A 54,346-nucleotide genomic window follows, 5' to 3' on the forward strand; every position below is an offset into this window, starting at 1 on the left:
CCGAAACAGAGCTAAACGGATTCAGCTAACGGGTTCTTACCGTCATCTGCAAAAGTTACGAACCCGCTGTGAGCATGTGTTTGCTGAAAGCAAAGTTGCGCATGGCATGGATCGTGCACGGAGCCGCGGACTCGACTGCATGCAAGAACAGGCGCTACTGACGGCGATCGTTCAAAATCTGAAAAGACTATGCCGGTTTGGGAAAAAGCGATCTCGAACTGGTATGTCGGCATGCCAAAAAACGAAATCCGTGATGACAGAGGCGTTGTCACGCCTACTCATTTCAGCGCTGGCTGAGTTGTTTTACTCGTTTTGCATGTCCATCAGACGGCTACAACTGCACTAATTCACCGGACTTTTAAAACAAGTCCGAAGATATAGCGACAAGTAACTACCGTTTATCCATTTCTAATCAATTGATGAGCGCATATGTCTTCGCTTATCAAACTTCATTCCAATCCTACAATTTACTGCTCAAACCGCTCGACGTCGCGCGATTGTCATTCTTCAATTCCTCATATTTAATAATTATGAATAGCTGTGCCTCTACATATAGGTGGCATTCGCCCGACAAAAACCGATCGTTCCCGCTCCCAAATCATTCAACGCGCATTTTTTATGCGTATTAAATATTGACGCGCATTAATTATGCGTGTTATAATAGAACATGAAGGGAGGGAGAAATCATTGGGGAAGCAACGTACCGTCAGGGAAGTCTTACAAGCGCTCAAGGCTGCGGGGTTTTATAAATCCCCCACTCACGGCAAAGGCACTAGCCACCGTCGGTACATACACAAGGATGACCCTAAGCGATACGCCGATGTCAGTTACCACTCCAGCGGCGATGTACTAGCAAAGGGCACCTTAAAAAGTATTGAGCGCACGTCAGGGGTTAAATTCTAGCCCCTGATGTCCCCCTGCTCTCTCCCTTTATGAATATAAGGAGGTTCTTAGATGCCAAATTACATCTATCCTGTTGTTGTTGAAGAGACGCCAACCGGCGTAAGCATGTACTTTCCGGATTTCCCGGGCACCGCTGTAACGGCTCCGTCCGTCGTCGCCGGCATTAAAGATGCTAAGGCCATGCTCATTCACCGCATCGAGGAACTGCACGATAACAATGAATCTGTGCCGGAGCCTTCCGAGATTGATGCTATCGAACTGGAGGAACCGGGCGATCGGATTATCTATGTTGAGGTCTTCGTGATTCCACCAGCGGACGATAAGACCGTAACCAAAAACTGCACCTTGCCTAAGTGGCTGCGCGATGCCGGAGAAGAAGCGAACGTAAACTTTTCCCAATTGCTGCAGCAATCCGTGCGTGAAGCCTTGGGCATAGAAAAGCGGCCGTGATTAGGCCGCTTACTTTTTTTTATATTGGGTACATATCCCGCTCCAACAAACATCCACCGGAGCGGGTACATGCCGACCGAGATTACCCCGATCCCTCCACAGCCGTCAGATTGACGGATGAGGTTATCCCTTCCATGCCTACATATCGGCGTTTCCGCTGCGGCCTCTTTGTTGTGGCTCGATAATGTAGGGCTTACTGCTGATTGATGGGCTAGTCGGCCAGCCTTTGCATACCGCATACTATGAGTAAGCGGCCCCTCAGGCTCCCGGAACAAGTACCGCCCGCGAAGCGTCCTTGTCTACCCCGGCGCACGCCTGATATTTTAGACGCGGCGTGGTTTCCCGCCAGAATGATTCTCGACTCCCCTCGCCTAACCCCTTGGTTGCCAAGATGGAATGATACCTTATTGCTGGCTCTGTTTCCCGCGCGCCACGTCCGCATGGGCAGCGCCTTAACGCTACTGCCATAATACAATCATACAGGCTTTTTCTCCAAATGATCTGCAGGATATCTGCAAAATATCTGCAAAAAGTCTGCAAAGATTTTTTATGGCTCCTTATAGACTTCCAACCGCAGCGCGAAAGCAAGCCGGTGCATTGCTTTGGACTTGGCGAGGTAATAGCTCCGCTCAGGCATTCCCATTTCGACATATACGTTAATGTCCGTTACTCCCTCATCGGTCAGATAACGCCGTTCTATGATTTCACGTTGTGTGTCTGACAACTGCCCAACAGCCCGCATAACTTGCTCGTATTCCCGCTGCAGCCGTTCCTCCCGGTCTACATTGTATATAGATAGGTCGGCCGTCTGGTCGCTTGTTACGTTGGTGCAGCTTCGCGGCATGTCGCTGTATGACGCTGTTACCTTGGCCTCGCGACGAATAAATCCAAACCGCTTATAGAGCATTGCCGACTCAAGCCGTTCCTCGACTTTTCTCCAAGTCTCATTTTCATCAAGGCTGAACATCGTGAGTTGTCCCACGCCCCCCTTTTCCGTTCCTTCCCGCTCCCTCTTCTTTATCTCCGTCTCCTCTCCGCCCGCACATTCCATGCATTGAAAATCATACGGAGACTGGTTCCCAAACGTATACTTGGTTGCAGGTTTGCCGCATGTACACCATAGGCGAGAAAGATTGTCACGTAACTGCTTTGTCCCGTCTTCTTGAGTCTCGTAAGTTATCGAGCCATGTCCCATTTCGGGAATGGCGGACGTAATGACACGATTGTTTTCCGTCTGGTTCATTTATCATCTTCCTTCCCATGGTAATGCTTATTGATTGTTACGAAGTTGAATCCATGTGTCAGAAAGGCTAATCCCACGAATATTAGCGGCCACTCCAACCATTCATACATCCGTTGCTCCCCCTGTCATAGCTGCCCCTCATCAATAATTTCATAATCAAAAACTTCTACTTCCATTTCGTCCGGGGAACTCAGGTCGGAATCAACATCTTCGACAATGCCACACCCCAATTTTCGCAAATGGTACGTCACATCATCGGCCGTCTCAGATAGCCTTTCCGCCTTATCTAATACTCCGTTAATTGTTCCAGGCACTGCATCGTCAGACAAAGAAATTACTGCTTCTCTCTCATACGTCAGAACTTCTTTCATTCTTCACTTTCATTTATTCGTCATCCTCCCCATAATCAGCGTCGCTTTCAAGCATGTTGCAATCCGGGCAAAATCGCGTTCCACAGCACGGACAATCTTGCCACCATTTATCAGTTAACTATATCCCCGTACTCATCAACTTCAGCCGAGTATGTCTGTAATGGCTTCCCAGTGATGTCTTCAAGCAATTTGAATGAATCGAACGCCTCTTCCCCTGTCTGTCGCTTGTATTCCTCTTTAACTAGGAAAAAGTGCTCTATCCAGGCATCATGAAGATAATCATCGAAGTCCGCTTCGATACGCTTCAAAATAACAAGATCCTCAAAAGTATCAAAGTCAATCTCTTCTGGAATATCCACTACTCTTCTTGTAAATGACTCGATTGGGCTTCCATCCGAATATCTCAAAGACTTATCTACCGTGACTACTTGTAAGAAGTCATCACGCTTCATCTTGCGCCCATCTGAGAATAAGCCCTCAATTAGTACCCAATAGTCGATTTCTCCTTCAAAAAGCTTCTCTTCCATAACTTCTTTTAGCGTTTCTCTGTACGCTGTAATAATGGGGTCCACTTCGTAATACTTTTCTTTGAATCGCTCTTTCGCTTGAATATCGATCTGCTTCAACTCTCCAAGAAGCTTCTTGAGAACAGCTTTTTCTTTGTTGAACCGACGGAATATTTCTCTAATTTTTCGATTATGAATTCGAAGCGTAATCAGTGGGTTCATCATTCCATATGAATCCACTTCGACCCATTTATCAAAGTCATACAGCTCACTTAGTTTCTTGGCCTCTTTTTTGCAAATCTCCACTTCTTCAGGCTTCATATTTTGAACGAAGAACTTAACAAAAGAGCTGGTAATTTGTTTCTTGTGCTCATAGAGTTGTACTTGTGATTCCTTCAGGCAGTTTAAGAAGGTTTTCGATTTCTCGTTCGCTTCTTTCGCCCAAGCATTCAATTTCATTTCCAATTCAGCTTTCGATAATGTGGTCATACATATCTTCCCTTCCGAATGATATTTTTTATGATTACAGCATGCTGCAGAGGGCTTCGATTGAACCACAGGCGGGCCAAATGTTCCAATGTCATAGCGCTTACTCCTTCTTCACCTTTTCGTTACGCGATCCGTTTCAGCTTCGAACGCTCAAAATACTGAGTCAGTGTCCGCTTCCCATCATCGAACTCTAGCCCGGCCACCAACAATCCAATGTCCACACGCTGCAGCATTTCTACAGCCTGGATCTGTTCAGTATTCAGGTAAGGTCGAATTGAATGGCCCTTAGCTATTCCGTTGGCTTCCCGGAACTTCTTAGCACTAACCCCTAGCACGATCCGATTAATCATGTCGCTTTCGTTGCTGAAATGGTAATGTATTGGCACTTTCTTTGAATCCATAATCGCTTGTGTAAATGCCGGGTGTTCGAGTCTGGCGTTATTAAGGGATTGAATAAATTGTTCCATAGCTTCGAAGCGGTTTAGCAAGCCGATTTTAACAACGGTAGCCTTTTCGCCAGTAAAGCCCATGACAATAAGCATAGCTCCCTTTCTTGTCATTAAAACTTCCCTATTCCGCTTTCCCGAAGCGTCCTTATACTTGCCTTCAAAAAAATTCTCTGAATAAAATTGGTCGATTGTCTGTCCTGCAAGCAATATCATCAGTTCTTTACTCAGTCCAATTTTGGATTGAGCTATTTCATCGATAGAACGAAGGACGTGGCTGTGTTGCCTGTCAAACTCATTAGCTACTTGACGGCTGCTGTACAGCGCTTTTCCATTCATCTCATACAACATGCAGTCCGTATTAAGGATAAGTTTGCTCATATCTTCTCTCCCTTCTGCTTAGTTCGTGGTCGCTTAGGGCAATCTCAATTTGCGCTCACCTGACTTTTCAGGTCAGTCCAAGGTTGGACATACCCCTTTATTTCGCAATCCGTCCGAAGGTTAGCAGTTCTGCGCTCAACTCAATTTTGAGTTCAGCGCCGACTCATTTTTCGATTTCCTGTATTGTTCAGGCGGTACAAAATGAGAAACCCCTCCGGCTCTTCGCTTTTCGGCCTTTATCTGCTTGAGAATGCATGAAATCCTAGAGCATACCAGCGCGGGGCCGACTTCCCATGCTTCCTGACCGAATACAATAGCCCTGCCACACGCGGGGCAGAAGTCGATTATTTCTTCTACGACAGCCGCATCCTGTACATCTGTCAACTGCATCATTTCTATAGCCCTCCCATCAAATTGATTAAGTCAATACTTCATGCCGGCTTGCCGGGGTGTCGGTTGAGTCTACACCCTTTCTACTAATCACCCAACACCAGCCCGCATAGGTTTGCCGTTAAGCTCTTGAAAATGCTTGTCCAAGAATGCCCTCATTCCTGCAGCCCTGAACATCCAGCGGCCATTTTCGCAGCCATTCGAGATTAGCTTCATCTCTGCCTTGAACCGCGGGTTAAGCAGAATGTTCTCGATTAGCCAATCCCGCTTTCGGCATGTTTCGGCTTCAAGCCGCTTCATATCCCACCATGTTCCCGCGCCGGTTTCTTCAACCAAGCGTTTGACTTCTTCTTTAGCAAGTCGCTGAACAAAGTCTTTGTCCGGTTATAATAAAATCGGGTGATGTAAATGAGGGAAAAATATATTGATGAAAATTTAAAAGAAATATCAGAGGAATTCGGGGCCTTTATAAAACAAAAAAGAAAGGAAAAGGGACTTACCCTAGTTGAATTAGCGAAAAAATCTGAGTTATCTCATTCTTACTTATCACAATTGGAAAACGGTAAAAGGAATCTTCCGCCGATGTCAACCCAAATAAAAATTTGTCGGGCTCTCGGCGTATCAGTTTTGGAACTACCAACAACGGAAGAACATTATTACAGTTACGATGAACTAGAGCGCTTCTCTAATGAAGTTGATTATGAAGACATTGCAAAAGACATTAAGGTTTTAAGTAAAGATGCTGACAACTTCCGAAATGAAGTACTTGAAGATCCAAGTTTCAGGAGAGCCCTTCAAAATTACGTAAACGAGGTTGGATATACAGACTATACTGTCACACCTTCTGGCTTACTTGGAGTTTATGAATAGACCAAACATTAAGTTTAATGGTCGTAATCTCTCGACAGAGGAAAAAGAACGAATAGTTAAGATGATAAAACTAATGCTTCCAGACAAATCTGATGAGGAGTGAGAGCATTGGCAAGTTTCCAGAAGTACAAAACTAAAGACGGTTACAAGTGGATGTATAAGTATTATTCATCCATTGACCCACTAACCGGCAAAAAGAAGCCATCAACAAAGAGGGGGTTTAATACAAAGAAGGAAGCGCAGCTTCATGCAGCACAAACAGAGCGGGAAATAGAAAATGGAACATTCATAGAAGACTCAAAAAAACCGATCTTTGAAGCAGTTTATAAGCAATGGTATGCAACACATTCACCAACATTAAAACCACCTAGCAGGAGGGCGGTACGTTCTAACTTCAAGCAACAAATACTTCCCCACTTCAGAAAGTTAAAAATGAAAGACATTACTAAGCTCTATTGCCAGGAAGTTGTGAACAAAATAGCCGAAAAAATAAAATCAGTAGACAATATGCGAATGTATGCGAATCAAGTTTTCGAATATGCAATCAAAATGGACATTATTCAAGCGAATCCTATGGCATGAGTCTGACATCGATTCCAAGAACAAAATCCTTACCCTAAATAAAACATTGTACCAAGAGAATAACGCATATACCTTTCAGACGCCCAAAACGGCATCTTCTAGGCGTTCTATAAGCTTGGATGAGGGGTAACATTCAAGTTGCTCAAAAAATGGATTACAAGCGAAAAGAAGCGGTTTTTAGAGTTAGGTCAAAAATGGAGTGATAAGCAACTGCTTTTTACTCGACAAGACGGCACCCCGTTAAGACTGGCATACCCGAACGACAAGCTTAAAGAATCATTAGAAAACATAACCTTCACCCAATAACGGTACATGGCCTACGCCATACACATGCATCTTTACTCTTTGAAGCCGGGGCCAGTATAAAAGAGGTCCAGGAGCGCCTAGGACACTCTAATAGTAAAATGACGATGGACATCTATACCCATGTAACAAAGACAGTCAAAGAAAGAACAGCGACGCTATTCGGGGAATTTATGAGGTCATGACCTTAAAACCGAAAAAATATGGTCAAAATATGGTCACGGCAGTTTCCTTGATAAAATTATCGCCCCTGACCAGCAAGGGCCAAGGGCGATAATCGTTGATATAACAGGCTTCTTAACGCTTCGAGAACTGAGGCGCGCGGCGAGCCGCTTTGAGGCCGTATTTTTTACGTTCTTTCATGCGCGGATCGCGAGTCAGGAATCCGGCTTTCTTCAACGAAGAACGGAGTTCCGGATCGGCTTTCAACAGCGCACGGGAAATGCCGTGACGGATCGCTCCAGCTTGTCCGGAGATTCCGCCTCCGTGAGCCAATACGATTACATCATATTTGCCAAGAGTCTCGGTAAGGTTCAGCGGCTGCTTTACAATCAGCTTCAACGTTTCCAAACCGAAGTAGTCGTTAATGTCACGTTTATTAATCACGATGCGGCCTTCGCCCGGTACGAGACGAACACGTGCTACCGAGTGCTTGCGACGACCTGTCCCATAGTATTGTACTTGTGCCATGAAACTGTCCTCCCCTTTCTATTATCCGCGAAGTTCGTAAACTTCAGGTTGTTGTGCTTGATGCGGGTGTTCTGCGCCGGCATATGCTTTGATGCGAAGCTTCATTTTGTTGCCCATGCGCGTCTTAGGCAGCATGCCTTGAACCGCAAGTTCAATCATGCGCTCAGGCTTCTTGTTCAGCATTTCCTGTGCGCTTGTCACTTTCAGACCGCCTGGATAGAGGGAGTGACGATAGTATTTCTTGTCTTGCAGCTTGTTGCCGGACAAGACGATTTTCTCTGCGTTGATGACAACGACGAAGTCTCCGCCGTCAACATGGGGTGTAAATGTCGGCTTATGCTTGCCGCGGATAAGAGCCGCTGCTTCAGAAGCAAGGCGACCGAGTGTCTTGCCAGTTGCGTCGATAACGAACCATTTGCGCTCAACTTCAGCTGGCTTCGCCATATATGTGGTACGCATGAAACATCCTCCTCTGATGACCTTCGATACAGTGTGAACGGCACACTGTGTCATATCACAATCATTATTCATTACCATCGTTACGATAGTTCGTGTGTATATTCGTTCAGTACGTCTTCTCTTGATCTGTGAAAAAAATCTGTCAAAAACTGCCCGGAGGCAGCGTGATTTCTTTGCGGGGCCGTGGGAAAGCCTAAAGAAACACAGATGTTATTTTACCGTATTCGGTTCTATTATGCAAGGTCTTTTTTCCCTGCGGCAAGAAGCGGCGCGGCCTTATCCATCCGGTCTTCTCCGTCATATTCAACACTCCACAGCGTCAGGCCGTGGGGCACCGCCGTCGGTCCTGCGGCTTCCCGGTTTTTCGCCGCAAGAATGGGCACAATATCATCAGGAGAGAACTTGCCTTCGCCCACCCAGATCAAGGTGCCCGCAATGATGCGTACCATGTTGTACAAAAAGCCGTTCCCCGTCACGAACAAATGAATCCGGCCCCGGCCGGGCTCCTGGTTCGCGTTCGGTTCATGCTCCAATCGCGCCTCGTAAATCGTGCGCACATTGGTCAGTTTCGGTGATTTGGGCGATGCGACTGACGTAAAGTCATGCTCTCCGACGAAGTGCTGAAGCGCCTCACGCATCGCCTCAATATCAAGCGGTGCGGGATGATGGAATTCCACGTTGCGCCGGAAAACATCACGCGTCCGCTCCGCCAGGATTGAATAACGATACGTCTTGCGCTTCGCTGAGAACCGGGCATGGAACGATTCGGGAGCTTCCCATGCATCCCGGATGACGATGTCATCGGGCAACCGCGAGTTCATCGCGGCGCACCAACGTTCGATGGGTATCGATGACTCGGTCGCGAAGTTAACCACCTGCCCAAGCGCATGCACGCCGGCATCCGTGCGCCCGGAAGCCGTAACGGCCGCATGCTCCTTCGTTAACATGTGAATCGCTTCTTCGATGCGTCCTTGTATCGTGTCCCGACCCGGCTGCGTCTGGTAACCGCTGTATGCCGTGCCGTCATAGCTTAACAGCATTCCAATGTTACGCATAAAGCACCTCCGTGGTGAACCGCCTGCATGGCAGCGGGGACGGCGTCCCGAGGCGATTAAAAAGAAAAGCTCCTCATGGGAGCCTTCTTTCACGCCGCTGCTGCGTCGTTATCGTATCGCTAAACAGGACCGCGAACTTACGCGCGGTCAACCAGTTCCAAGTACACCATAGGCGCAGAATCGCCGCGGCGCGGTCCCAATTTCATGATGCGGGTATATCCGCCTGGACGTTCTGTGTAGCGTGGAGCAATATCCGAGAACAACTTCTGGATTGCATCCTGTTCCCCATTCAGAGTCTCGCGGCGAACGAATGCAGCCACCTGACGGCGAGCATGCAGATCCCCACGTTTCGCCAGCGTAATGAGCTTCTCCGCGATGGAGCGAACTTCTTTCGCTTTCGCTTCCGTCGTCTGAATGCGCTCATACAAGAACAAATCAGTTACCAAGTCGCGGAACAATGCTTTACGGGCACTGGAATCACGACCCAACTTTTGGTATGCCATTGCTATTTCCCCTCCTTCTAAGCCAAGTTCCTGTTAGTCTTCCATGCGAAGGCCCAATCCGAGTTCTTCGAGCTTCTCTTGAACTTCTTCCAAAGATTTGCGGCCCAGGTTCCGGACCTTCATCATATCTTCTTCGGTCTTCGTAATCAGCTCTTGAACCGTATTGATGCCTGCACGCTTCAAGCAGTTGTAGGAACGAACGGAGAGATCGAGCTCTTCGATTGTCATCTCAAGCACTTTCTCTTTTTTGTCTTCCTCTTTTTCAACCATAATTTCCGCGTCTTTCGCTTCATCCGTCAATCCGACGAACAGCATCAAGTGCTCCGTCAAAATCTTCGCACCGAGGCTCACCGCTTCTTCTGGTCGAATGCTTCCATCCGTCCACACTTCAAGGGTTAACTTGTCGTAGTTCGTCACTTGGCCGACACGCGTATTCTCCACGTTGTAGTTCACGCGGGAGATCGGCGTGTAAATCGAGTCCACCGGGATAACACCAATCGGTTGGTCTTCCCGCTTGTTCCCGTCAGCCTGCACATAGCCACGACCACGATTTGCGAAGATTCGCATATGGAGTCTGGAACCTTGCGCTAAAGTTGCAATGCGGAGATCCGGGTTCAAAATTTCCACATCGCTGTCCGCTCGAATATCGCCAGCCGTTACAATCCCTTCGCCATCCGCATCGATCTCGAGAACTTTCTCTTCATCGGAGTGGATTTTGAGCGACAGGGCCTTCAAGTTCAAGATGATTTCCGTGACGTCTTCATAGACTCCCGGAATCGTCGAGAACTCGTGCAGGACACCGTCGATTTGGACGGACGTCACCGCAGCACCGGGCAAGGAGGAGAGCAGAATACGGCGCAAGGAGTTGCCTAGCGTCGTTCCGTATCCTCGCTCCAGCGGTTCAACGACAAATTTGCCGTATGTGCCTTCCTCATTGACGTCCACGGTCTCAATTTTCGGCTTTTCGATCTCAATCACTGTATAACCCTCCTTCAAACGTCGCTGGCGTTTTCCAACGTCAAACACCTACGGTCGGTCGATTCATGCAGTATGCCTAAACAACCATTATTCCCAACAGGCGCTAGCTTAATACTACACGCATCGGTGTGCCATCATTATACGCGACGACGTTTTGGCGGGCGGCAGCCGTTGTGCGGGATTGGCGTAACGTCTTTGATCATGCTGACTTCCAAACCTGCAGCTTGCAGAGAGCGGATGGCAGCTTCACGACCTGCGCCAGGACCCTTAACCATTACCTCAACCGACTTCATGCCGTGTTCCATTGCCGTTTTGGCAGCGGATTCCGCAGCCATCTGCGCTGCGAATGGCGTCGATTTACGGGAGCCTTTATAGCCCAAATTCCCGGAACTAGCCCAAGAAATAGCGTTGCCGTGTGGATCCGTGATCGTTACGATCGTGTTGTTGAACGTAGAACGAATGTGAGCCACACCACTCTCGATATTTTTACGGTCACGACGTTTTGTGCGTACGACTTTTTTCGCTTTAGCCATTGCTAGTTATCCCCCCTTATTACTTCTTCTTGTTCGCTACGGTACGACGAGGGCCTTTACGCGTACGAGCATTTGTCTTCGTACGTTGCCCACGAACAGGCAATCCGCGGCGATGGCGGATACCGCGATAGCATCCGATTTCGACCAAACGTTTGATGTTCAAAGAGATCTCGCGGCGGAGGTCGCCTTCTACTTTAATATTCTTGTCAATCGCCTCACGGATTTTGTTCACTTCGTCTTCCGTCAAATCGCGAACGCGAGTATCCGGGTTGACACCTGCTTGCGCAATGACTTTCTGAGAAGTCGATTTTCCGATTCCGAAAATGTATGTTAAGGCGATCTCAACGCGTTTATCACGTGGCAAGTCCACACCAGCTATACGAGCCATTAACGCTACACCCCCTTCTTTTATCCTTGTTTTTGTTTATGCTTCGGATTTTCACAGATTACCATAACGTTGCCTTTGCGTCGAATGACTTTGCATTTCTCGCAAATCGGCTTAACAGAAGGTCTTACCTTCATGCTGAATACCTCCTAGTTATCAAGTTGCACCCGTATCTCCAGCCCGCGTCTGACGGCCTGCAAGTGCATGCAAGTGCTCCTCGGCGATAGCCGGGGGCTACTTCCGATATGTGATGCGACCTTTGCTCAAATCGTATGGCGAAAGTTGCACGACCACTTTGTCCCCTGTCAGAATACGGATGAAGTGCATCCGCAGCTTGCCGGAAACATGGGCTAAAATTTGATGACCGTTCTCCAACTCAACTCGAAACGTTGCATTCGGCAACGGCTCAATGACCGTGCCCTCCACCTCAATTACATCTTCCTTGGCCAACGTCATTCTCCTTTCTGTTCAACATCTGCAGCGGCTGACTCTTCCGCAAATTTCGTCAGGACGTACCGGAGCTTACTGTTCGTAACCCGGCCGCTCTCCTGTAAACTTCGGACAACTTCATGGCTAATCTCGGGTAGCACCTCAAGATGAAGCAAGTTTTTTCGCTTAGGCTGGTCAAACTTCCGTTTGTCCCCATCCGCTATATTGACGTAGCGCGATTCTTCAATGCCGATGATGACTGCGAGCTTGCCCGCATCACGACCTCGAAGCACCTTGACGAATTGGCCGAGACGAGGGGTTGATAGTTCACTCATCTTCCATCACCTACTCAACCAGCTTCGTCAAAATTTCGCAACCTTCCGGGGTCACGGCTACCGTATGCTCGAAGTGAGCGCACAGCGTTCCGTCCACCGTCACTACCGTCCAGTTGTCTGCGAGCGTCTTGACATACCGCTCACCGACAATGACCATCGGCTCTATCGCAAGCGTCATGCCCGGTTTGAGACGCGGGCCGCGGTCCGGAATCCCGTAATTGGGGATTTGCGGTTCTTCGTGAAGATCCGTTCCAATTCCGTGCCCCACGTATTCTCGCACGACCGAAAAACCTGCATCTTCAATTACGCGCTGGATCGCATGGGATATCGTGTAAAGACGCGTATCCGGCTTGACCAGAGCGAGCCCGGCATAGAGCGATTGCTCCGTAACCTCGAGCAGCCGCCGGGCTGTCTCCGAGATCGTGCCGACGCCGTAGGTCCAGGCCGAGTCTCCATGATATCCACGGTATTCAGCACCGATATCGATGCTGATGATGTCGCCTTCGTTTAACTTGCGTTTGCCGGGAATGCCGTGCACCAGTTCTTCATTGACTGATACGCAGATGCTGCCGGGAAATCCGTTATAACCTTTGAACGAAGGTGTCGCCCCTTGGCTGCGAATGAACGTCTCTGCAATAGAATCGAGTTCACGAGTCGTGATCCCTGGCTTGATGGATTGGGCCAGAAGACGATGCGTTTCCGCTACAATTCGCCCAGCTTCTCTCATGAAGCCTAATTCTACTTCGGACTTACAGATGATCATCTTTTTAACCTCGCAGTAAAGATACGATTTCAGACGTCACCGTATCGATTTCCTTCTCCCCGTCAACCTGACGCAACAAGCCCTTGTTCCCATAGTATTCGAGTAAAGGAGCCGTTTTGTTGATATATTCGTCAAGGCGCGTGCCGACCTTCTCCTCGGTATCATCCGAGCGCTGGTAGAGCTCGCCTTGGCACTTATCGCAAACGCCTGCTTGTGCAGGTGGGTTAAATATGACATGGTACGTCGCGCCGCAAGACTTGCAGATACGTCGTCCCGTAAGACGAGCCAGCAATAAATCGCGGTCCACGCTCAGATTAATGACATGGTCCAGCTTGCGGCCCAGCTCCGTCAGGATGCCGTCCAGCGCCTCGGCTTGCGCCAATGTGCGCGGGAAGCCGTCCAGCAGGAAGCCGGCTTCGCAATCCGGCTGCGCGAGCCGTTCGCGAACGATGCCCACGGTCACGTCATCCGGAACGAGCAGACCTTGATCGATGTACTGCTTGGCTTTCAACCCGATAGGGGTGCCTTCGTTCATCGCTTTTCGGAACGCATCACCCGTAGAAATATGGGGGATTCCGAACTCGGCAACAATGCGTTCGGCCTGCGTCCCTTTCCCTGCCCCAGGAGGCCCCATGAATAGAATGTTCATCGAATGTCACTCCCCTTTATGCAAGCACAGGCTTAACTTCGCCGGAAGTGGGGTGCTTCGATGCCATTCGTTAAGCCTCTGCTATACAAGAAACAGCACAATAGGTGCCGATGAGCACAAAGCCTCATCAGAACCTATTGCCTATTTATTGATGAAACCTTTGTAATGGCGTTTAATCAATTGGCTTTCAATTTGCTTCATCGTGTCAAGCGCGACGCCGACGACGATAAGAAGCGAAGTTCCGCCGATTTGAACGGAACGAGGCAACCCGGCGAGTGATCCGAAGAACACCGGTATAATGGATACCACCGCCAGGAAGATGGCGCCGGCCAGCGTGATGCGAGTCATGACCCGCGTCAAATATGTGGCTGTCGCTTTCCCTGGACGGATGCCCGGGATATAACCACCGTTCTTTTTCATTTGATCCGCCATTTGTTGCGGGTTCAACTGCACGAACGTGTAGAAGAACGTGAAGCCGATAATCATGAGCACGTATAACACCATGCCCAGCGGTTTATCGATCATCATATGGGTGATTATCCATTGAGCCCACGCTTTATCCGCCCAGAACTGGGCGATTGTTGCAGGGAACATCAGCAGCGATGACGCAAAGATGACCGGAATAACCCCTGCTCCGTTGACTTTCAACGGAATATGCGTATTTTGTCCGCCGTACATTTTGTTCCCGACCACGCGCTTCGCGTACTGGACCGGAATTTTGCGGTTACCTTGCTGAATGTAGATAACCCCGATGATGATAAGAACGATGAACAGCGCAATGATGATCATCTTAATGATGTTTAAGAACAGCTGATTGCCGTCAATGAACTGGCTCTGTACGATCTCCTGGATATGCGTCGGAATACCTGCCACGATACCTGCGAAGATGATAATGGAAATCCCGTTACCGATTCCCTTCTCCGTAACCTGCTCGCCAAGCCACATCAGGAACGCAGTACCCGCCGTCAATACGATGGCGATTAGGATGTAATCCGTGTATGTGGCGTTCGGAACGAGCTCCAAGCCATATAACCGGTTAAAACCAATCGCTGTACCGAATGCTTGGATCAGACCCAGAACCACGGTGCCATAACGCGTCACTTGGGCAATTTTCTTCTTGCCCACTTCTCCTTCTTTGGCCCATTCGGCGAATTTCGGCACAACATCCATCGTCAGCAATTGCATAATGATGGACGCCGTAATATACGGAAATATACCAAGCGCAAAGATGGAGAATTTAAACAGCGCGCCGCCGGAGAACGTGTTCAGGAAGCCGAACAGCTCCGTGCCCTGGTTGGCATTAGCAAAAACCGATGTATCCACACCGGGTACCGGGACAAAGGATCCGATGCGATAAACGATCAAGATCATGAGCGTAAAAAGAATTCTGCGTCTCAGATCTTCGACTCGCCATATATTCGATACGGTCTTAAACATTAAATCACCTCGGATTTGCCGCCGGCAGCCTCGATCTTCTCCACCGCAGATTGAGAGAACTTGTTCGCTTTCACTGTCAGCTTGACAGTCAATTCACCGTTGCCCAATACTTTGATTCCGCTCATTGGGTTTTTCACGATGCCTTGTTCCATCAACAGTTCCGGAGTAACTTCAGTACCAGCCTCGAAGCGGTTCAATTCCGTAACATTCACTACCGCATACTCTTTGCGAGTTGGGTTGATGAATCCGCGTTTCGGCAAACGACGGTACAGTGGGTTTTGTCCGCCTTCGAAGCCTGGACGAACACCACCACCGGAACGAGCGTTTTGACCTTTGTGACCGCGGCCAGCCGTTTTCCCGTTACCAGTACCGATACCGCGTCCAACACGGCGCTTGCTGTCTTTACGGGAGCCAGGAGCCGGAGTAAGTTCATTCAACTTCATCGTTCGTCGCACCTCCTTAGTTATTTATGACTCTGCTATTTGTTGTCGCTATTGCGTGCGTTGCGATTGAAGCATGCATGAAGGAAGCTTACGCTTCGACTTCTTTGACGTCAACCAAGTGCTTCACTTGATCAACCATTCCGCGGATCGCTGCGTTGTCTTCATGGACAACCGTCTGATTGATTTTACGAAGACCCAATGTGTTCACCGTTGTACGGTGTGTCTCTGGGCGACCGATCAGACTGCGAACGAGGGTAATTTGCAACTTCGCCATTGTCGTCCCCTCCTTATCCTAACAGTTCCTCAACGGATTTGCCGCGCAGTTTCGCTACTTGCTCTGCCGTCTTCAGACGGGACAGACCTTCGAGCGTCGCGTTGACCATGTTGATGGAGTTCGAGGAACCAAGCGATTTCGTCAAGATGTCGCCTACTCCCGCCAATTCCAACACGGCACGTACTGGACCGCCTGCGATAACCCCCGTACCTTCGGATGCTGGCTTCAAGAGAACTCTGCCTGCGCCGAAATGTCCGATGACTTGGTGAGGAATCGTAGTGTTCACGAACGGAACATGGATGAGATTCTTTTTCGCGTCTTCGATGCCTTTGCGGATTGCGTCAGGTACTTCGGATGCTTTACCGATGCCTGCACCAACCCAGCCTTTGCCATCGCCGACGACTACGAGTGCACTAAAGCTGAAACGGCGTCCGCCTTTAACGACTTTAGCAACACGGTTAATTTGCACAACTTTTTCAGAAAGTTCTAACGTGTTAGGATCAACTCGCAAGTCGTTTACCTCCTTCGATTGAATTCTTAGAATTCAAGGCCGGCTTCGCGTGCTGCTTCAGCCAATGCTTGAATTCGGCCATGATACAAGTAACCGCCGCGGTCGAATACGACGTTGTCGTGTCCTTGCGCCTTGGCGCGTTTTGCGATCAATTCGCCTACTTTGCGCGCAGCCTCGACGCTGCCGCCGTTTTTGATCTCTTCGCGAAGCTCTTTGTCCATCGTCGACGCAGCTACGAGCGTAACGCCTTTAACGTCATCGATAAGCTGAGCGTAGATGTGCTTGGAGGAACGGAATACGTTCAAACGCGGACGTGCCGATGTACCTTCGATTTTCTTGCGGACACGAAGGTGTCTTTTCAGACGCGCTTTATTTTTATTCGGCTTAGTAATCATCTGATTGATTCACTCCCTTCGGAATAACCGTTAAGCTGCTAAGACAAGCGAGCTAGGCAAGATCTTATTTCTTCTTGCCTGCTTTACCTTCTTTGCGGAGAATGCGCTCGCCTTCGTACTTGATCCCTTTGCCTTTGTAAGGTTCTGGTTCACGTACGGAGCGGATTTTTGCTGCATATTCACCAACGCGCTCTTTGTCGATGCCTTTGACGATGATTTTCGTCTGAGCAGGCAGTTCGAACTCGATGCCCTCTTCTGGTGTAATCTCAACCGGATGGGAGTATCCGACGTTCAACACGAGTTTGTTGCCAGTCTTGTTCGCACGGTAACCGACACCAACCAGCTCCAATGTTTTGGAGAAACCTTCCGTTACTCCGTTAACCATGTTGCTGATGATGCTGCGAGTCGTGCCGTGCAAAGAACGGTGAAGTTTATTGTCAGAAGGACGCTCTACATGAATCACGTTCTCTTCAATGGACACTTTCATGTCCTTATGAATTTCACGGGATAAGCTTCCTTTTGGTCCTTTGATAGTAATCACGCTATTGTCCAGAGTGACAGTGACGCCGCCTGGAACTGTAATTGGCTTACGACCAATACGAGACATGTGTTGTTGCACCTCCAATCTTATGCGAATGGTTTACCAAACGTAGCAGATAACCTCGCCGCCCGTTTTTGCTTGGCGAGCTTCTTTGTCAGTCATAACGCCCTTGGACGTCGAGATGATAGCAATCCCGAGGCCACCCAGAACGCGTGGCACCTCAGTGGACTTCGTGTACACGCGCAGTCCCGGCTTACTGATGCGCTTCAAGCCTGTGATGACACGCTCGTTGTCGGCACCATATTTCAGGAAAATGCGGATAAGCCCTTGTTTGTTGTCCTCGATATATTCTGCATCGCGGATAAATCCTTCGCGCTTCAAGATTTCAGCAATTTGCTTCTTCATCGTCGAAGCAGGCATCTCCACGGTCTCATGACGTACTGTGTTAGCATTGCGAATGCGTGTAAGCATATCAGCAATCGGATCGGACATAACCATTAGTGTAAACCTCCTTCCCGCAACAGGGTTGATTACCAGCTAGCTTTTTTAACGCCAGGAATCTGGCCTTTGTATGCCAATTCGCGGAAACAAATTCTGCAAATTTTGAACTTACGTAATACAGAGTGTGGACGGCCGCAGCGTTCACAGCGTGTGTATGCCCGTACTTGAAACTTCGGTTTGCGTTGCTGCTTGATTTTCATCGAAGTTTTTGCCACGTGAGTTGACACCTCCTAAATCGTGTCCAAGATATCGATTCATGGAATCGTTCCGTTCGTACTACCTTGTTCGCCTTCGTTGCGAATTACTTCGCGAAAGGCATGCCGAGTTGCGTCAACAATTCGCGGGACTCTTCGTCCGTTTTCGCGGTGGTTACGAAAACGATGTCCATACCGCGCACTTTGTCTACTTGATCGTACTCAATCTCAGGGAAGATGATTTGTTCCTTCAGACCGAGCGTGTAGTTGCCGCGGCCGTCAAATGCTTTGTTCGAGATACCGTGGAAGTCACGGACACGAGGAAGCGTGACGTTGAACAATTTGTCCATGAAGTGATACATACGCTCACCGCGCAAAGTCACTTTCACACCAATCGGCATTCCTTCACGAAGCTTAAAGCCTGCGATAGACTTTTTCGCACGTGTAATTACTGGTTTTTGACCCGCGATCAATTGCAGTTCAGCAACAGCGGAATCCAAAACTTTGGAGTTTTGAACAGCCTCACCCATACCCATGTTGATGACGACTTTCTCCACTTTTGGCACCTGCATAACGGATGTATAGTTGAACTTCTGCATCAGAGCAGGAGTAATTTCGTTCAAGTAACGTTCTTTCAGACGAGCTGCCATAAGGCACAGACCTCCTTTCTTAGCGATTAGTCGATGATTGCGCCAGAGCGCTTAGCGACGCGCACTTTTTTGCCGTTCTCTACTTTGTAACCGATGCGCGTTACTTTACCGGACTTCGGATCCACGTGCATGACGTTGGATGCGTGGATTGGCGCTTCTTGCTCGATGATGCCGCCTTGCGGATTCGCAGCGTTCGGCTTCTGGTGCTTCTTCACCATGTTGACTCCTTCAACGAGAACACGGTTCTCGCGCGGATACGCAGCAATAACGCGGCCTTTTTTACCTTTGTCCTTACCCGTGATGACGATGACTGTATCGTCCTTCTTCACGTGCAGCTTATTGTTATGCGACTCGAGAATTTTCTTCAGTCGTGGCATGTGTCACACCTCCTGCATCTTGCCCGGCCGGCAAGTTGATTAGATCACTTCCGGAGCCAGGGAAACGATTTTCATGAAGTCTTTCTCGCGAAGTTCACGAGCAACCGGTCCGAAAATACGAGTTCCGCGTGGGCCCTTGTCTTCTTTTACGATAACTGCCGCGTTTTCGTCAAACGAAATGTAAGATCCGTCTTTCCGGCGAACCGAGCGCTTCGTACGAACGATAACAGCTCTTACAACGTCGCCCTTTTTGACAACGCCGCCTGGTGTTGCTTGTTTTACAGAACATACGATCAAATCACCAATGTGAGCCGCCTTGCGTCCAGTTCCGCCCAACACGCGAATACACATCAATTCTTTCGCACCAGAGTTATCTGCGACCGCCAAACGTGTGAATGGTTGAATCATTCGATTGTCCTCCTTTCGTTGAAGCTATTCGCTGCTTAAACGATGACTGCTTTTTCTACGATTTCAACGAGTCTCCAGCGCTTGTCTTTCGACAACGGGCGAGTCTCCATGATTTTTACAGTATCGCCGATTTTCGCTTCGTTGTTCTCGTCATGCGCTTTGAACTTCTTCGTATAACGGATGCGCTTGTGATACAGGTCATGCTTCTTGTATGTTTCGACCGCGACAACAACGGTTTTGTCCATTTTATCGCTGACGACTTTGCCGACTTGCACTTTACGAGCGTTACGTTGTTCACTCATGAGTGTTGGGCCTCCTTCCTGCATACAGGATCTCTATATTCCGATTCGACATCAAGGTCGATTAACTAGTAATCCCAAGTTCTCTTTCACGAAGAACCGTATGTGCGCGAGCAATCGCTTTGCGTACATCACGGATACGAGTCGGGTTGTCAAGCTGTCCGGTAGCCAATTGGAAACGGAGGTTGAAAAGTTCTTCCTTGAATCCGGCAATCTTTTGTTCAATTTCAGCAGTGGTCAAGTTGCGGAATTCACTAGCTTTCATTATGCTTCACCACCCATTTCTTCACGTTTCACGAACTTCGTCTTGACTGGCAGCTTGTGAGCGGCAAGACGCATTGCTTCGCGAGCTACTTCCTCGGAGACACCAGAAAGTTCGAACATGATCTTGCCTGGTTTAACCACAGCTACCCATTTCTCAACGTTACCTTTACCGCTACCCATCCGAACCTCAAGCGGCTTTGCCGTGATTGGCTTGTCAGGGAAAATTTTAATCCATACTTTACCGCCACGCTTGATGTAACGAGTCATCGCGATACGGGCAGCCTCGATTTGACGGTTCGTGATCCACGTCGGTTCCAATGCTTGGAGACCGAAATCGCCAAAGTTAAGCGTTGTGCCGCCTTTCGCTTGACCTTTCAAGCGCCCTTTGAATTGCTTGCGGTGTTTTACACGTTTAGGTACCAACATGATTAGTTGCCTCCTTCCTGAGCAGCCTTTTTCTTAGCCGTAGGAAGTACCTCTCCACGATAGATCCATACTTTTACGCCCAGACGACCGTAAGTAGTATGCGCTTCGGCTGTGCCGTAGTCAATGTCAGCGCGAAGCGTATGAAGTGGCACAGTCCCTTCGCTGTAACCTTCCGAACGAGCGATTTCAGCACCGCCCAGACGACCGCTAACTGCAGTTTTGATTCCTTTTGCGCCAGCGCGCATCGAGCGTTGGAGCGCTTGTTTCAGAGCCCGGCGGAACGATACGCGGCGCTCCAGTTGTTGTGCAATGCTCTCAGCGACGAGAATTGCATCCAGGTCTGGAGTTTTGATTTCCGAAATGTTGATGTGCACTTTTTTGCCGCCTGCGATAGCTGTTACCTCGCGACGAAGGGCTTCAACTTCGGAACCGCCTTTACCGATGACCATGCCCGGCTTGGCAGTGTGGATCGTCACGTTCACGCGGTTAGCCGCGCGCTCGATTTCGATGCGGGATACGGCTGCATCCTTCAATTTGTTTTTCAAATACTCACGAATCTTTACGTCTTCGATAAGCAAGGTACCGAAGTCTTTTTCCGCGTACCATTTGGATTCCCAATCGCGGATGATACCAACTCGAAGTCCGACTGGATTTACCTTTTGACCCACTCGTTATCCCTCCTTATTTTTCAGATACCACGATAGAAATGTGGCTGGTTCTCTTATTGATACGGCTTGCACGTCCCATAGCGCGCGGACGGAATCGTTTCAAAGTAGGACCTTGGTTCACGTACACTTGCTCGACTACGAGCTTGTTCACGTCCATTTGATAGTTATGCTCTGCATTGGCAATCGCCGAGTTGAGCAGCTTCTCCACTACCGGAGATGCCGATTTAGGCGTGTGGCGCAGAATCGCGATCGCTTCGCCCACTTGCTTGCCGCGGATCAAGTCAATCACCAGCTTGACCTTGCGCGGAGAAATGCGAACATTATTCGCATGTGCCTTCGCTTGCATGGAAGTACCTCCCCTCAAATGCTATATAGTCAAAATTAGCGTCTAGTTTTTTTGTCGTCGTTCGTGTGGCCTTTGTACGTGCGTGTCGGCGCGAATTCGCCGAGCTTGTGTCCGACCATATCTTCCGTCACGTACACTGGCACGTGCTTGCGTCCATCATACACACCGAACGTATGACCGATGAATTGAGGGAAAATCGTGGAGCGGCGCGACCAAGTCTTAATGACAGCCTTCTTGTTGGACTCGTTCATTTGCTCGACTTTCTTCATCAAATGACCATCGACGAATGGTCCTTTTTTCAAACTGCGACCCATGTGTGAATCCTCCCTTCACAAAACCTTATGCTTGCGTGCGTTACGCCGCAGAGTATGCAGTCGGGTAAATATTATTTCGTGCGATGACGTACGATATATTTATCGGAATGCTTACCTTTTTTACGCGTTTTGTAACCGAGCGTCGGTTTGCCCCATGGAGACATAGGCGTTTTGCGGCCGATAGGAGCTTTACCTTCACCACCACCGTGAGGGTGATCAACCGGGTTCATGACGACACCGCGGACGGTAGGACGCTTGCCCAACCAGCGGCTGCGGCCGGCTTTACCGATTTTGATAAGCTCGTGGTCGCCGTTGCCTACGGAACCGATGGTCGCGCGGCACACTTTGAGAACCTTGCGAACTTCGCCGGAGGACAGGCGGATCGTAACGTATTTATCTTCTTTACCGAGCAACTGAGCTTCCGTACCGGCTGCGCGAACCAATTGGCCGCCCTTGCCTGGCTTCAGCTCGATGTTGTGGATAACTGTACCTACTGGAATGTTCTCAAGCGGCATCGCATTGCCTGTCTTGATATCGGCTCCAGGGCCGGATACGATCACATCGTTCACTTTCAGGCCTTTCGGCGCGATGATGTAGCGCTTCTCGCCGTCTGCATAGTGAATCAACGCGATGTTGGACGTACGGTTCGGATCGTACTCAATCGTAGCAACGCGGCCTGGAATGCCATCCTTGTTGCGTTTGAAATCGATAATCCGGTATTTACGCTTATGTCCGCCGCCGTGGTGACGAACCGTGATTTTACCTTGGTTGTTGCGTCCTGCTTTTTTGTTCAATGGAGCGAGCAGGGACTTCTCTGGCACATTCGTTGTGATCTCTTCGAACGTAGATACGCTCATGCCACGACGAGCCGGAGATGTCGGTTTGTACTTTTTGATAGGCACTGGTTTTCCCTCCTTACTTGTACGAGTGTGTCATTATACCGTCTCGAAGAATTCAAGCGGCTTGCTGTCTTTGGTCAGCGTGACGAATGCTTTCTTCCATTCGGTTGTATATCCGGAGTAGCGGCCATAGCGTTTTGGCTTGGCTGGCACGCGAAGCGTGTTCACGTTCGCTACTTTTACTTTGAAAATCGACTCAACGGCTTGCTTGATTTCCGTCTTATTCGCACGGATATCGACTTCAAATACATATTTCAGGTCGTTCATCATGTCGGCTGTGCTTTCAGTGATGATAGGACGCTTAATGATATCGCGAGGGTCTTTCATTACGCGAACACCTCCTCTACCTTCTGAACCGCATCCTTCGTAATGATGAGCTTCTCATGGCGAAGAACGTCATATACGTTCACGCCGTCTGCCGCAACGAGCTTCACAGAAGGAATGTTGCGAGCGGAGAGTGCCACATTGTCATTGTACTCAGGCACAACGACCAACGCTTTGCGGTCCACTTTCAGATTGTTCAAGATTGCAGCGAATTCCTTCGTCTTCGGCGCATTCATCGTCAATTGATCCAATACGATGATTTGCTCTGCCAGAACTTTGGAAGACAGCGCGGATTTGATTGCCAGACGGCGAACTTTCTTAGGAAGCTTATACGCATAGCTGCGTGGCGTAGGACCGAATACCGTACCGCCGCCTTTCCATTGTGGCGAACGAATGGATCCTTGACGCGCGCGTCCAGTTCCTTTTTGTTTCCAAGGCTTGCGGCCACCACCGCTAACTTCAGAACGGGTTTTAACTTTATGCGTACCTTGACGCATCGATGCAAGCTGCATAACAACTGCATCATGAAGCACGTGCTTGTTCGGTTCGATGCCGAATACCGTGTCAGCCAGTTCGATCTCGCCGACTTGCGCACCGCTGATGTTGTATACTGCTACTTTTGGCATTCTGAGCTCCTCCTTTCCTTACGGATTACTTTTTAATTGCTTGTTTTACGTGAACGAAGCTGTTTTTCGGACCCGGAATGGAACCTTTCACGAGGATGACATTGCGTTCTGCATCCACTTTTACAACTTCGAGGTTTTGAATCGTTACGGTTTCGCTTCCCATGTGGCCTGGAAGGCGTTTGCCTTTAGGCACGCGGTTCGCTTGAATGGAACCCATGGAACCAGGACCGCGGTGATAACGGGAACCGTGAGCCATTGGTCCGCGGCTTTGTCCCCAGCGCTTGATTACGCCTGCGAATCCTTTACCTTTGGAGATACCTGTAACGTCAACGAATTCACCTTCTGCAAAGATGTCGGCCTTCAGCTCCTGGCCAACTTCATATTGAGAAAGATCCACACCACGAAGTTCTTTTACGTAGCGCTTAGGCGTTGTGTTAGCTTTCTTCGCGTGGCCGACTTCCGGCTTCGTCGATCTTTTTTCCTTTTTATCAGCATAGCCGATTTGGATAGCTTCATAACCGTCGTTCTCAACGTCTTTCTTTTGAAGAACGACGCAAGGACCTGCTTCGATAACAGTTACCGGCACAACGTTACCTTCAGCGGTAAACACTTGAGTCATGCCGAGCTTTTTACCTAAGATACCTTTCATGTTGACACCTCTTTTCGTTCCTTAATCCGAATCAATGTAATGCAAAGCTTACAGCTTAATTTCGATATCTACACCGGACGGCAAGTCCAGACGCATCAGCGCATCCACCGTTTGCGGCGTTGGATTCACGATGTCGATCAGGCGCTTGTGCGTGCGCATTTCGAACTGCTCGCGGGAATCCTTGTACTTGTGCACCGCACGAAGAATCGTGATAACTTGCTTCTCCGTTGGCAACGGGATTGGCCCGGATACTCCTGCACCGGAACGTTTTGCCGTCTCAACGATTTTCTCAGCGGATTGGTCAAGAATTCTGTGATCGTATGCTTTCAAGCGGATACGAATTTTTTGCTTTGCCATTTTAGTCCCTCCTTTTATCGCCCAATTTTGCATCGGACATACTCCATGAAAATTTTCCGACCGCACCGCCATGGCAAAGGGGCCGGGTGTGTCGGTAACCTCTCACTTCATCGCAACGTCGACGAACAACATTCACTATTATAAAGAAATGTCCGGGCTTTTGCAAGCTTTTTTCATAACTGTTTTCGTATCCGTGCTTGCAATGCGAAATCGGCATAAGCTTCGGGTCTCAACGGGTTCCGCATATGCCGATTTTCCCGTTCAATCTATTCATTTTCCCCTATATAATAGATAAACTTGTTCACGGAAATTCAATTACAAATGAAGCGCGGTCTCATTCAGCCTCTCTGCCGAAGCGTCCACCTCATCCGTCGCTTGTCCGATGCTCTCCGTCATCGCCAGCAGCGATTGCATTTCCCCCATGAACCGTTCCATCTCCTCAACGCTCTGAACGGCCTGCCGCACAATGTCCCCGAACGCCTCCTTCGTCCCATCCGCCTGCTCATGCACGGCCGCGACATTGTCCTTCACCAGCCCGATCCGGTGGACGACCGCGTTCGTCGCCAGCGTAGAATTGCCTATAAGCTCTTCAATATCGGATACGGTCTCCTTCGTATGAGCGGCCAGCTTGCTAACTTCCTTCGCGACGATGGCAAATCCGGCTCCCTGCGCTCCCGCCCTTGCGGCCTCGATGGAGGCATTGAGCGCCAACAGCGCCGTCTGGTCGTCGATCTCCTTCACGGCGCCTACAATTGTACCGATTCGGAGCGATGTATTCTTCAATTCTGTGATCTGAGCATGCATCTCCTGCGCATTGTGATCGATATGCCGGATCCCATCCGAAAATTCAACGATTCGTTCCATCCCCCTGTACGCCTTCTCCTGCGTCCGGGCTGCGGATTGCGTAGTCAGGGCGATTTTGTCCTTCATCTCCAGTCCTTTGCCCATGAACTGCTGTATCGTCTCATTCGTGCCGGCCGTCAAGCGGGCCAGCTCCCCGCTCAACTGCGCGACGCTCCCCTTCAGCTTCTCCTTCACCTCCTGATAGCTCCGCTCCCGTTCCATCTGGCTGCGCTCTTCATACGCATGAACGACAAGCTGCAGTTCCAGACTCAAGATCCGGTTCAGGGCAAGGATAGCTTCGATTCTCTTCGACTCCTCGCCGATATGGGCATGTAGCAAGGAAGTCAATTCATTCTGAAGATTTTGAAACGCGGCGATATACCATTTCGTGTCCAATCCGATCTGACGATGCATCTCGGCGATTTTCAATCTCTTCATAATGTAGGCCTGATCGATCCGTCCGTTGAACATCTCGCTAACATGCCCTTCCAGCGTCAACTGCAATCGTTCGATCGTGCCTATGGGCCATAATCATATCCCGAAGCTCGTGAATAGCGGTGATCTGGGAGTAAAAAATGCGGGTAACATCCTTCATATAAGGAAGAATATGAGGTTGAATGCGGCGGAGCAGGGTCAAGTCGGCATCGGTCAGACCGATCAGCCCGATTTGACGGTGCAGCGGATGGCCGGAAGGCAGTCGAATCTCTCCTGACACCAGTTGTTCATCATCATGCAAGTTCCACCTGTCGCGCTCCGGCGCGCCAGGCTGCCCGGCCTCCGCCGAACGTCTTCTATGTAAATGAGTTCCGAATCTTCTCCACATCTTGGTGCTTCTCATCCTTTCCCTGTCTCTTCGATGCGCGTATCGCTCTGCGGAGTGCTCGATTTTTTCCTATATTATTGTACATTGCCGATCTATACATATTATATAATCGATGTCATTCACAGCTTGGCTCAGATCGTCAATTCCGTGAACGGCCCGGGAAAGGTTCGGCCGCCCGCATGAAAAAGCCCTTCACTCCGAAGAGTGAAGGGCCGGGACCGCCGGCTCGCGCCGGCAGTTCATTATTTAATGATGGATGCAACCGCACCTGCACCTACTGTACGGCCACCTTCGCGGATAGCGAAGCGAGTACCTTCTTCGATCGCGATAGGAGCGATCAGTTTTACAGTAACGGTGATGTTGTCGCCAGGCATAACCATTTCAGTGCCTTCTGGCAGTTCAATGATACCTGTTACGTCCGTTGTACGGAAGTAGAATTGTGGACGGTAGCCCGTGAAGAAAGGCTTATGACGGCCGCCTTCTTCTTTCGTCAGTACGTACACTTGAGCAGTGAACTCAGTGTGCGGCTTAACGGAGCCTGGCTTAGCCAATACTTGACCGCGCTCGATTTCTTTACGGTCAATACCGCGGAGCAATGCGCCGATGTTGTCGCCCGCTTGAGCGGAATCCAGAAGCTTACGGAACATTTCAACGCCCGTAACAACGGATTTTTTCGTTTCTTCTTGGATACCGACGATTTCGATCTCGTCGCCGACTTTAACCGTACCGCGCTCAACACGGCCAGTAGCAACCGTACCGCGGCCTGTGATGGAGAATACGTCCTCGACAGGCATCAGGAATGGCTTGTCAGTGTCGCGCTCTGGAGTCGGGATGTAAGAGTCGATTTGCTCGAACAGCTCGACGATTTTGTCAGCCCAAGGGCCGTCTGGGTTTTGCAGCGCTTCACGTGCAGAACCGCGAATGATTGGTGTGTCGTCGCCTGGGAATTCGTATTCGCTCAGAAGGTCGCGAATTTCCATTTCTACCAGTTCGAGCAACTCTTCGTCTTCAACCATGTCGCACTTGTTCATGAATACGACGATGTAAGGTACGCCTACTTGGCGGGAGAGCAGGATGTGCTCACGAGTTTGCGGCATTGGGCCGTCAGCTGCGGATACGACGAGAATCGCGCCGTCCATTTGCGCAGCACCCGTGATCATGTTCTTAACGTAGTCGGCGTGACCTGGGCAGTCTACGTGTGCGTAGTGACGAGTAGCGGACTCATACTCAACGTGGGACGTCGAGATCGTGATACCGCGCTCGCGCTCTTCTGGAGCCTTGTCGATTTGGTCGTAGGCGATTGCGCTGCCACCGCCATACTTTTTCGTCAATACTGTCGTGATTGCAGCTGTCAAAGTCGTTTTACCATGGTCAACGTGACCGATCGTACCGATGTTAACGTGCGGTTTCGTACGTTCAAACTTAGCCTTTGCCATTTGAACCAGTTCCTCCTTAATAAGTGGAATAAGTATGTTGCGGCGGGCACATGACGTATCATGTGCGCCTGCCGTTGCAAACATCAAGTCGGCTAATTAGCCTTTGCTCTTCGAAATGATCTCTTCCGCGATATTGCGAGGAACTTCTTCATAGTGAGAGAGCTCCATCGAGAACACACCGCGTCCTTGCGTACCGGAACGAAGCGTCGTGGAATATCCGAACATCTCTGCGAGAGGCACCTTGGCACGGATAATCTGTGCGCCTGCACGAGAATCCATACCTTCGATGCGGCCGCGGCGAGAGTTCAGCATGCCCATTACGTCGCCCATGTACTCTTCAGGCACGGTAACTTCGACCTTCATGATTGGCTCGAGAAGAACAGGATTACACTTGTCCTTCGCCGCTTTAAGCGCCATGGAACCGGCAATCTTAAACGCCATTTCACTGGAGTCGACGTCGTGGTAAGAACCGTCGACGATCGTTGCTTTGATGTCTACGAGCGGATAACCGGCCAAGACACCGTTCTGCATCGCTTCTTCGATTCCCGCTTGTACCGGTGCGATATATTCGCGCGGTACAACCCCGCCGACGATCTTGTTCTCGAATGCAAATCCTGCGCCCGGCTCTTGTGGTTCGAACTCGATCCATACGTGACCGTATTGACCGCGACCACCAGACTGACGCACGAACTTACCTTCAACCCGTGCCGGTGTACGGAAGGTCTCGCGATAAGCAACTTGCGGGTTACCGATATTCGTTTCGACCTTGAACTCGCGGCGCATACGGTCGATGATGACGTCAAGGTGAAGCTCACCCATACCGCCCAGGATCGTTTGACCTGTTTCTTCGTCCGTATGAGCGCGGAGCGTAGGATCCTCTTCCGTCAGCTTCGCGATAGCTACGCCAAGTTTGTCTTGGTCCGCTTTGGTCTTCGGCTCGACGGCAATATGGATAACCGGCTCAGGGAAGTTCATCGATTCCAGAATAATCGGATTCTTCTCGTCGCACAGCGTGTCGCCTGTGCCCGTATCTTTCAAGCCAACGGCAGCAGCGATGTCGCCGGAGTAGACGATATCGATCTCTTCGCGGCTGTTCGCGTGCATTTGCAGGATACGGCCGATGCGCTCGCGCTTGCCCTTCGTTGCATTCAAGACGTAAGAACCGGAGTTCAGCACGCCGGAGTATACGCGGAAGAATGTCAGCTTACCGACGTAAGGGTCTGTCATAATCTTGAACGCCAGTGCCGCGAACGGCTCTTCGTCCGAGGAATGACGAACCGCTTCCGTTCCGTCTTCGAGGTGGCCTTTGATATCAGGCACATCCAGCGGAGACGGCAGGTAGTCGACGACAGCGTCGATCATCATTTGAACGCCTTTGTTGCGGTAGGAAGAACCGCAGACAACCGGGAAGATTTGAACGCTGCATACCCCTTTGCGGAGAGCGGCTTTCAGTTCAGGAACTGTGATCTCTTCGCCTTCGAGGTATTTCATCATCAAGTCTTCGTCGAGTTCCGCAATCTTCTCAACCATTTCCTGACGGAGTTCCTCGGCTTGGTCTTTCAACTCTGCCGGAATTTCCGTCTCTTCAATTTCTTTTCCGAGATCGTCTTTGAAGATGTACGCTTTTTCCGTCATCAAATCGACGATACCTACGAAATCATTCTCTGCGCCGATAGGCAATTGAATCGCTACGGCATTCGCTTGCAGACGATCTTTCATGGACTGGATGACGTTGAGGAAATCAGCGCCGATGATGTCCATTTTGTTGACGTAAGCAATACGAGGTACGCCATAACGGTCAGCTTGACGCCATACCGTCTCGGATTGTGGCTCAACGCCTTCTTTTGCAGAGAAAACGCCTACGGCTCCGTCCAATACGCGAAGGGAACGCTCAACCTCTACCGTAAAGTCAACGTGGCCCGGAGTGTCGATAATGTTAACGCGGTGACCTTTCCATTGTGCGGTCGTTGCCGCCGATGTAATCGTAATACCGCGCTCTTGTTCTTGCTCCATCCAGTCCATTGTTGCGGAACCTTCGTGAGTTTCACCAATCTTATGGGTACGACCGGTGTAGAACAAAATACGCTCCGTTGTCGTTGTTTTACCGGCATCGATGTGAGCCATAATCCCGATATTACGCGTATTTGCCAAGGAGAACTGTCTTGCCATGGAGTGATCTCCCTTCAAATTGGGTTAGGTAACTCAATAATCGAGACCTGCTCAGCTGAATCCTACCAGCGGTAGTGAGCATACGCTTTGTTTGCTTCAGCCATTTTATGCGTATCTTCGCGCTTCTTAACAGCAGCGCCTGTGTTGTTGGAAGCATCGATAATCTCTGCTGCCAGACGTTCTTGCATGGTCTTCTCTCCGCGGTTGCGAGAGTAGTTGACCAACCAGCGCAATCCCAACGAAGTGCGGCGATCCGGCTTCACTTCGATAGGCACTTGATAGTTCGAACCGCCGACACGGCGAGCCTTAACTTCAAGGACCGGCATGATGTTTTTCAATGCTGCTTCAAACACTTCCATAGGATCTTTCCCCGTACGTTCACGAACGAGCTCGAAAGCATCATATAGAATAGTTTGAGCAACACCACGTTTACCGTCGATCATGATGCGGTTAATCAGGCGAGTAACCAACTTGCTGTTATACACCGGATCCGGCAGCACGTCGCGCTTAGGAACTGGACCTTTGCGTGGCATGTGAATCCCCCTTTCCAAATAACTTCACAAGCAGAAGCGAGTCCGTCTTCCTCTCCCGAGGAAATCGTCTCTTTCTGTAACGGAATAAGATAATTTCACCCTATTCCCTCTGATTGCGATTAGGATTTTTTCTCCTTCGGACGCTTCGTACCGTACTTGGAACGAGCTTGCATGCGGTTGTTCACCCCAGCAGTATCCAATGCACCGCGAACGATGTGGTAGCGAACCCCCGGAAGGTCTTTAACCCGGCCCCCGCGCACGAGTACAACGCTGTGCTCTTGCAGGTTGTGGCCGATACCTCCGATGTAAGCAGTAACCTCAACGCGGTTCGTCAAGCGAACACGGGCATACTTACGAAGTGCGGAGTTCGGTTTCTTCGGTGTCATCGTACCTACACGAGTGCAGACACCGCGTTTTTGAGGCGCGCTCAAATCCGTTTCTTCACGCTTCAGAGCGTTGTATCCTTTTTGCAAAGCTGGGGACTTGGATTTTGTTACTTTATCTTTGCGGCCTTTACGTACCAATTGGTTAATTGTTGGCATGTTGGCACCCCCTTCCTATAAGTTTCAACACCTTTTACAATTCATTCATTTAAGCCCACAGATCCAGGTGGTTCATAAATGAACAAATGAAATGTTTTTGCCATAGGACTTCCCCCGACAAAAACAATAGGTTTGCTTATGAATTCGTGTTGACGACAGCCACTGCAGCCGCGCCGACCTCGATGCCGCACGCCTTGCCAAGCTCGCGCATCGTCTGGACATACGTCAGCTTGATGCCCTGCTTCTCGCACAGCGTGATAATCTTCGAAGTCACCCGCGCATCGGCGTCTTCCGCCACATATACTTCGGCGGCTAAGCCTTGCTCTACTATCTTCAGTGTCTGCTTGGTCCCAATCTTAATCTTCTCATCCTGTAACCCTTTATCATAAGACATGAATCATGTTCCTCCAAAAGTACAGGTCATTGCCTTGGGCACACTACGATATAGTAGCACTTTCAATTTCATGTGTCAAGAAATTATTTTTAGTTGAATGAGAGCTTCAAAAAGCACCGTGACGCATGCCGCCAGGCCGTCCCTCTAGCGGGTGCTGCTGGCGGCATGCTGCACGATTCTATTATTCGGCGGCGCCGACACCGGCGATGTCAAGCGCTTCTTCCGACTCTTCTTCCATCAGCGGGTTGATCAGCTTCACGCTGCGGTAGCGGCTCATGCCCGTACCCGCCGGGATCAGCTTCCCGATAATGACATTCTCCTTCAGGCCGAGCAGTTGGTCGACCTTGCCCTTGATGGCGGCATCGGTCAGGACGCGTGTCGTCTCCTGGAACGATGCGGCCGACAGGAAGGAATCGGTCTCCAGCGACGCCTTCGTGATACCTAGCAGCACCGGCTTGGCGACAGCCGGCTCTTTGCCGGACAGGATCGCTTCCTTGTTCGCCGCTTCGTACTCATGAAGGTCGACGTACGAGCCAGGCAGAAGTGTCGTATCTCCCGCGTCGACGATGCGGATCTTCCGCAGCATCTGCTTAATCATAACCTCAACGTGCTTGTCGTTGATTTCTACCCCTTGGTTCCGGTATACGCGCTGAACTTCCTGAAGGATGTAGTTCTGCACGCCGCGGATACCTTTGATGCGCAGCATCTCTTTCGGGTCGATGGAGCCGTCTGTAATCTCGTCCCCGGCTTCGATAGCCATGCCTTCGGTGACACGAATGCGGGAGCCGTAGGTGACGGAGTATACTTTGGTCTCCGCTTCGCCTTGAACCTCTACCTCGCGGCGGTCCTTCGCTTCGCGGATCTCTTTGACGACGCCGTCGATCTCGGAAATGATCGCTTGCCCCTTCGGATTGCGCGCCTCGAACAGCTCCTGGATACGCGGCAAACCTTGGGTAATATCGTCTCCCGCGACGCCCCCGGTATGGAACGTACGCATCGTGAGCTGGGTTCCCGGCTCACCGATCGATTGCGCGGCGATAATCCCGACCGCTTCCCCGATCTCGACGTGCTTGCCTGTCGCCAGGTTGCGGCCGTAGCAGATTTTGCAGACGCCGTGACGGGCGCGGCAGCTCAGCACCGAGCGAATCATCAGCTTCTTCACGCCGGCCTTGACGATCGCCTCGGCCTTGTCGGTATCGATGAGCTCGTTCCGGTTCACCAGCACTTCGCCTGTCTCCGGATGACGCACCGTCTCGAACGAATAACGTCCTTCGATGCGGTCATACAAGCCCTCGATAACTTCCTTGCCGTCGGAGATGTCGCTGACGAGGAAGCCTTTGTCCGTGCCGCAATCGTCCTCGCGCACGATCACGTCCTGCGCGACGTCGACGAGACGGCGGGTCAAGTAACCCGAGTCCGCGGTACGAAGCGCGGTATCCGCGAGACCTTTCCGCGCGCCGTGCGTCGAGATGAAGTACTCCAAGACGGTAAGGCCTTCGCGGAAGTTCGATTTGATTGGCAATTCAATAATCCGGCCGGACGGGTTCGCCATGAGACCGCGCATCCCGCCGAGCTGGGTAATCTGCGATTTGTTACCCCGCGCCTTGGAATCCACCATGAGCATGATGGAGTTATAGCGATCCATCGATTTCATGAGAATATCCGTGATGCGGTCTTTCGTATCCGACCAGATCTCGATGACACGGTCATACCGCTCGTCGTTCGTAATCAGACCGCGACGGTATTGATTCGTAATCACTCTGACCTTCTCTTCGGACTCCTTGAGGATCTCCGCCTTCTCCTGCGGCACGATAACGTCCGCCACCGCGATCGTAATCCCTGCGCGGGTGGAGTAGGTGAATCCAATCTGCTTGATGCGGTCCAGGATGACCGAAGTAAGCGTCGTATGGAAAATATCGAAGCAGCGGGCAATAATCTGACCGAGATAGTCTTTGCCTACCGCGCCCGTTTGCGGAATGTTCTGGACAATCTCCGGAATATTCGCGCCTTTCTCGTGAATAAAGTACATATCCGGCGTTCCCTCGAACAAGTTGCGCTTGGTCGGCTCGTTGATATAAGGGAATTCCGGCGGAAATATTTCATTGAAAATGATACGTCCTACCGTCGTCACGAGCAGCGCTTGCTGCTGCTTCTCCGTGAACGAGGTCTTGTTCAGCGCCCGGGCCGGAATGACGACGCGCGCGTGCAAGGAGGCTGTTCCGCGCTGGTAGGCGGATACCGCTTCATTGACAGAGGCGAAGATCATGCCGGAGCCTTTGGCTTCCTTGTTGTCCATCGTCAGGTAGAACGATCCGAGAACCATATCCTGAGATGGCGTAACGACCGGCTTGCCGTCTTTCGGGTTCAAGATGTTGCCGGATGCCAGCATAAGCAGGCGCGCTTCCGCTTGCGCTTCCGCGGACAACGGCACGTGAACCGCCATCTGGTCGCCGTCGAAGTCGGCGTTGTACGCCGTACAGACGAGCGGATGGAGACGAATCGCGCGGCCTTCGACCAGAATCGGCTCGAACGCCTGGATACCGAGACGGTGAAGCGTAGGCGCGCGGTTCAACAGAACCGGATGCTCGCGAATCACTTCTTCAAGGACGTCCCATACTTCCGGGCTGACGCGCTCGACTTTGCGCTTCGCGCTCTTGATGTTATGCGCCAAGCCTTTGTTCACAAGCTCCTTCATGACGAATGGCTTGAACAGCTCCAGGGCCATTTCCTTCGGCAGACCGCATTGATACATCTTCAAATACGGGCCGACGACGATAACGGAACGTCCGGAATAGTCGACGCGCTTCCCGAGCAGGTTCTGACGGAAGCGGCCTTGCTTCCCTTTGAGCATATGGCTGAGCGACTTGAGCGGACGGTTCCCCGGTCCGGTAACCGGACGGCCGCGCCGCCCGTTGTCGATCAAGGCATCGACGGCTTCCTGCAGCATCCGCTTCTCGTTCTGCACGATGATGTCCGGCGCGCCGAGATCGAGCAGCCGCTTGAGGCGGTTGTTCCGGTTGATGACGCGACGGTACAGATCGTTCAAGTCGGAGGTCGCGAAGCGTCCGCCGTCCAATTGGACCATCGGACGAAGCTCCGGCGGGATGACCGGCAGCACGTCGAGGATCATCCATTCCGGCGCATTGCCCGAATTGCGGAACGCCTCGATGACTTCCAGACGCTTGATCGCGCGGTTGCGGCGTTGGCCTTGGGCCGTGCGCAGCTCTTCCTTCAGCATCGTCAGCTCTTTTTCCACGTCCAGATCCTGCAGCAGCTTCTTGACGGCTTCCGCGCCCATGCCGGCCTGGAATGCATGGCCGTACTTCTCGCGGTAGCTGCGATATTCCTTCTCCGACAACAATTGCTTCTTCTCCAGCGGCGTATCGCCCGGATCCGTCACAACATAGGAGGCGAAGTAAATAATCTCTTCCAGCGAGCGGGGCGACATGTCGAGGGCCAAGCCCATCCGGCTCGGAATGCCCTTGAAATACCAGATATGCGAGACCGGAGCAGCCAATTCGATATGGCCCATCCGTTCGCGGCGCACTTTCTGGCGCGTGACTTCAACGCCGCATCGATCACAGACGACGCCTTTGTAGCGCACCCGCTTATACTTGCCGCAGTGACATTCCCAGTCTTTCGTCGGTCCGAAGATCTTCTCGCAGAACAGCCCTTCTTTTTCCGGCTTGAGCGTGCGGTAGTTGATTGTCTCCGGCTTCTTGACTTCGCCACGAGACCAAGAGCGAATCTTGTCGGGAGAGGCGAGCCCAATCTTCATATATTCAAAATTGTTGACGTCCATCAAGGAGCGACCCTCCTTAATTTGTACTAGAGTTCGCCGCTGTTGCACTTCACACAGGAGCGGCAGGCTGTGTTCCAATCTATAGGGGCTGACGGTGGCCGGCAGCGGCTGTATTCAGCACGGCTTCCGGCCACCGTCGATACCAACGTGTCCTGATGCAGTTCCGGCGGCTTATTCCGCCACGTATTCGTCATCCATGCCAAGGTTCAGCTTGTCTTGCGGAATATCATCGTCATCGTCGAATTCGCGCATTTCGATTTCTTCCTCGTTCTCCGTCAAAATCTTGACATCCATACCCAAGCTTTGCAGCTCTTTGATCAAGACCTTGAAGGACTCTGGAACACCCGGCTCCGGAACATTCTCGCCCTTGACGATCGATTCATACGTCTTCACCCGGCCGACGACGTCGTCCGATTTGACCGTAAGGATCTCTTGCAGCGTGTAGGCGGCGCCGTAAGCTTCCAGCGCCCATACCTCCATCTCCCCGAAGCGCTGTCCGCCGAACTGGGCTTTACCACCGAGCGGCTGCTGCGTAACGAGCGAGTATGGACCTGTGGAACGGGCGTGGATCTTGTCGTCAACCATGTGCGCGAGCTTAATCATGTACATGACGCCGACCGTAACTTCACGCTCGAACGGCTCGCCCGTGCGGCCATCGTACAGGATCGTCTTGCCGTTGCGCTGCATGCCGGCTTCTTCCATCGTATCGAATACGTCGTACTCGGTCGCTCCGTCGAAGACCGGCGTAGCCATATGCATGCCGAGGTAACGGGCAGCCATGCCCAGGTGAACCTCGAGCACTTGGCCGATGTTCATCCGGGAAGGAACGCCGAGCGGGTTCAATACGACTTGAACCGGCGTGCCATCCGGCAGGAACGGCATATCCTCTTCCGGCAGAATGCGGGCGATGACCCCTTTGTTACCGTGGCGTCCCGCCATTTTATCCCCTTCGGATATTTTCCGCTTTTGGGCAATATAAGCACGTACGAGTTGGTTGACGCCTGGAGGCAGCTCATCGCCGTTCTCCCGCGTGAACACCTTCACGTCAACGACAATCCCATCGGTTCCGTGCGGAACGCGCAGGGACGTGTCGCGCACCTCGCGCGCTTTTTCGCCGAAGATCGCGTGCAGGAGACGCTCTTCCGCCGTCAGCTCGGTAACCCCTTTTGGCGTTACTTTACCGACGAGAATGTCGCCAGCCTTGATCTCGGCGCCGACACGGATAATGCCGCGCTCGTCGAGATTCTTCAGCGCTTCTTCCCCGACGTTCGGGATATCGCGCGTAATCTCTTCCGGCCCCAGCTTCGTGTCGCGGGCTTCGGACTCGTACTCCTCGATATGAATCGAGGTGTAGACGTCTTCTTTGACCAATTTCTCGGACAGCAGAATCGCGTCCTCGTAGTTGTAGCCTTCCCAAGTCATGAAGGCAACGACGACGTTGCGTCCCAGCGCCAGTTCGCCCATCTCCGTGGACGGACCGTCCGCCAAAATATCGCCCTTCTTGACGATATCGCCTTTCTTCGCCAGCGGGCGCTGGTTAATGCAGGTTCCTTGGTTGGAACGCATGAACTTTTGCAATTTATATTTGACGAGGTCGCCCTTGACCTCTTTGCCGTCAATCATTTCAATGCGGCGGACTTGAATCTCGTTCGCCGTAACGCGCTCGACGATTCCGTCCACTTTGGACACGATGCAGACACCGGAGTCCTTCGCGGACTTGTGCTCCATTCCGGTTCCGACGAACGGCGCTTCCGGCACCAGCAGAGGCACCGCTTGCCGCTGCATGTTGGAACCCATCAGCGCACGGTTGGAGTCGTCGTTCTCCAGGAACGGAATGAGCGCGGTCGCAACCGACACGACCTGCTTCGGCGAGACGTCCATATAGTCGACGCGCTCGCTCGGCATCGTCAAAATATTGTCGGACTGCTTGTTGTAGCGGACGATAACCATATCGTCCTGGAACGAGCCGTCTTCATTCAACAGCGCGTTCGCCTGGGCGATGACATAGTTGTCTTCCTCATCCGCCGTCATGTAATCAATTTGTTCCGTAACCTTGCCGGTCTTCGGATCGACCCAACGATACGGAGCTTCGATGAAGCCGTACTCGTTGACGCGAGCGAAGGTGGACAAGGAGTTGATTAGACCGATGTTCGGACCTTCCGGCGTCTCGATCGGACACATACGCCCATAGTGGGAGTGGTGAACGTCGCGGACTTCGAAGCCGGCGCGTTCCCGCGTCAGACCGCCCGGTCCGAGCGCGGACAGACGGCGCTTGTGCGTCAATTCCGCCAGCGGGTTCGTCTGGTCCATGAACTGGGACAACTGCGAGCTGCCGAAGAACTCCTTGATCGAGGCGATGACCGGACGGATGTTAATCAGCGCTTGCGGCGTAATGACGCTCGCATCCTGAATGGACATCCGTTCGCGGACGACGCGTTCCATCCGGGACAGACCGATGCGGAACTGGTTCTGCAGCAATTCGCCGACCGAACGGAGACGGCGGTTGCCCAGATGGTCGATATCATCCGTGCTGCCGATGCCGTGCAGCAGGTTGATGAAATAGTTGATCGAGGCGATGATATCGGCCGGCGTAATGTTCTTCACCGATTTGTCGATGTTGCCGTTGGAAATGACCTTGATGACCTTGCCTTCCTCCAGCGGCGAGAACACGCTGATAACCTGCATCGGAATATCATCCGATTCCAGCACTCCGCCTGCGACGTGATACGTCTTGAAGCCGACACCGCTCTCCAGGCGCGGCATGATTTCATCCAGCAGGCGGCGGTCGATCATTTGCCCTGCTTCGGCCACGATCTCGCCCGTCTCCGCATCGAACAGCGTCTCGGCGAGGCGCTGGTTGAAGAGACGGTTCTTGATATGAAGCTTTTTATTAATCTTGTACCGGCCCACGTTGGCCAGATCATAACGTTTAGGATCGAAGAAGCGTGCGATGAGCAAGCTTTTCGCATTATCCAATGTCGGCGGTTCACCCGGACGCAGGCGCTCATAGATTTCGATCAGCGCTTTTTCCGTAGAATCGGTATTGTCTTTGTCCAGGGTGTTCCGGATGTATTCATCCTGTCCGAGCAGCTCCAAAATCTGCTCGTCCGTACCGAAGCCCAAGGCGCGAAGAAGGACGGTGACCGGAATCTTGCGCGTGCGGTCAATGCGGACATAGATGATGTCCTTGGCGTCCGTCTCCAGCTCAAGCCAGGCCCCGCGGTTCGGGATGACGGTTGCCGTATATGTCTTCTTCCCGTTCTTGTCGACTTTCGTACTGAAATAGACACTTGGGGAGCGAACCAACTGGCTGACAATAACACGTTCCGCACCGTTGATGATGAACGTGCCTGTCTCCGTCATGAGCGGGAAATCACCCATAAACACTTCTTGCTCTTTGACTTCTCCGGTCTCTTTATTGAGGAGACGCACTTTGACCCGGAGCGGTGCTGCATACGTTACATCGCGTTCTTTCGATTCATCGACCGAATACTTAGGCTCGCCCAAGCTGTAATCGATAAACTCCAGAACCAAGTTACCCGTGAAATCCTGAATCGGCGAAATGTCTTGGAACATCTCACGCAATCCTTCGTCCAAAAACCATTCGTACGATTTCTGTTGGATTTCAATCAAGTTCGGGACTTCGAGTACCTCTTTGATGCGCGCGTAGCTGCGCCGAGTGCGTCGACCATACTGAACAAGATGTCCTGCCAACTTTAACTCACCCCTCATGTCTACTCACAAAAATTGGATTGCGAATCCTTTTCGATATCCTTTATAATAAAGTCCACGAAAGAGACTCTGAAAACGAGAAAATGGGTTGAACAAACAAAAAGAAAAACGTACGTTCACGATAAAACGCCTTTTCCGATGGACGCCGTTTCTCCGTGCCGTCGTTTCCTGTTGTAGAACATCCTTCATATCCGATAGACTTGCCCAAAATGTAAACATTATACTTCATTTCACGAAAATGTATTCGTCTTTTCAAAAAAAAGCTTGACATTTTGGTCATGTAAAGACATGAAGGCCATCCTAATACTGACATTTTATAATAATACCATATCGGGCATGTCGAGTCAACTTCGAATTTAAACTATTCTTTGACAGCCCGATAGATGCGGTACCCCTTCTCTTTGGCTACCAGCTCCACTTGCTCCTCGCCGAACAGCTCCCGAAGCTTGGCTTCCGCAGAAGGCGCCCCCTGCTTCTTCTGAATAACGATCCATAGCGCTCCTCTAGCATTCAAATGAGCGTGTGATTGTTCAAAAATCCGGTGCACGACTTCTTTGCCGGCTCGTATCGGCGGGTTCGTCAAAATGACGTCGAAGGTTGACGAGCCGATGCCGTCCAATCCGTCGCTTTGCAGCACCGCCACATTGGATATGCCGTTGCGCTTCGCATTTTCACGGGCCAGCTCCAGCGCCCGTTCATTCACGTCCACCATCGTCACATGACCTTGCGGGGCAAGCTTGGCCGCCGCCATTCCGATAGGACCGTAGCCGCATCCGACATCAAGCACCTGCGCTCCGTCCGGAATGTCCATATTTTCAATCAGCACGCGGCTTCCGAAGTCAACTCCGCCCTTCGAGAAGACGCCGGCATCCGACACGAACTGCAGCGTATGCCCGCGCAGCTCCGCCTTCCAATATTGCCGATCATGCGGCGTATCCGGCCGGTGACTATAGTAATGTCCCGTCAACTTCCGCCCTCCTTCCTCTGCGTTCAAAGTGCTGCTGTTCATTGGCTAAGATGCGCTAGCCTCTGTGATGCTCTATCCCGGTCCTCTGTCCTCCGCCCCAAAGTTGCGGCAAGAACAGGCGCGTCGTGACGTCGTATCCTAGACAACGAACCCCTTGAATGTTCTTCAAGGGGTTCCGCACTTCAGCAAGCAAATACTATTTCAGTTCTACAGTTGCGCCAGCTTCTTCGAGCTTCGCTTTTACTGCTTCTGCTTCTTCTTTGCTTACTTTTTCTTTCAATGGCTTTGGTGCGTTGTCTACGAGATCTTTCGCTTCTTTCAGGCCGAGACCTGTGATTTCGCGAACGACTTTGATGACATTGATTTTGCCAGCGCCTGGGTTCGTCAGGATTACGTCGAACTCGGATTGCTCAGCTGCACCAGCATCGCCAGCGCCGCCAGCCATAACTGCTACAGGAGCTGCAGCGGTTACGCCGAATTCTTCTTCGATTGCTTTAACCAGGTCGTTCAGTTCCAATACGGACATGCCTTTGATGGCTTCCAAGATTTGCTCTTTGCTCATGGTTAAACCTCCATATTCATAGTAAGTTATAGTAGAAAATGTTCACGTTCCCGTATGGGCACGGAGTATCTTACGCTTCTGCTTCTTGCTTCTCTGCGACCGCCTTGACGGCGAGTGCGAAGTTGCGCACAGGCGCTTGGAGCACGCTGAGCAACATGGACAGCAAGCCTTCGCGGGAAGGAAGTTCTGCCAGTGCCTTGATTTGAGCTACATCGACAACGCGGCCTTCGACCACGCCACCTTTGATCTCAAGAGCGTCATTTTTCTTCGCAAAATCGTTCAAAATCTTCGCAGGAGCTACTGCGTCTTCCGGGCTGAAAGCGATAGCCGTCGGTCCGGACAACACTTGATCCAGCTCGGTCAATTCCGCTTCCGCTGTCGCGCGGCGAACCATGGTGTTTTTCAACACTTGGAACTCGATGCCTGCTTCGCGAAGCTGCTTGCGAAGCTCAGTCACTTGAGACACGTTCAAACCGCGATAGTCGGTTACAACCGTCGTTACGCTGCCACGCAGTTTCTCTGCGATTGCTTGCACTTCTTGCTGTTTCGCTTCGATAACTTTTGCGTTTGCCACTCGATCCACCTCCTACAAGTTCTTATCTAACCGCATCCTGGACTATTATGTTCTACCTACACGAGCATAAGAAAAGCCTCTGCAGCAATCTACAGAGGCATCACGAATGCGGCGGCGCCTGATCACGCATGTTCCCATGCGCCACCGCATCTTCTATTTCGAACACCTCGGTAGGAGATTAAGCCTTACGGCACCTACTGTCTATGGTACGATTATTCATTTTCAACATACACGCGAATCTCACAACCTCATTAGGATACCATAGCTGGCCAACTTGTGTCAACCTCAACTATAGCAAACCAAGAATGCGAGATACTGCCGAACTTAGCGATAGTTCGCTGTGTTCACGCGTACGGCAGGCCCCATCGTGGAAGATACCGCGATGTTCTTCATGTATACGCCTTTGGCCGCAGCCGGCTTCGCACGGTTCAGCGCGTCGATGAGTGCTTTCAGGTTTTCGTTCAACTGTTCGGCACTGAAGGACGCTTTTCCGATAGGCGCATGAATTTGGCCTGCTCTGTCCAGACGGTACTCGATTTTACCCGCTTTGATCTCTTGGATCGCTTTGGCAACGTCGAATGTAACCGTGCCGGCTTTCGGGTTAGGCATCAGGCCCTTACCGCCGAGGATACGGCCCAATTTACCTACTTCGCTCATCATGTCCGGTGTTGCCACGCAGACATCGAAGTCGAACCAGCCTTGCTGGATTTTGTTGATCATATCCTGATCGCCTACAAAATCAGCGCCAGCCGCTTCCGCTTCTTTCGCCTTTTCGCCTTTTGCAAAGACGAGAACGCGCTTCGTCTTACCTGTTCCGTGAGGAAGCACGACTACCCCACGCACGTTTTGGTCCTGTTTGCGCGGGTCAACGCCCAGGCGCACAGCAACTTCAACGGTTTCGTCAAATTTAGCCGTAGCCGACTTTTTCACCAATTCAATGGCTTCCGCCGGCTCGTAAGTTGCATCTCTATCGATCAACTTCGCGGCTTCTTCATACTTCTTGCCACGTTTTGCCATGATTTTGTTCCTCCTTCGTGGTAATAGCGGTTGAACCTCCCACATCTGTCACGAGACCCGATTAGTCTTCGATGACGATACCCATGCTGCGGGCTGTGCCTTCAACCATGCGCATAGCCGATTCTACGGATGCCGCATTCAGGTCTGGCATTTTTTGCTCAGCGATTTGGCGAACCGTATCGCGCTTCACTGTAGCTACTTTCTTTTTGTTTGGCTCGCCGGAACCTTTTTCGATCTTGGAAGCCACTTTCAGCAATACTGCTGCTGGAGGCGTCTTCGTAATGAACGTAAAGGAGCGATCCTCGAATACTGTGATTTCAACAGGAATGATAAGGCCTGCTTGATCGGCAGTCTTCGCGTTGAATTCCTTACAGAATGCCATGATGTTCACGCCTGCTTGACCCAGTGCCGGACCGACCGGCGGCGCAGGATTCGCTTTCCCTGCAGGAATCTGCAATTTTACCACTTTGATGACTTTTTTTGCCATTGTCGTACACCTCCTTGCGCTAATATGTGAGTCCGGAGCAAGCTCCCCTCACAACAGAAAACCTGTCAAAGATGTATTAAATCTTCTCCACCTGATGGTAATCCAGTTCAAGCGGGGTTTCCCTTCCAAACATGTTAACATGGACCTTCAACTTCGCTTTATCGAGAAGGATCTCTTCGACCGTGCCGACAAAGTTAGCGAAAGGCCCTACCTTAATGCGTACCGATTCCTTCAATTCGAAATCGACCTTCGGCTTCGGCTCTTCCATTCCCATCTGCCGCAAAATCTGTTCTACCTCTTCCGGCATCAGAGGAATCGGCTTCGAGCCGGATCCCGTGGAACCGACGAATCCAGTGACGCCCGGCGTGTTGCGGACAACATACCAGGATTCATCCGTCTGGATCATCTCAACCAATACATAGCCAGGGTAAACCTTGCGCATGACGGTTTTTTTCTTGCCGTCTTTGTTCACCAATTCTTCTTCCATCGGAACAAGAACCCGGAATATCTTGTCTTCCATTCCCATGGATTCGACGCGCTTTTCCAGATTGGCTTTCACTTTGTTCTCATACCCGGAGTAGGTATGAACAACGTACCATCTCTTTTCCATAACCAAGCCACCTTGGGACTTTATTAAATAATCGCTTCGACGATCGCGGAAATGCCGATGTCAAGGACCCAGAAATAAAGCGTCATAAAGATAACCGTCCCCAATACGACCAACGTATAGCTTGTCAGCTCTTTACGATTGGGCCAGCGAACTTTTTTTAATTCACCCCAGCTGTCGGCAAAGAAGGAAAACAATGAACTGAAAGGTTGTTTCAGTTTCCCGAAGAAAGCCACGGACTACACCTCCATCAGACTTATCTCGTTTCGCGATGAGAAGTATGCTCGTTGCAGAACTTGCAGAATTTCTTCAACTCAATGCGGTCTGGGTGATTGCGCTTGTTTTTTGTCGTCGTGTAGTTGCGTTGTTTGCAGCTCGTGCAAGCCATCGTAATAATTACCCGCATGTAGTACACCTCCTGAAGACACCTTATTGTGATAAGAAGCGTCGAAATTATAGTCTAACGAATACGGATACGCCCTCCTGCCCGATGACAGGGAGCTTCCGTTCCCGCAAGCTGAATAAGCCAAGCTTACTCAGTAATACGTACGCATATTTAGGCCTACCTAAAACACTTTATCACAAGGGTCAATTGAAGTCAATGAAAAGATAGCGCTGCTGTGGGGTTCGCAGGGCTTCCTCGCTATGCCGTTGGACAGCTGCTTGCCGGTAAATCCGCTCTCTCGAAATCGACTATTATTCATTATTGTGGAATCTGAACAAATCTAAACCTGCGACGATGAGGCAATCGACAGACAATGCGATAGGGGCGGTCAGCAGAAGGGGCAGATTTGGGTAAAAAAAGAAAGCGTCCGTCCTTCTCCTCTTAGAGGAGGTACACTACTGATTTAGTCGCAATCCGCGGACACTCTTCTACTCTTCTCCGTCGCCGTCCCGCAGTTCCAGATAGCGCTCCAGCTTGCGCTTGACGCGCTGGAGGGCGTTGTCTATCGACTTGACATGGCGATCCAGATCAACGGCAATCTCCTGATAGGATCGGCCATCCAAATACAACATTAGCACTCTGCGCTCAAGATCGCTCAAAATCTCGGCCATCTTGTCTTCCAGTCCGACGAATTCTTCCTGATTGATAATCAGCTCTTCCGGATCCGACACGCGGGAGCCTCCGATAATATCAAGAAGCGTCCGGTCCGAATCCTCATCATAGATCGGCTTGTCCAAGGATACATAGGAGTTCAATGGAATGTGCTTCTGGCGCGTTGCCGTCTTGATTGCGGTAATGATCTGCCTCGTGATGCACAGTTCGGCAAACGCCTTGAATGAAGCCAACTTATCGCCCTTGAAATCCCGGATTGACTTATATAATCCGATCATACCTTCTTGTACGATATCCTCGCGATCGGCTCCTATCAAAAAATAAGAGCGTGCCTTCGCACGTACGAAATTACGGTACTTGTTAATTAAATACTCTAGCGCTTCGCTGTCTCCCTCACGAACTGCGTCGACGAGAAGTTCATCCGACAACCGTTCGTACGGACAGGGGGTGCTCAATGCTCTGAGGTCAACACTCACTAGCAATCCCTCCGGCCTGCAACGCAATTCACCGTTACATCACAAATGATAGATTCAGTATATATGAATCTATCTCGCACCGTCAACCAAGTAAAGCCTTATCCGGCGCGGAATTCCAGCTATTCGACAAATTGTCCTAATCTTCTTCCCCCCGGCGCATCCGTTCGAGCTTCAGCAGTTGGTCGAGGCTGAGCTTTCCTTCCAGCGGATTGCGCTTCACCGGCTTCGAGGCATGCTCGCGAATCCGGCTCTCCACCTCCCGCCTCGATTGCTCCACGATAATCCGAAGCTCGCGGGCCGATATGCGCAGCGCGCCGAGGCCGAGGACGACGCGCTGCTCGGTCATATCCGAAGTGGCTACATAGATCTGGCGCCGGCGATGGGAGAGCTCCTTGACAAGACGCTCGATGCATTCGTCCGCCGTTTCCTTCTCCTTCGTGAAGTAGACTTCGATCTTCCCCTGTGTATAGGTGGCTCCCAGACCGGGGACGCGGTAGGCGTCAAAGACGGCGATGACCCGCCGGCCGGAATACGCCTGATACTCCGCCAGGTTGTCCAGCAGGCGGTCGCGCGCGTCCTCGAGCCTCCGGTCTGCCAACTGCTTCAGCTCGTGCCAGGCGCCGATCATATTGTAGCCATCGACCAACAGCACGTCGCGCCAATCTTGCTGCCGCATTCTCAGCCGCGGCGCCGGCGCACGACCTCATACATGAATATCCCGGCGGCGACCGACGCATTTAACGAATTGATCTGTCCGGCCATCGGAAGCTTCAGCAGCGCATCGCAGGTCTGCTTGACGAGGCGGCCCATGCCCTTGCTCTCATTCCCGATGACCAGCGCGATCGGCATCGTGAACAGGTCCGTCTCGTACAGGTCCTGGGTCGCGGACACATCCGTTCCGACGAGCCAGATGCCCCGCTCCTTCAACTGCTCCATCGTCTGCGCCAGATTCGTTACCCGCGCGACCGGCACATATTCTACGGCGCCGGCGGATGTTTTGGACACGGTGGCGGTCAAGCCGACCGAACGCCGCTTCGGAATGATGACGCCATGCACTCCCGTGCAGTCTGCCGTCCGGAGAATCGATCCGAGATTATGCGGGTCCTCGATCTCGTCGAGGATCAAGAGGAACGGCGCCTCTCCCTTCGCTTCCGCCCGGGCGAGGATATCGTCCACCTCCACATAGCCATAAGCGGCTACCTGGGCGACAACCCCTTGATGCTGCACGCCCTCCGCCATCTGATCGAGCTTGCGCTTGTCGGCGGTCTGAACGATGACGCCCGCCTTCTTGGCTTCGGCGATAATCGGCTGCGTCAGATGCTTCTGCGCATTGTCCGCAATCCATATTTTATGAATGGTACGGCCGGAGCGGAGCGCCTCGGTGACCGAGTGCTTTCCGGCAATGTATTCTTCCATGTCTATGCTGCCTCCCGTAATCTTGCTTCCTATTGCCGTTCAATCGGCTATTCCGGGTTGTCCCGGATGCTCCCGGCCGGCGGGCTTGGGCGAATGTTCTGCTCCGGAGCGGCCATCCATCCCGCTGCCCCGGCCGTTCCGCCGCGCCGCCTATTCGGGCTTCCCGCGTCCACCCGTCTGTGACGGCGCTTCGTCCTCATCCGGCGCCTGCACGACGATCTCGGCCAGCTCCCGAATGCGGTCGCCGCGGCCGATAAAGTACAAGTAGCCGAACAGCGCCTCCAGCGCCGTCGCCTGGCGGTACTCATTCACATTGGCGCTCTTCGGCACCGCAGACTTGGCATTGCGCCCCTGGCGAACGATGTCCGCCTCCTCCGCCGTCAGCAGCGGCGCAAGCCGCGCAAGCGCCCGCGCCTGCGACTTGGCCGACACGTAGCGCGTCGCCTGCCGGTGCAGCACCTGCGGGCGATGGTTCGGCATGGAGATAAGATACTGGCGGATCGCCATCTCATAGACCGCATCGCCCATATACGCCAGCACGATCGGCGGCAGCAGCTTCGGCTCCTTCGCCGGCGGAAAAGGGAACAGCCATGTTCCCCCCGCCTCGGCGCCGTCCCGGCGCACGGCATTCATTCCCCGTTCCTCATTGTCATTCATCACGTCTGTTGCTCCATCCTTCGCATCCGGCTGCACCCGCGGCTCCCTCATTTGCGGCGCCAACGGATGCCTTGCGGCGTATCTTCCAGGATGATGCCCTGGGCGGTCAGCATATCGCGAATCTCGTCGGCTCGCCCCCAGTTCTTCGCCTGGCGCGCTTCGGTGCGCTCCTGAATCAGGCGGTCGATCTCCTCGTCCAGCAGCTCCTCTTCCTCCTGCTCCGGTACAAGCCCAAGCACGTTGTTCATCGCCTCGATCGCATCGAGCAGCGCTTGCAGATTCGCCGTACGCCGCTCGTCCTCGCTCCCCTGTTGCATCGTGCTGTTCGCCAGGTTCACCCAGTCGAATATGGCCGTAATCGCATCGGCCGTATTGAAGTCGTCCTGCATCTTCGCGTCGAACGTATCGAGGATGCCGGCCAGCTTCTGCTGCAAAGCCTCGTCCGGCTCCCGCTCCGCCGCGTCCTCCGCCGACTTGAGCAGATGGCGGAGGTTCTGGACCGCATTGACGATGCGGCCTGCGCTCTTCTCGGCCTGCATCATCGCTTCCTCGCTGAAATTAAGCGGATTGCGGTAATGAGTCGCGAGGATGAAGTAGCGAATCGCCTCCATCTTGTAGCGCGCGCGGAGCTCCTTGACGATAACGCCGTTGCCGAGCGATTTCGACATTTTTTCGTTGTTGATATGAATGTACCCGTTATGCATCCAAATATTCGCGAGCGGCTTGCCGGTCAGCGATTCGGATTGCGCCACCTCGCACTCGTGATGCGGGAACTGCAAATCCTGGCCTCCGCCGTGAATATCCAGCGTATCGCCCAAAAATTTGCGCGCCATGGCGGAGCATTCGATATGCCAGCCCGGACGGCCCTCTCCCCACGGGCTCGGCCATGAGATTTCTCCCGGCTTCGCCGCCTTCCAGAGCACGAAGTCTTCCGGATTTTCCTTCCGTTCATCGACCTCGACCCGGATGCCGTGCTGCAGCTCCTCCAGGTTCTGATGGGAGAGCTTGCCGTATTCTTTGAACCGGTTCGTGCGGAAATAGACATCCTTGCCGGATTCATAGGCATAGCCTTCCTCCACCAGATTGGCGATAAAGGCGATAATTTCCTCGATATGATCGAGCACGCGCGGATTGTGCGTCGCGCGCCGCACGCCAAGGCCGTCGATATCCTCGTAGAATGCCTGAATGAACCGCTCCGCGATGGCAGGCACGGGATCGCCCGTCTCCATCGACTTGCGGATGAGGCGATCGTCCACGTCGGTGAAGTTCACGACATAATTCACCTCATAGCCGATCTGTTCCAAATAGCGCCGCACCACATCGAATACGATCTGGGGGCGGGCATTTCCGATATGAATATAATCGTACACGGTCGGGCCGCACACATACATGTTCACCTTATCCGGATTCACCGGAACGAAAGTTTCCTTGCGGCGCGTCATCGTGTTGTAAATCTGAAGCGTCATGTTGAGTTAACCTCCCTGTTTCATGTGCCCGTTTCGGGCTATTGACGTTGCGCAACCTCCGCGGAGCCCTCGCGGAGGGCTGCCGTCTCCTGCTTGTGCTGCTCCAGCTCCGCGCGCAGCGTATCGATCTCCCGCTGCATTCCGCGCAGCATGTCAATGACCGGATCCGGAAGCTGGGCATGGTTCAGCCGGTCGACGCGGACGCCGTCCTGCTTCACGATCCGGCCAGGAATGCCGACGACCGTGCAGTTGGCCGGCACCTCCCGCAGGACGACGGAGTTGGCCCCGATATTCGAATTGTCGCCGACCTTGAACGAACCGAGAACCTTGGCCCCGGAGGCGATAACGACGTTGTTCCCGATCGTCGGGTGGCGCTTGCCTTTCTCCTTGCCGGTACCGCCAAGCGTGACGCCTTGATAGATCACGACATCGTTCCCGATCTCGCAGGTCTCGCCGATAACGACCCCCATGCCGTGATCGATGAACAGCCGTTCCCCGATGCGGGCGCCGGGATGAATCTCGATGCCCGTAAAGAAGCGGCTCACCTGGGAGATGATGCGGGCGATCGTGAACCAGCGGCGCTTATAGAACCAGTGCGCCACCAGATGAGCCCAAATCGCGTGCAGGCCGGAATAGGTAAAGATCACTTCAAATCGGCTGCGTGCCGCCGGGTCGTTCTCGAATACGGCCCGGATGTCGGATTGCATTCTTCGGTAGATGCGTCGCATGACCCGTCCCCCTCTTCTCTGTCGGCTTTGATTCGTTCATAAAACGGTGGTCGGAGAACACGATGTTCGGGATATTCGATGCGTGTACTCCAAACGTGTACTTCAAACATGTACTTCAAACATGTACTTCAAACATGTACTTCAAACATGTACTTCAAACGTGTAGTCCAAGCATGCATTCCAAAATGCTGTAAAATTACATGATTTTCATAACAGCCGGCGAGCGCCCGAATGAATCCTGCAAATATACAGGAATTTTCGCTGTTCTCGCACGGTTTCGCCCAAATCCCGGAAAAATACTGCAATCTAGCAGCATTTTACGCAGATTCCCGCTCCGAGACGAGAAATTGCTGCATTTTTGCAGGATTGACGATGTGACAAGGGCCGCTCTCTGCGGAGTAGTCCAAGAGCAGCCCCCGCGGCATTTTTTGCCCCCATATAAAAAAGCCTCCGCAGCCGGTATCGGCTGCAGAGGCGCAAGGCGCGGTTCCACTCTGCATAGACAGCGATGAGGTCCCGGCAGCCCCCCCTGTGCAGGATCCGGCTGCGCGCAATAAATAAAGAGCTGCGGGTATCGCTATCCATCTTCACTGTCCCGTAACGCGGACAACCCGCCGCCCCCTACCCGTGCCGGTGCACGCTCAAGGGCGGAGCTTCCGGGCGCAACGCGCCAGCCGCGAACCGGAACGACTTGCAGCCTGTCAGGCCTTGGCTGTCCGCCGCGTCCTGCCGATCGTTCTCTCTGTGCGGTTCGTAATCGCTGGCACTCTCCCGTTCAACGCCTTTTTTTGGATGATTCGACTTTTTGTCGTTAATTTTAGTTCATCGTCCAGCCTAACTATCCCGACTTTCCTGACTATCCTGATGCTTCTCAGTATATCGGATCGGTCCTCCGAATGACAATAAGAAGTTGGCCCCTTAGATTTGCCGCGGACAACTATGCCCCTTGGCCAAGGCGGCCCCGCATCTGCACTCCTCGCCGTGATGGCCCCGCATCTGCGCTCCACGCAGTGCCGGTTCTGCAGCTACACGCCTAGGCGCTGACAGACCGCCGGTCCTGCCGCTGCCTGCCCGCCTACGCGCCTACTCGCCTTGGCGGAGACGGTTCAGTACGGTCTCTTTGCCGAGCAGCACGATCGTCTCGTTCAAATCCCGTCCGTGCATCTGGCCGGATACGGCGACGCGGACCGGCATGAACAGCCCTTTGCCCTTGGCGCCGGTCTCCTTCTGCACTTCCTTCAGCGCCGCCTTGACCGTGTCGGCGTCCCACGCTTCCGCCGCTTCAAGCTTGGCGTGCAGCGCCTGCAGCACCGCCGGAACCTGCGGCTCCTCGAGGACGGCCTTCGCCTCTTCCTCTATCGTCAGCTCTTCGCGGAAGAACATTTCCGACAGCGCGACGATGTCCGAAGCGCAGGTCATCTGCTCCTGATACAGCTTCACGAGCGCTTTCGCCCAAGCCTGCTGCTCTTCGCTCAGCGTTTCCGGCAAGCGCCCCGCCTTTTGCAAGTGCGGGATGGCAAGCGCCGCAATCCGCTCCGGATCCGCCTGCTTCATGTATACGTTATTCAGGTGGGCCAATTTGTTCGTATCGAATACGGCCGGACTCTTCGACAGCCGGTTCGCATCGAAAATCCGAATCAGCTCCTCGCGGGAAAAAATCTCCTCTTCCCCTTCCGGAGACCAGCCAAGCAGCGCGATGAAGTTCAGCATCGCTTCCGGCAAGTAGCCGAGCTGCTCGTACTGCTCCATGAACTGGATGATCGACTCGTCCCGCTTGCTCAGCTTTTTCCGGTTCTCGTTTACGATGAGGGTCATATGCCCGAATACCGGCGCTTCCCAGCCGAACGCTTCGTAGATCATCAATTGGCGCAGCGTATTGGTGATATGATCCTCGCCGCGCAGCACATGCGAAATGCGCATCAAGTAATCGTCGAGCACGACCGCGAAGTTGTAGGTTGGAATACCGTCTTTCTTCACGATGACCCAGTCGCCGGTCGTCTCGGAATCGAACGTAATCTCTCCCTTGACGAGATCGTTGAATGTATAGGAGCGCTGCTCCGGCACCCGGAAGCGGATGCTCGGCTGGCGTCCTTCCGCTTCAAGGCGCGCCCGGTCCTCCGCCGTCAAATGGCGGCAGGTGCCCGCATACTTCGGCGTCTCCCCTCGCGCCATCTGGGCTTCCCGCTCCGCCTCCAGCTCCTCCTCCGTGCAGTAGCAGCGGTAGGCGAGACCGCGCTCAAGCAGCTCATCCACATGCTTGTTATAAATATCGAGACGCTCGGTCTGACGGTACGGCCCGTATTCCCCGCCGACATCGACGCTCTCGTCCCAATCCATGCCGAGCCATTTCATATACTTGAACTGATTCTCTTCGCCGCCTTCCACATTGCGCTTCACGTCCGTATCCTCGATGCGGACGATAAAGTCTCCGCCGTGATGGCGTGCGAATAAATAGTTGAATAATGCCGTGCGCGCATTGCCGATATGCAGATGTCCTGTCGGACTTGGCGCATACCGGACACGAATGTCGTTGCTCATACGAATTCCCCTCCGGACACATTGCCTAGTCTTGATCTATCCAATTATGATACCATATCACCGCGAAACGTGAAATAAGCATACGACCGCTTGCGCCGCAATGCCTTCCCCCCGGCCCGTGAAGCCTAGCTGTTCGGTCGTCGTCGCCTTGACGTTGATCTGCGACACGTCCGCTTCCAGGAGACGCGCCAGATTGGCGGCCATCTCCGGCACATACGGCAGCATCTTCGGCTTCTGCGCGATAATCGTGCAGTCGAGGTTGCCGAGCCGGTAGCCCCGCTCCTTGGCGAGCGCCCATACCTTCTCCAGCAGGACGCTGCTGTCCGCGTCCTTGTAGGCTTCGTCCGTATCCGGGAAGTGCTTGCCGATATCGCCCAGACCGAGCGCCCCAAGCACCGCGTCGCTGACCGTATGCAGCAGCACGTCCGCGTCGGAGTGCCCCAGCAGCCCCTTCTCATACGGAATGCGCACCCCTCCGATAATGCAAGGACGGCCTTCCACCAATTGGTGCACGTCGAAGCCTTGTCCTACTCGTATCATGTTCTGCCTCTCCCTTCGTCGTTCCATCCGGTATTACCGCTCTTCCCCTGGCGCCGCCGCATGGCGGGCCAGCCACCAGGAGGCCCACTCCAGATCGTCCGGCGTCGTCAGCTTCACATTCGTGTACTCCCCTTCCACGATGCGCACCTGCATCCCGGCCCGCTCCATCAGCATCGCATCGTCGGTGCCGATGAATCCGTCCGCCGCGGCCCGTTCATGCGCAGCCATCACATCGGCAAGACGAAAAGCCTGTGGGGTCTGAATCGCCCACAAGCTGCGTCGGTCCGGCGTCGCCGTAATGACGCCTCCGTTCACCTGCTTAATCGTATCCTTCACCGGCACGGCCAGGACGGCCGCCCCATGCTCTCTGGCAGCCCGGTAGCATGCCTCTACGCTGCCCGTCTCCACGAACGGCCGCACCCCATCGTGAATCAGCACGTAGCCCAGACCGAGCGCCCGGACCGTCTGAAGCCCGGCGTACACGGAATGCTGCCGCTCCGCGCCGCCGGGGACGATGGCCCGGACCTTGTCCAAGCCGTACTCCTCCTGCCAAGCGGCGCAGCGGGCCGTATCCTCCGGGGAGGCGACCCAGACGATGGCTTCGCATGCCTCCATCGTCTGGAACCGCTCCAGCGTATGTATAATGACCGGCTTGTCCAGCAGCGGCAAATATTGCTTGCTCTCCGCGGCGCCCATGCGCGAGCCTCTGCCGGCCGCCACGATAACCACTCCAAAGCCCTGTTCCATCTCTGTCAACCTCCATGATGGTGCTCTTCCCATCATACCTGTTTATTGGGCTTTTTCCAACAGTTTCGGCTTGGCAAAAATCATGCGTCCGGCCGACGTCTGGAGCACGCTCGTCACCAGCACCTCCATCGTCATGCCGATGTACTCGCGCCCGCCTTCGACGACGATCATCGTGCCGTCGTCCAGATAAGCGACGCCTTGGCCATGCTCCTTGCCGTCCTTGATGACCTGGACGACGATTTCCTCGCCCGGCAGGACAACCGGCTTGACCGCATTGGCCAGGTCGTTGATGTTCAGGACCGATACGCCCTGCAGCTCGCATACTTTGTTCAGGTTGAAGTCGTTCGTGACCACTTTTCCTTTCAAGACTTTGGCCAGCTTCACCAGCTTGCTGTCCACCTCGGAGATCTCCTCGAAGTCCCCTTCGTAGATCAGCACCTTCACTTCCAGCTCTTTTTGGATCTTATTCAAAATATCCAAGCCTCTCCGGCCGCGGTTCCGCTTCAGCAAATCCGAGGAGTCGGCGATATGCTGCAGCTCCTCCAGCACGAATTCCGGGATGACGATCGTCCCTTCTATGAATCCTGTCTTGCAGATGTCGGCGATGCGGCCGTCGATAATGACGCTCGTGTCCAATATTTTATGCTCTTCGACGCGCAGCTCCTCTTCCTCCGCCACCGGCTCGCTCAGCCATGGCAGGGCGGCGATCCATTCCGCCATATCCTGCTGCTTCATCAGCGCAATCTGCAGGCCCGCGCTGGCGAACAGCACCAGCAGAACGGCCGACAGCATCAGCCCGGCGCTTCCGAATTCGCGCAGCAGCGGCGTCAGCAGCGCAGCGAAGCAGATTCCGGCGAAAGCGCCCGCCGTACCCGTAACCAAGGTTCCTGTGGACACGAGCGCGATGCGCTCCCGCCATTCATTCCAGCTTTTTGCCAACGGCATATAAAGTACACGACTGAGTACAAATAAGCAAAATGCCCCGCCCAATGCCCATGCGAGCCGGCCGGCAGATAGTCCCGGATTCGCCAATCCCGTGAAGCCCATGGTCTGGGCGTACCAATAGCCATGGAACTCCCAACCGGCCCAGGCGCCGATAATGCCCGCCATTCCGGTAAACCAACGTTTGAACATGTGCGTCCACCTCCTCACTTTCAATCGATTTCCTTACAATTATGGCCCAAGCTCCTCGCTCCTAATCGTTCATTTCCATATTTTCCTGCCTGTCCAAGTTGAAATCTGGTAATTCACAGACGTATAATGGACATGAAACCGTGTTGTGAGCGATTTATGCGGGCTTCGCGCCGCATCATATCAAGAATAGAGGTGGATGGAAATGAGTACTCCCAATTTGCAAGCGCTCCAAGAGCAAGTAGCCGATCTTGTACTGCGACACCGGAGCCTGTTGGACATTCTGTCCAAGTACGGCCAGTCCGACGCCTCGGTTAACCGTGCCGTGACGAAGGCAATCACAGAATGCGGATGCCTGGAGGTTCACGCCAAGCGGCAGCCTTACAGGGCAGAGATGGACGTGGAGGAAGCTCGCCAGTCCCTCGAAAGCCATGTACACGGCCATTTATGCGAAAATTGCAAAGATATCGTGAAGCATGAACTGGG

General features: G+C 52.4%; 73 protein-coding genes, 1 pseudogene and 1 other annotated feature (1 of these 75 cut by a window edge). Of the genes and pseudogenes, 7 read left to right on the forward strand and 67 right to left on the reverse strand.

The features are described from left to right. The 3 genes from ABD76_RS01230 to ABD76_RS01240 form a co-directional block, all read left to right on the forward strand. On the forward strand, positions 1 to 346 hold a 346-nt coding region (locus tag ABD76_RS01230), incomplete at its 5' end, for a transposase (RefSeq protein WP_197253583.1). A 302-nt stretch (positions 347 to 648) separates the two neighbouring features. After that, positions 649 to 903: a type II toxin-antitoxin system HicA family toxin gene (locus tag ABD76_RS01235; RefSeq protein ID WP_242069290.1), complete on the forward strand. Its 255-nt coding sequence runs from the start codon at positions 649 to 651 to the stop codon at positions 901 to 903. Positions 904 to 954: 51 nt separating this feature from the next. Further along, on the forward strand, positions 955 to 1,353 hold the full coding sequence (locus ABD76_RS01240) for a type II toxin-antitoxin system HicB family antitoxin (RefSeq protein WP_197253628.1): 399 nt from the start codon (positions 955 to 957) through the stop codon (positions 1,351 to 1,353). Between the two features lie 547 nt (positions 1,354 to 1,900). Here the strand turns inward: ABD76_RS01240 and ABD76_RS01245 are convergent. The 6 genes and pseudogenes from ABD76_RS01245 to ABD76_RS01270 form a co-directional block, all read right to left on the reverse strand. Beyond that, a complete protein-coding gene (locus ABD76_RS01245) occupies positions 1,901 to 2,596 on the reverse strand; it encodes an ArpU family phage packaging/lysis transcriptional regulator (protein WP_242069291.1) in 696 nt (231 codons plus the stop codon). A gap of 125 nt (positions 2,597 to 2,721) precedes the next feature. Continuing rightward, complete coding sequence (locus ABD76_RS01250) at positions 2,722 to 2,967, reverse strand: hypothetical protein (RefSeq protein WP_197253630.1); 246 nt, start codon at positions 2,965 to 2,967, stop codon at positions 2,722 to 2,724. A 110-nt stretch (positions 2,968 to 3,077) separates the two neighbouring features. After that, a complete protein-coding gene (locus ABD76_RS01255; RefSeq protein ID WP_197253632.1) occupies positions 3,078 to 3,962 on the reverse strand; it encodes a hypothetical protein in 885 nt (294 codons plus the stop codon). Positions 3,963 to 4,084: 122 nt separating this feature from the next. Next, positions 4,085 to 4,789, reverse strand: a complete 705-nt coding sequence (locus ABD76_RS01260; protein ID WP_197253634.1) for a Rha family transcriptional regulator — start codon at positions 4,787 to 4,789, stop codon at positions 4,085 to 4,087. Positions 4,790 to 4,924: 135 nt separating this feature from the next. Then, on the reverse strand, positions 4,925 to 5,182 hold the full coding sequence (locus ABD76_RS01265; RefSeq protein WP_197253636.1) for a hypothetical protein: 258 nt from the start codon (positions 5,180 to 5,182) through the stop codon (positions 4,925 to 4,927). 87 nt (positions 5,183 to 5,269) lie between these two features. Further along, positions 5,270 to 5,524: pseudogene (locus ABD76_RS01270) on the reverse strand (DUF771 domain-containing protein); the annotation flags it as partial. A gap of 63 nt (positions 5,525 to 5,587) precedes the next feature. On the opposite strand from ABD76_RS01270, the gene ABD76_RS01275 reads away from it, so the two are divergent. The 3 genes from ABD76_RS01275 to ABD76_RS30330 all read left to right on the forward strand — a co-directional run bounded on the left by ABD76_RS01275 (position 5,588) and on the right by ABD76_RS30330 (position 7,119). After that, positions 5,588 to 6,049, forward strand: a complete 462-nt coding sequence (locus ABD76_RS01275) for a helix-turn-helix domain-containing protein (RefSeq protein WP_197253638.1) — start codon at positions 5,588 to 5,590, stop codon at positions 6,047 to 6,049. 108 nt (positions 6,050 to 6,157) lie between these two features. Then, on the forward strand, positions 6,158 to 6,631 hold the full coding sequence (locus tag ABD76_RS30325) for a tyrosine-type recombinase/integrase (protein ID WP_197253640.1): 474 nt from the start codon (positions 6,158 to 6,160) through the stop codon (positions 6,629 to 6,631). Positions 6,632 to 6,909: 278 nt separating this feature from the next. Further along, positions 6,910 to 7,119 carry a tyrosine-type recombinase/integrase gene (locus ABD76_RS30330; protein ID WP_420901904.1) on the forward strand — a complete coding sequence of 70 codons (210 nt, stop codon included), beginning with the start codon at positions 6,910 to 6,912 and terminating at the stop codon, positions 7,117 to 7,119. A gap of 112 nt (positions 7,120 to 7,231) precedes the next feature. Here ABD76_RS30330 and rpsI read toward each other — a convergent pair whose 3' ends face one another. From rpsI to ABD76_RS01590, 61 genes are all read right to left on the reverse strand, one after another. Continuing rightward, positions 7,232 to 7,624 (reverse strand): 30S ribosomal protein S9, encoded by a 393-nt coding sequence (gene rpsI / locus ABD76_RS01290; protein WP_197253642.1) that lies wholly within the window; start codon positions 7,622 to 7,624, stop codon positions 7,232 to 7,234. Between the two features lie 21 nt (positions 7,625 to 7,645). Next, positions 7,646 to 8,083, reverse strand: a complete 438-nt coding sequence (rplM, locus tag ABD76_RS01295) for a 50S ribosomal protein L13 (protein ID WP_006676520.1) — start codon at positions 8,081 to 8,083, stop codon at positions 7,646 to 7,648. A gap of 233 nt (positions 8,084 to 8,316) precedes the next feature. Continuing rightward, on the reverse strand, positions 8,317 to 9,138 hold the full coding sequence (truA, locus tag ABD76_RS01300; RefSeq protein WP_197253644.1) for a tRNA pseudouridine(38-40) synthase TruA: 822 nt from the start codon (positions 9,136 to 9,138) through the stop codon (positions 8,317 to 8,319). Between the two features lie 137 nt (positions 9,139 to 9,275). Then, positions 9,276 to 9,641: a 50S ribosomal protein L17 gene (gene rplQ, locus ABD76_RS01305; RefSeq protein WP_006676518.1), complete on the reverse strand. Its 366-nt coding sequence runs from the start codon at positions 9,639 to 9,641 to the stop codon at positions 9,276 to 9,278. A 33-nt stretch (positions 9,642 to 9,674) separates the two neighbouring features. After that, on the reverse strand, positions 9,675 to 10,619 hold the full coding sequence (locus tag ABD76_RS01310) for a DNA-directed RNA polymerase subunit alpha (RefSeq protein WP_006676517.1): 945 nt from the start codon (positions 10,617 to 10,619) through the stop codon (positions 9,675 to 9,677). A 137-nt stretch (positions 10,620 to 10,756) separates the two neighbouring features. Further along, a complete protein-coding gene (rpsK, locus tag ABD76_RS01315) occupies positions 10,757 to 11,152 on the reverse strand; it encodes a 30S ribosomal protein S11 (RefSeq protein WP_006676516.1) in 396 nt (131 codons plus the stop codon). 19 nt (positions 11,153 to 11,171) lie between these two features. After that, positions 11,172 to 11,540: a 30S ribosomal protein S13 gene (rpsM, locus tag ABD76_RS01320; RefSeq protein WP_197253645.1), complete on the reverse strand. Its 369-nt coding sequence runs from the start codon at positions 11,538 to 11,540 to the stop codon at positions 11,172 to 11,174. A 20-nt stretch (positions 11,541 to 11,560) separates the two neighbouring features. Then, positions 11,561 to 11,674 carry a 50S ribosomal protein L36 gene (rpmJ, locus tag ABD76_RS01325; RefSeq protein WP_003333770.1) on the reverse strand — a complete coding sequence of 38 codons (114 nt, stop codon included), beginning with the start codon at positions 11,672 to 11,674 and terminating at the stop codon, positions 11,561 to 11,563. Between the two features lie 97 nt (positions 11,675 to 11,771). After that, entirely contained in the window at positions 11,772 to 11,987 is a 216-nt protein-coding gene (gene infA, locus ABD76_RS01330) for a translation initiation factor IF-1 (protein ID WP_006676514.1), read from the reverse strand. Between the two features lie 2 nt (positions 11,988 to 11,989). Beyond that, complete coding sequence (locus ABD76_RS01335; protein ID WP_197253647.1) at positions 11,990 to 12,301, reverse strand: KOW domain-containing RNA-binding protein; 312 nt, start codon at positions 12,299 to 12,301, stop codon at positions 11,990 to 11,992. A 10-nt stretch (positions 12,302 to 12,311) separates the two neighbouring features. Next, entirely contained in the window at positions 12,312 to 13,064 is a 753-nt protein-coding gene (map, locus tag ABD76_RS01340; protein ID WP_197253649.1) for a type I methionyl aminopeptidase, read from the reverse strand. Positions 13,065 to 13,068: 4 nt separating this feature from the next. Further along, complete coding sequence (locus ABD76_RS01345; protein ID WP_197253651.1) at positions 13,069 to 13,713, reverse strand: adenylate kinase; 645 nt, start codon at positions 13,711 to 13,713, stop codon at positions 13,069 to 13,071. A 141-nt stretch (positions 13,714 to 13,854) separates the two neighbouring features. Further along, the gene (secY, locus tag ABD76_RS01350; protein ID WP_197253653.1) at positions 13,855 to 15,150 is read right to left on the reverse strand and encodes a preprotein translocase subunit SecY; all 1,296 of its coding nucleotides are present in this window, start codon (positions 15,148 to 15,150) and stop codon (positions 13,855 to 13,857) included. Then, positions 15,150 to 15,593: a 50S ribosomal protein L15 gene (gene rplO / locus ABD76_RS01355; RefSeq protein WP_168182387.1), complete on the reverse strand. Its 444-nt coding sequence runs from the start codon at positions 15,591 to 15,593 to the stop codon at positions 15,150 to 15,152. The genes secY and rplO overlap by 1 nt, the downstream gene beginning before the upstream one ends. 88 nt (positions 15,594 to 15,681) lie before the next feature. Further along, entirely contained in the window at positions 15,682 to 15,867 is a 186-nt protein-coding gene (gene rpmD, locus ABD76_RS01360; RefSeq protein ID WP_168182388.1) for a 50S ribosomal protein L30, read from the reverse strand. Between the two features lie 13 nt (positions 15,868 to 15,880). Further along, entirely contained in the window at positions 15,881 to 16,378 is a 498-nt protein-coding gene (gene rpsE / locus ABD76_RS01365) for a 30S ribosomal protein S5 (protein ID WP_006284361.1), read from the reverse strand. A gap of 26 nt (positions 16,379 to 16,404) precedes the next feature. Further along, positions 16,405 to 16,773, reverse strand: coding sequence for a 50S ribosomal protein L18 (gene rplR / locus ABD76_RS01370; protein WP_197253655.1), 369 nt, complete (start codon positions 16,771 to 16,773; stop codon positions 16,405 to 16,407). A 64-nt stretch (positions 16,774 to 16,837) separates the two neighbouring features. Beyond that, positions 16,838 to 17,380, reverse strand: a complete 543-nt coding sequence (rplF, locus tag ABD76_RS01375; RefSeq protein ID WP_168182390.1) for a 50S ribosomal protein L6 — start codon at positions 17,378 to 17,380, stop codon at positions 16,838 to 16,840. A 33-nt stretch (positions 17,381 to 17,413) separates the two neighbouring features. After that, positions 17,414 to 17,812 carry a 30S ribosomal protein S8 gene (gene rpsH / locus ABD76_RS01380; RefSeq protein WP_168182391.1) on the reverse strand — a complete coding sequence of 133 codons (399 nt, stop codon included), beginning with the start codon at positions 17,810 to 17,812 and terminating at the stop codon, positions 17,414 to 17,416. Positions 17,813 to 17,844: 32 nt separating this feature from the next. Then, positions 17,845 to 18,030, reverse strand: coding sequence for a type Z 30S ribosomal protein S14 (locus tag ABD76_RS01385; RefSeq protein ID WP_006676503.1), 186 nt, complete (start codon positions 18,028 to 18,030; stop codon positions 17,845 to 17,847). A gap of 86 nt (positions 18,031 to 18,116) precedes the next feature. Continuing rightward, positions 18,117 to 18,659 carry a 50S ribosomal protein L5 gene (gene rplE, locus ABD76_RS01390; protein WP_168182392.1) on the reverse strand — a complete coding sequence of 181 codons (543 nt, stop codon included), beginning with the start codon at positions 18,657 to 18,659 and terminating at the stop codon, positions 18,117 to 18,119. A gap of 26 nt (positions 18,660 to 18,685) precedes the next feature. Then, a complete protein-coding gene (rplX, locus tag ABD76_RS01395; protein WP_006676501.1) occupies positions 18,686 to 19,036 on the reverse strand; it encodes a 50S ribosomal protein L24 in 351 nt (116 codons plus the stop codon). A 39-nt stretch (positions 19,037 to 19,075) separates the two neighbouring features. Next, positions 19,076 to 19,444 carry a 50S ribosomal protein L14 gene (gene rplN, locus ABD76_RS01400; protein ID WP_006284354.1) on the reverse strand — a complete coding sequence of 123 codons (369 nt, stop codon included), beginning with the start codon at positions 19,442 to 19,444 and terminating at the stop codon, positions 19,076 to 19,078. Positions 19,445 to 19,479: 35 nt separating this feature from the next. Then, a complete protein-coding gene (gene rpsQ, locus ABD76_RS01405) occupies positions 19,480 to 19,746 on the reverse strand; it encodes a 30S ribosomal protein S17 (protein ID WP_006676499.1) in 267 nt (88 codons plus the stop codon). A 61-nt stretch (positions 19,747 to 19,807) separates the two neighbouring features. Next, positions 19,808 to 20,008, reverse strand: coding sequence for a 50S ribosomal protein L29 (rpmC, locus tag ABD76_RS01410; RefSeq protein ID WP_006676498.1), 201 nt, complete (start codon positions 20,006 to 20,008; stop codon positions 19,808 to 19,810). After that, entirely contained in the window at positions 20,008 to 20,433 is a 426-nt protein-coding gene (rplP, locus tag ABD76_RS01415) for a 50S ribosomal protein L16 (protein WP_006676497.1), read from the reverse strand. The genes rpmC and rplP overlap by 1 nt, the downstream gene beginning before the upstream one ends. Before the next feature lie 2 nt (positions 20,434 to 20,435). Further along, positions 20,436 to 21,101, reverse strand: coding sequence for a 30S ribosomal protein S3 (gene rpsC, locus ABD76_RS01420; protein WP_168182393.1), 666 nt, complete (start codon positions 21,099 to 21,101; stop codon positions 20,436 to 20,438). Positions 21,102 to 21,114: 13 nt separating this feature from the next. Continuing rightward, complete coding sequence (gene rplV, locus ABD76_RS01425) at positions 21,115 to 21,447, reverse strand: 50S ribosomal protein L22 (RefSeq protein WP_006676495.1); 333 nt, start codon at positions 21,445 to 21,447, stop codon at positions 21,115 to 21,117. Positions 21,448 to 21,482: 35 nt separating this feature from the next. After that, the gene (rpsS, locus tag ABD76_RS01430) at positions 21,483 to 21,761 is read right to left on the reverse strand and encodes a 30S ribosomal protein S19 (RefSeq protein WP_197253658.1); all 279 of its coding nucleotides are present in this window, start codon (positions 21,759 to 21,761) and stop codon (positions 21,483 to 21,485) included. A 71-nt stretch (positions 21,762 to 21,832) separates the two neighbouring features. Next, on the reverse strand, positions 21,833 to 22,663 hold the full coding sequence (rplB, locus tag ABD76_RS01435; RefSeq protein ID WP_197253660.1) for a 50S ribosomal protein L2: 831 nt from the start codon (positions 22,661 to 22,663) through the stop codon (positions 21,833 to 21,835). A 33-nt stretch (positions 22,664 to 22,696) separates the two neighbouring features. After that, a complete protein-coding gene (gene rplW, locus ABD76_RS01440; RefSeq protein WP_197253662.1) occupies positions 22,697 to 22,987 on the reverse strand; it encodes a 50S ribosomal protein L23 in 291 nt (96 codons plus the stop codon). After that, the gene (gene rplD / locus ABD76_RS01445) at positions 22,987 to 23,610 is read right to left on the reverse strand and encodes a 50S ribosomal protein L4 (RefSeq protein WP_006676492.1); all 624 of its coding nucleotides are present in this window, start codon (positions 23,608 to 23,610) and stop codon (positions 22,987 to 22,989) included. Before rplD ends, rplW begins: the two co-directional genes overlap by 1 nt. Before the next feature lie 25 nt (positions 23,611 to 23,635). Then, positions 23,636 to 24,259 carry a 50S ribosomal protein L3 gene (rplC, locus tag ABD76_RS01450; protein WP_197253665.1) on the reverse strand — a complete coding sequence of 208 codons (624 nt, stop codon included), beginning with the start codon at positions 24,257 to 24,259 and terminating at the stop codon, positions 23,636 to 23,638. 48 nt (positions 24,260 to 24,307) lie between these two features. Next, entirely contained in the window at positions 24,308 to 24,616 is a 309-nt protein-coding gene (rpsJ, locus tag ABD76_RS01455) for a 30S ribosomal protein S10 (protein WP_006676490.1), read from the reverse strand. Between the two features lie 315 nt (positions 24,617 to 24,931). Beyond that, the gene (locus tag ABD76_RS01460) at positions 24,932 to 25,963 is read right to left on the reverse strand and encodes a globin-coupled sensor protein (RefSeq protein ID WP_197253667.1); all 1,032 of its coding nucleotides are present in this window, start codon (positions 25,961 to 25,963) and stop codon (positions 24,932 to 24,934) included. Beyond that, positions 25,935 to 26,297, reverse strand: a complete 363-nt coding sequence (locus tag ABD76_RS01465; RefSeq protein ID WP_197253669.1) for a protoglobin domain-containing protein — start codon at positions 26,295 to 26,297, stop codon at positions 25,935 to 25,937. The genes ABD76_RS01460 and ABD76_RS01465 overlap by 29 nt, the downstream gene beginning before the upstream one ends. Before the next feature lie 227 nt (positions 26,298 to 26,524). After that, the gene (gene tuf, locus ABD76_RS01470; RefSeq protein WP_197253671.1) at positions 26,525 to 27,718 is read right to left on the reverse strand and encodes an elongation factor Tu; all 1,194 of its coding nucleotides are present in this window, start codon (positions 27,716 to 27,718) and stop codon (positions 26,525 to 26,527) included. A 96-nt stretch (positions 27,719 to 27,814) separates the two neighbouring features. Then, positions 27,815 to 29,887: an elongation factor G gene (gene fusA, locus ABD76_RS01475; protein WP_197253673.1), complete on the reverse strand. Its 2,073-nt coding sequence runs from the start codon at positions 29,885 to 29,887 to the stop codon at positions 27,815 to 27,817. 62 nt (positions 29,888 to 29,949) lie between these two features. Further along, a complete protein-coding gene (rpsG, locus tag ABD76_RS01480; RefSeq protein ID WP_197253678.1) occupies positions 29,950 to 30,420 on the reverse strand; it encodes a 30S ribosomal protein S7 in 471 nt (156 codons plus the stop codon). A 119-nt stretch (positions 30,421 to 30,539) separates the two neighbouring features. Further along, complete coding sequence (gene rpsL, locus ABD76_RS01485) at positions 30,540 to 30,962, reverse strand: 30S ribosomal protein S12 (RefSeq protein WP_197253679.1); 423 nt, start codon at positions 30,960 to 30,962, stop codon at positions 30,540 to 30,542. Between the two features lie 136 nt (positions 30,963 to 31,098). Next, on the reverse strand, positions 31,099 to 31,356 hold the full coding sequence (locus ABD76_RS01490; RefSeq protein ID WP_197253680.1) for a ribosomal L7Ae/L30e/S12e/Gadd45 family protein: 258 nt from the start codon (positions 31,354 to 31,356) through the stop codon (positions 31,099 to 31,101). 181 nt (positions 31,357 to 31,537) lie between these two features. Then, positions 31,538 to 35,161, reverse strand: a complete 3,624-nt coding sequence (rpoC, locus tag ABD76_RS01495; protein ID WP_197253682.1) for a DNA-directed RNA polymerase subunit beta' — start codon at positions 35,159 to 35,161, stop codon at positions 31,538 to 31,540. A gap of 168 nt (positions 35,162 to 35,329) precedes the next feature. Further along, the gene (gene rpoB / locus ABD76_RS01500) at positions 35,330 to 38,872 is read right to left on the reverse strand and encodes a DNA-directed RNA polymerase subunit beta (RefSeq protein WP_197253684.1); all 3,543 of its coding nucleotides are present in this window, start codon (positions 38,870 to 38,872) and stop codon (positions 35,330 to 35,332) included. 379 nt (positions 38,873 to 39,251) lie between these two features. Beyond that, entirely contained in the window at positions 39,252 to 39,857 is a 606-nt protein-coding gene (locus ABD76_RS01505) for a class I SAM-dependent methyltransferase (protein WP_197253686.1), read from the reverse strand. A 196-nt stretch (positions 39,858 to 40,053) separates the two neighbouring features. Next, a complete protein-coding gene (rplL, locus tag ABD76_RS01510; RefSeq protein ID WP_168182402.1) occupies positions 40,054 to 40,419 on the reverse strand; it encodes a 50S ribosomal protein L7/L12 in 366 nt (121 codons plus the stop codon). 70 nt (positions 40,420 to 40,489) lie between these two features. After that, entirely contained in the window at positions 40,490 to 40,993 is a 504-nt protein-coding gene (rplJ, locus tag ABD76_RS01515; RefSeq protein ID WP_197253688.1) for a 50S ribosomal protein L10, read from the reverse strand. Positions 40,994 to 41,053: 60 nt separating this feature from the next. After that, positions 41,054 to 41,218 (reverse strand) — a sequence feature (ribosomal protein L10 leader region). 99 nt (positions 41,219 to 41,317) lie between these two features. Continuing rightward, entirely contained in the window at positions 41,318 to 42,010 is a 693-nt protein-coding gene (gene rplA, locus ABD76_RS01520) for a 50S ribosomal protein L1 (protein WP_168182404.1), read from the reverse strand. A 61-nt stretch (positions 42,011 to 42,071) separates the two neighbouring features. Further along, on the reverse strand, positions 42,072 to 42,497 hold the full coding sequence (gene rplK, locus ABD76_RS01525) for a 50S ribosomal protein L11 (protein WP_006676477.1): 426 nt from the start codon (positions 42,495 to 42,497) through the stop codon (positions 42,072 to 42,074). 76 nt (positions 42,498 to 42,573) lie between these two features. After that, a complete protein-coding gene (gene nusG / locus ABD76_RS01530) occupies positions 42,574 to 43,107 on the reverse strand; it encodes a transcription termination/antitermination protein NusG (RefSeq protein WP_006284329.1) in 534 nt (177 codons plus the stop codon). Between the two features lie 23 nt (positions 43,108 to 43,130). Beyond that, positions 43,131 to 43,322: a preprotein translocase subunit SecE gene (gene secE, locus ABD76_RS01535; RefSeq protein ID WP_172879079.1), complete on the reverse strand. Its 192-nt coding sequence runs from the start codon at positions 43,320 to 43,322 to the stop codon at positions 43,131 to 43,133. A gap of 38 nt (positions 43,323 to 43,360) precedes the next feature. Then, on the reverse strand, positions 43,361 to 43,510 hold the full coding sequence (rpmG, locus tag ABD76_RS01540) for a 50S ribosomal protein L33 (RefSeq protein WP_006676475.1): 150 nt from the start codon (positions 43,508 to 43,510) through the stop codon (positions 43,361 to 43,363). 467 nt (positions 43,511 to 43,977) lie between these two features. Beyond that, positions 43,978 to 44,637, reverse strand: coding sequence for an RNA polymerase sporulation sigma factor SigH (sigH, locus tag ABD76_RS01545; protein WP_040730925.1), 660 nt, complete (start codon positions 44,635 to 44,637; stop codon positions 43,978 to 43,980). Positions 44,638 to 44,773: 136 nt separating this feature from the next. Continuing rightward, positions 44,774 to 45,313: an NYN domain-containing protein gene (locus ABD76_RS01550; RefSeq protein ID WP_197253690.1), complete on the reverse strand. Its 540-nt coding sequence runs from the start codon at positions 45,311 to 45,313 to the stop codon at positions 44,774 to 44,776. Positions 45,314 to 45,315: 2 nt separating this feature from the next. After that, positions 45,316 to 46,053, reverse strand: coding sequence for a 23S rRNA (guanosine(2251)-2'-O)-methyltransferase RlmB (gene rlmB / locus ABD76_RS01555; protein WP_197253692.1), 738 nt, complete (start codon positions 46,051 to 46,053; stop codon positions 45,316 to 45,318). 150 nt (positions 46,054 to 46,203) lie between these two features. Then, positions 46,204 to 46,686 carry a Mini-ribonuclease 3 gene (locus tag ABD76_RS01560; protein WP_242069294.1) on the reverse strand — a complete coding sequence of 161 codons (483 nt, stop codon included), beginning with the start codon at positions 46,684 to 46,686 and terminating at the stop codon, positions 46,204 to 46,206. 71 nt (positions 46,687 to 46,757) lie between these two features. Beyond that, the gene (gene cysS / locus ABD76_RS01565; RefSeq protein ID WP_197253695.1) at positions 46,758 to 48,176 is read right to left on the reverse strand and encodes a cysteine--tRNA ligase; all 1,419 of its coding nucleotides are present in this window, start codon (positions 48,174 to 48,176) and stop codon (positions 46,758 to 46,760) included. Between the two features lie 38 nt (positions 48,177 to 48,214). Then, entirely contained in the window at positions 48,215 to 48,904 is a 690-nt protein-coding gene (cysE, locus tag ABD76_RS01570; protein WP_197253697.1) for a serine O-acetyltransferase, read from the reverse strand. Positions 48,905 to 49,987: 1,083 nt separating this feature from the next. Then, positions 49,988 to 51,442: a glutamate--tRNA ligase gene (gene gltX, locus ABD76_RS01575; protein ID WP_197253698.1), complete on the reverse strand. Its 1,455-nt coding sequence runs from the start codon at positions 51,440 to 51,442 to the stop codon at positions 49,988 to 49,990. Positions 51,443 to 51,499: 57 nt separating this feature from the next. Continuing rightward, positions 51,500 to 51,982 (reverse strand): 2-C-methyl-D-erythritol 2,4-cyclodiphosphate synthase, encoded by a 483-nt coding sequence (ispF, locus tag ABD76_RS01580; RefSeq protein WP_168182412.1) that lies wholly within the window; start codon positions 51,980 to 51,982, stop codon positions 51,500 to 51,502. Positions 51,983 to 52,015: 33 nt separating this feature from the next. Further along, positions 52,016 to 52,729: a 2-C-methyl-D-erythritol 4-phosphate cytidylyltransferase gene (gene ispD, locus ABD76_RS01585; RefSeq protein ID WP_197253700.1), complete on the reverse strand. Its 714-nt coding sequence runs from the start codon at positions 52,727 to 52,729 to the stop codon at positions 52,016 to 52,018. A gap of 42 nt (positions 52,730 to 52,771) precedes the next feature. Then, positions 52,772 to 53,863, reverse strand: a complete 1,092-nt coding sequence (locus ABD76_RS01590; protein WP_197253702.1) for a PIN/TRAM domain-containing protein — start codon at positions 53,861 to 53,863, stop codon at positions 52,772 to 52,774. Positions 53,864 to 54,065: 202 nt separating this feature from the next. Between ABD76_RS01590 and ABD76_RS01595 the strand changes: the two genes are divergently transcribed. Beyond that, positions 54,066 to 54,346 carry the 5' portion of a nucleoside triphosphate pyrophosphohydrolase family protein gene (locus ABD76_RS01595; RefSeq protein ID WP_197253704.1) on the forward strand. 115 nt of this gene lie beyond the right edge of the window, so 281 of the gene's 396 nt are visible here — the first part of the coding sequence; the start codon lies at positions 54,066 to 54,068; its stop codon lies off the right edge, out of view.

The sequence above is a fragment of the Paenibacillus dendritiformis genome (assembly GCF_015845845.1).
Classification (GTDB): domain Bacteria; phylum Bacillota; class Bacilli; order Paenibacillales; family Paenibacillaceae; genus Paenibacillus_B; species Paenibacillus_B dendritiformis_C.

Bases quoted from the DNA above. Each gene is read 5' to 3' on its own strand.
- nusG (WP_006284329.1), bottom strand. From the start codon at position 43,107: ATGGAAAAGAGATGGTACGTTGTTCATACCTACTCCGGGTATGAGAAC.
- map (WP_197253649.1), bottom strand. From the start codon at position 13,064: ATGATCATCTGTAAGTCCGAAGTAGAATTAGGCTTCATGAGAGAAGCT.
- rplV (WP_006676495.1), bottom strand. From the start codon at position 21,447: ATGCAAGCGAAGGCACATGCGAATAATGTTCGCATTTCTCCGCGCAAG.
- rpsI (WP_197253642.1), bottom strand. From the start codon at position 7,624: ATGGCACAAGTACAATACTATGGGACAGGTCGTCGCAAGCACTCGGTA.
- ABD76_RS01560 (WP_242069294.1), bottom strand. From the start codon at position 46,686: ATGAATGCCGTGCGCCGGGACGGCGCCGAGGCGGGGGGAACATGGCTG.
- ABD76_RS01255 (WP_197253632.1), bottom strand. From the start codon at position 3,962: ATGACCACATTATCGAAAGCTGAATTGGAAATGAAATTGAATGCTTGG.
- rplX (WP_006676501.1), bottom strand. From the start codon at position 19,036: ATGCCACGACTGAAGAAAATTCTCGAGTCGCATAACAATAAGCTGCAC.
- ABD76_RS01550 (WP_197253690.1), bottom strand. From the start codon at position 45,313: ATGCGGCAGCAAGATTGGCGCGACGTGCTGTTGGTCGATGGCTACAAT.
- rpsJ (WP_006676490.1), bottom strand. From the start codon at position 24,616: ATGGCAAAGCAAAAAATTCGTATCCGCTTGAAAGCATACGATCACAGA.
- ABD76_RS01335 (WP_197253647.1), bottom strand. From the start codon at position 12,301: ATGAGTGAACTATCAACCCCTCGTCTCGGCCAATTCGTCAAGGTGCTT.
- rplQ (WP_006676518.1), bottom strand. From the start codon at position 9,641: ATGGCATACCAAAAGTTGGGTCGTGATTCCAGTGCCCGTAAAGCATTG.
- ABD76_RS01345 (WP_197253651.1), bottom strand. From the start codon at position 13,713: ATGAACATTCTATTCATGGGGCCTCCTGGGGCAGGGAAAGGGACGCAG.
- rpsG (WP_197253678.1), bottom strand. From the start codon at position 30,420: ATGCCACGCAAAGGTCCAGTTCCTAAGCGCGACGTGCTGCCGGATCCG.
- ABD76_RS01235 (WP_242069290.1), top strand. From the start codon at position 649: ATGCGTGTTATAATAGAACATGAAGGGAGGGAGAAATCATTGGGGAAG.
- rpmJ (WP_003333770.1), bottom strand. From the start codon at position 11,674: ATGAAGGTAAGACCTTCTGTTAAGCCGATTTGCGAGAAATGCAAAGTC.
- rpmD (WP_168182388.1), bottom strand. From the start codon at position 15,867: ATGGCGAAGTTGCAAATTACCCTCGTTCGCAGTCTGATCGGTCGCCCA.
- rplD (WP_006676492.1), bottom strand. From the start codon at position 23,610: ATGCCAAAAGTAGCAGTATACAACATCAGCGGTGCGCAAGTCGGCGAG.
- rpsQ (WP_006676499.1), bottom strand. From the start codon at position 19,746: ATGAGTGAACAACGTAACGCTCGTAAAGTGCAAGTCGGCAAAGTCGTC.
- rplE (WP_168182392.1), bottom strand. From the start codon at position 18,659: ATGGCAGCTCGTCTGAAAGAACGTTACTTGAACGAAATTACTCCTGCT.
- rplK (WP_006676477.1), bottom strand. From the start codon at position 42,497: ATGGCAAAAAAAGTCATCAAAGTGGTAAAATTGCAGATTCCTGCAGGG.
- cysE (WP_197253697.1), bottom strand. From the start codon at position 48,904: ATGCGACGCATCTACCGAAGAATGCAATCCGACATCCGGGCCGTATTC.
- rpsK (WP_006676516.1), bottom strand. From the start codon at position 11,152: ATGGCTAAAGCGAAAAAAGTCGTACGCACAAAACGTCGTGACCGTAAA.
- rplN (WP_006284354.1), bottom strand. From the start codon at position 19,444: ATGATTCAACCATTCACACGTTTGGCGGTCGCAGATAACTCTGGTGCG.
- rlmB (WP_197253692.1), bottom strand. From the start codon at position 46,053: ATGGAAGAATACATTGCCGGAAAGCACTCGGTCACCGAGGCGCTCCGC.
- ABD76_RS01265 (WP_197253636.1), bottom strand. From the start codon at position 5,182: ATGATGCAGTTGACAGATGTACAGGATGCGGCTGTCGTAGAAGAAATA.
- secY (WP_197253653.1), bottom strand. From the start codon at position 15,150: ATGTTTAAGACCGTATCGAATATATGGCGAGTCGAAGATCTGAGACGC.
- rplR (WP_197253655.1), bottom strand. From the start codon at position 16,773: ATGATTACTAAGCCGAATAAAAATAAAGCGCGTCTGAAAAGACACCTT.
- rplA (WP_168182404.1), bottom strand. From the start codon at position 42,010: ATGGCAAAACGTGGCAAGAAGTATGAAGAAGCCGCGAAGTTGATCGAT.
- ABD76_RS01275 (WP_197253638.1), top strand. From the start codon at position 5,588: ATGAGGGAAAAATATATTGATGAAAATTTAAAAGAAATATCAGAGGAA.
- rplM (WP_006676520.1), bottom strand. From the start codon at position 8,083: ATGCGTACCACATATATGGCGAAGCCAGCTGAAGTTGAGCGCAAATGG.
- rpmG (WP_006676475.1), bottom strand. From the start codon at position 43,510: ATGCGGGTAATTATTACGATGGCTTGCACGAGCTGCAAACAACGCAAC.
- gltX (WP_197253698.1), bottom strand. From the start codon at position 51,442: ATGAGCAACGACATTCGTGTCCGGTATGCGCCAAGTCCGACAGGACAT.
- ABD76_RS01465 (WP_197253669.1), bottom strand. From the start codon at position 26,297: ATGAGAAGCACCAAGATGTGGAGAAGATTCGGAACTCATTTACATAGA.
- ABD76_RS01490 (WP_197253680.1), bottom strand. From the start codon at position 31,356: ATGTCTTATGATAAAGGGTTACAGGATGAGAAGATTAAGATTGGGACC.
- rplF (WP_168182390.1), bottom strand. From the start codon at position 17,380: ATGTCTCGTATTGGTCGTAAGCCAATTACAGTTCCAGGCGGCGTCACT.
- rpsS (WP_197253658.1), bottom strand. From the start codon at position 21,761: ATGGGTCGCAGTTTGAAAAAAGGACCATTCGTCGATGGTCATTTGATG.
- rplP (WP_006676497.1), bottom strand. From the start codon at position 20,433: ATGTTGGTACCTAAACGTGTAAAACACCGCAAGCAATTCAAAGGGCGC.
- truA (WP_197253644.1), bottom strand. From the start codon at position 9,138: ATGCGTAACATTGGAATGCTGTTAAGCTATGACGGCACGGCATACAGC.
- rpsL (WP_197253679.1), bottom strand. From the start codon at position 30,962: ATGCCAACAATTAACCAATTGGTACGTAAAGGCCGCAAAGATAAAGTA.
- ispF (WP_168182412.1), bottom strand. From the start codon at position 51,982: ATGATACGAGTAGGACAAGGCTTCGACGTGCACCAATTGGTGGAAGGC.
- rpsM (WP_197253645.1), bottom strand. From the start codon at position 11,540: ATGGCTCGTATAGCTGGTGTGGACTTGCCACGTGATAAACGCGTTGAG.
- cysS (WP_197253695.1), bottom strand. From the start codon at position 48,176: ATGACGCTTCAGATTTACAACACGATGACGCGCCGCAAGGAAACTTTC.
- rplW (WP_197253662.1), bottom strand. From the start codon at position 22,987: ATGAAAGACCCTCGCGATATCATTAAGCGTCCTATCATCACTGAAAGC.
- fusA (WP_197253673.1), bottom strand. From the start codon at position 29,887: ATGGCAAGACAGTTCTCCTTGGCAAATACGCGTAATATCGGGATTATG.
- rplC (WP_197253665.1), bottom strand. From the start codon at position 24,259: ATGAAAGGTATCTTAGGTAAAAAGCTCGGCATGACTCAAGTGTTTACC.
- rplO (WP_168182387.1), bottom strand. From the start codon at position 15,593: ATGAAGTTGAATGAACTTACTCCGGCTCCTGGCTCCCGTAAAGACAGC.
- ABD76_RS01590 (WP_197253702.1), bottom strand. From the start codon at position 53,863: ATGTTCAAACGTTGGTTTACCGGAATGGCGGGCATTATCGGCGCCTGG.
- rplL (WP_168182402.1), bottom strand. From the start codon at position 40,419: ATGAGCAAAGAGCAAATCTTGGAAGCCATCAAAGGCATGTCCGTATTG.
- tuf (WP_197253671.1), bottom strand. From the start codon at position 27,718: ATGGCAAAGGCTAAGTTTGAACGTACGAAACCGCACGTTAACATCGGT.
- rpmC (WP_006676498.1), bottom strand. From the start codon at position 20,008: ATGAAAGCTAGTGAATTCCGCAACTTGACCACTGCTGAAATTGAACAA.
- ispD (WP_197253700.1), bottom strand. From the start codon at position 52,729: ATGGAACAGGGCTTTGGAGTGGTTATCGTGGCGGCCGGCAGAGGCTCG.
- ABD76_RS01240 (WP_197253628.1), top strand. From the start codon at position 955: ATGCCAAATTACATCTATCCTGTTGTTGTTGAAGAGACGCCAACCGGC.
- ABD76_RS01260 (WP_197253634.1), bottom strand. From the start codon at position 4,789: ATGAGCAAACTTATCCTTAATACGGACTGCATGTTGTATGAGATGAAT.
- rpsH (WP_168182391.1), bottom strand. From the start codon at position 17,812: ATGGTTATGTCCGATCCGATTGCTGATATGCTTACACGCATTCGCAAT.
- ABD76_RS01245 (WP_242069291.1), bottom strand. From the start codon at position 2,596: ATGAACCAGACGGAAAACAATCGTGTCATTACGTCCGCCATTCCCGAA.
- ABD76_RS01250 (WP_197253630.1), bottom strand. From the start codon at position 2,967: ATGAAAGAAGTTCTGACGTATGAGAGAGAAGCAGTAATTTCTTTGTCT.